This is a genomic window from Flavitalea antarctica (assembly GCF_054461535.1).
Window position 1 is genome coordinate 1 of sequence record NZ_JBTLQG010000033.1, and the last position, 57,671, is coordinate 57,671.

The following is a 57,671-nucleotide window of genomic DNA, read 5'->3' on the forward strand; positions in this document are numbered from 1 at the left end:
TCAAAACTTATGACCTTCCCGTTCTTTGAACGGGATGCTCTATCCAACTGAGCTACCGAACCAATATTTCAAAACTTATGACCTTCCCGTTCTCTGAACGGGATGCTCTATCCAACTGAGCTACCGAACCAATATTTCAAAACTTATGACCTTCCCGTTCTCTGAACGGGATGCTCTATCCAACTGAGCTACCGAACCAATATTTCAAAACACATGGCCGCCATTAAAGCCAAAATCATCAACTAAAGGCTCTACATGACTGATTACCACCAATCTGACAGCAATCCCCGTTTTTTAGACCGGCCGCAAAGATAATTTTTTTTAGTTTGCACCCAAACTGAAATTTGGATTAATGGACGTTAAAATCAATGAATCCTGGAAACAGGAACTTAAAGCAGAATTCACCAAAACCTATTTTCTGCAAATCGTAAACTTCCTTAAAATAGAGCGGGAAACCGGCAAAACGATATATCCTCCGGGAAAACTCATATTTAACGCTTTCGATACCACCCCTTTCGACAAAGTTAAAGCAGTAATCATTGGCCAGGACCCCTATCACGGACCTGGACAAGCACACGGTCTTTGCTTTTCCGTTCAGGATGGGGTGCCACCGCCGCCCTCACTCGTAAACATCTACAAAGAGATGTATTCTGACCTCGGACTTGCGGTGCCCAGAACCGGGAATCTGACAAAATGGGCTGAACAGGGAGTGCTCATGCTTAATGCAACACTTACCGTCAGGGCAAATGAGCCTAATAGTCACGCTAAAATTGGGTGGCAGGACTTTACCAACACAGTAATCAAAAAGGTGTCAGACGATAAGAAAAATGTGGTTTTCATCTTATGGGGCAAATTTGCCCATGAGAAACAAGTCCTGATCGATGAAACTAAACATCTTGTATTGAAGGCTGCGCATCCTTCCCCGTTTTCCGCGAATAATGGGTTTTTCGGATGCAAACATTTCTCTAAGACAAATGAATATCTTATTAAAAACGGACAATATCCGATTGACTGGGCCGTCTAAATCAAATACGGGTTTTATAGTGCAAAACTCCGTTAATTCAACACAAGTATAACGCGGTCAATGTGACACCTACAAAACCTTGTTAATCTAATAAAAGATACATATGGGAATCCGGGTAATAGTTACTGGGGCGACAGGTATGGTAGGAGAAGGTGTCTTACTGGAATGCCTCGAGAATCCTGCCGTGACCAAGGTGCTGGTTATAAACAGAAAGCCTGGCAAGAGATCGCATCCTAAACTCCGGGAAATAATTCATAAGGACTTTCATAACATCGGTCCAATCAAAGACCAACTGAAAGACTACGATGCATGTTTTTTCTGCCTTGGCATATCATCTGTTGGTAAAAGTAAAGAAGATTATAAACGTATTACCTATGATCTAACAATGCACGTTGGACAGGTTTTGTCCGAGGTTAACCCAGACCTTGTATTTTGTTACATCACAGGTGCAGGTACAGACAGTACTGAGAAAGGGAGACTTGCATGGGCGCGCGTTAAAGGCGAAACGGAAAATGCTTTGCTTAGGTTGTTTAAAAAGTCCTATATGTTCCGGCCAGGATTCATGAAAATCACACCTGGTCAGCAAAACGTCAAAGGCTTTTATAAGTTTTTTGCCTGGATGTATCCAATGGGAAGAAAGCTTTTTCCCAGTGTATTTTGCACCATTCAGGAAGTTGGGCAGGCAATGATAAAGGCAGCTAAAATTGGATACCCGAAAAGAGTGCTTGAGGTAAAGGATATCGTTTCTCTTGCCAGTGCAAGTGGTAAATTCTAACATTCCCTTTCCAAGCAAAGGAGAAGATGCCACCCGATATAACCGCGACAGCCAAGTTAAATGCAGAAAAATTGTCGGGGGCATCAAGGGTGATTATCTTGATATAAAACCAGGCAGTATTGTCACGGTCTATTGTCCAGGTCTTAACCCGGAAAGCTTTTTCTGTTTCACCTCAGTTCCCGATGTTGACACTGAAAGGGCAACGACAAGTATCTCCATTATCCCAAAAATTATATGTGGCACCCATATGTAATCTGAAAATCCGAAAATCCATGGAGAAAAAGCCAGAAACAAGGAGGCTGCAAGATCGAGAACCAGGTGAACTCTCATAGAAAGAATCCTCACAACGCCGAGCTCATAGTTTGTAAGTAGACTGTACAAGATTGCTAATGTCCCTTGCGCAATAAAAACCCAGGTTTCCGCCCCACCCCTTGCAAAACCAAATAGCCACGGAGTGGCAACTAATAATGCTCCGACTATATAATCGAGGTACCCATGAACCCGCGATGAGATAAGCTTCATATGATAGTGTTTCGTTTTCGCATACCGATTTTGTGCCAGAAGAATTAATATCTCCAACTTGCGGCGTTAATGAATATTTGGAACTGATGCCTGGCGCTCGATATCAGCATCATTTAAGACAGTGATCCGATGGAAAGATTTGCCAGCATGGTGTGCGGCAACCAAACGAACAACAGTCGAAGCTGTTGCAAGGTCCTCCACAACACAGGTGTGGAGCGAATTCCAAAGGAACGACTTCATCACAATCGATTCTGTCCCACAGAATTTGTGGAGCGAATTTGACACTGCATATAATTTTTGTCGCAATCTCATCAAGACGTCAATGGCCCAAACTTTTAAGCCCCATGAGGTATAACTAAAAAAATTTTTTTGTATGAAACGACTCAGAATATGCTGCATCACGCGAGCGTGAAATCAAAAGTTGGAAAAGCGCTGTACGCATTTAGCAAAAGTAGATTTTCAGAAACTTGATCCAGTTTATATTTTAAAAAAGTACGAAGCTGTATTATTCAATTATTCCTAATAAATATTGTTTGATGATATTTTTCTATAATGGAGGACTAAAAAAAAAGTACTAAATAAACGGGGAAGCGTACGATACAAAACTGGGAGAGGTATGCTTTTTAATGAGTGTAATTTCTTAAAATCTATTCTTTTTTTCAAGAGATCAATGCAGGTTAATCGATCACATTACGCAGCAGACCTAAATTGGAGTAACACCACTACCCAAATAAAAAAAGTCGCCCTGCGTGATGTGTCCTGGCTAGCAACGAATATACCCGTAGTCCTTTAAACTATTGATACGACACCTTTTGCCACGAGATTGCGTCGGACAATTCCCTCTTGCGACCTGTCGTTTCCGGTGGCAGATATAGGATAATACAAACAAAAATAGATGGTGCCTGGCTTTGCTTTCCAAGAGCACACAATGACATCATAAGTTGTGAAACGAACGTTGAAAACGACTTCTGAAATTAATAATGAACCTGACTAAATAGTAACGAACGACCAAAGCGCAGTTCCATCTTGGAACGATACAAAGTTCTCCTGATGTATCACCATTAAAATTCGCGAAATTATTCGTTGATTACCTGAACAAGCCTCCGTTAAACCGTTAAACACCTAGATTTTGGGCGCCGTATAGCCCACGGGGCCCTGGAGTTAACCAGAAAGATATATATTTATCGAAAGGAAAATATCCAATTAGTCATTGCATTAACTCGTTATGAAATTACATATTTTGGTATCCTGGAAAAAAGCTTTAGTGAGTGCTTCGCTTGTATTTATTAACCTATTCGCTGCTGCACAGGATTCAACAACAGTGGCAACGAAAACCGATACAATGCCATACAACCCTTATAGAATGATGCAAGGTCATAGGGTAGCTCATTCGAAGTTTGGTGAATTGAATATCCGTCCGTACACCTATTTTCGATACCTGAATCAGACCGCGATTGATGAAACATACACGGATGGTTTCGGGAAAACGCAAACTGTAGATCCACGAAAAGATATTCAACTGCAAAAAGTAAGCATCTATTTCACTGGCTGGGCATTTGATCCGAAATTTAATTACTTCTTATACGTCTGGACCAGCAATGCCTCCCAGGGGCAGGGAGCTCAGGTAGTAGTAGCCGGCAACCTTACCTATAATTTTAATAAGCACTTTAGACTCACCGGGGGTATCATGTCACTACCCGGGGTTAGAAGTACGGAAGGAAATTTCCCGTTCTGGCTGTCAGTTGATAATCGTTTGATCGCTGACGAGTATATGCGACCTTCCTATACCAGTGGAATTCAGGCAAGAGGTGAGATAATACCTAAACTCACTTACCAATTTATGCTGGGAAATAATATGAGCACCCTGGGCGTTGATGCAGGACAGATTGACGCCAAGCTCAGCACCTTTGCAGGAGCGTTGGTTTACCTACCGACCACTGGCGAATATGGCATGTTTAATGGTGCTTACGGTGACTACGATCAACACGAAGACGTAGCTACCAGGGTAGGCATTCACTACACGCAAAGTGATGAAACCAGGCAGGGTCAACCGAACACTGATGTTTTTGAAAACGTTTCCCTGAGGGTTTCAGATGGTAGTTCCATTTTCCTGCCTAGTCTTTTTAACCCAGGATCTCAGCTTGATGAAGTGCGAGACCACATGTTGAGTGTTGATGTGGGGGCAAAAACCAGGGGTTTCGCGCTTGAGGGGGAGTACTACTGGAGAAAGATCAATAAGTTTAAAGTGGTCGGCAATCCCATGGCTTTAAATGAATTAAATGATAATGGTTTTCAGTTATTGGCCTCTGCAATGGTATTCCCAAAAAAACTACAGGCCTATGCGACATATTCTAAGATCTTCGGAGAATATGGTGATCCAACTGAATACCGTTTAGGTTTCAATTTTTTTCCGTTTAAAAAAACAATCTCGACACGTTTGAACGGGCAGGCAATATTCATGAATCGTAGCCCTGTTGGTGGACTGGCTTATCCTTATTCAGTGGGCGCAAATGGAGTTATATTTAATCTGGACTTAGAGCTTAACTTTTAAACACCAGACCCTGCAAAAGGGCTATACGCATCAAAACATTGATCGCGAATGGAAAACCCGTATTAGATCAATGCCGGCTTTAAACTGTCGGCTTTTCTATCTCAAAAACAGTTCACCTTTTACATAATAGGTGGTCACCACATTTACGTCAACCATCCTGGCAGCCCTTTGAGCCGAAGCCTTTGCCCTTACCTATCGATCAAGATAGTTACGTATCGAAGGCTAAAGATTAGCTCCCAGGTATATTTGCTAATTTCAAGAAGACAAGCAGAAAGAGAACATTTATATTACATGGTTTATGTTTAACGCAATAAAATTTTCAACATGGAACATCAAAGAGACATTCAGGCGCCAAGGTTTGAGGATGATGGCGCAGCTTTGCACATTTAGCTTTCTTCTGATGGTCAGTCCTGGCCCCTCACTGTCAGCCCAAACACTAAGCAACATCTCACCCCGTATGCGCGTAATCGTTGATAACGATTTCAGCGGTGACCCTGACGGCCTGTTTCAACTGGCGCATATCATGTTATCACCTTCCGTGGACGTACGTGGGATTATTGGCTCACATCTCAAAGTGGGTGATGGGTTTGACAATTCAAAAACCCAGGCCGAAAATGCTGCAAAAAAAGCAAAGGAAGTCCTTACCTACATCCGCGGTGGAAATGTAGTTCCGGTTTATGCCGGTTCAAACACCGCGATGCCAAACGACAGCACCCCGGTGAATAGCGCAGGGGTAGATTTTATAATTAAAGAAGCATCAAGAACCGATACTAAACTACCACTGTATATTCTTTGCGGAGCCGGATTAACCGAAATTGCATCCGCATTACTTAAGGATCCTTCCATCTCAGGTAAAGCAACGCTGATCTGGATCGGAGGATCGGAATATACTGACCTGGCCTACCCCCCTCCGGGATACTCCAATCCAGAATACAATCTTAATATAGATATAGCCGCGGCTAAGGTAGTATTCAATAAGTCAACGATAGGTATCTGGCAGGTACCCCGCGATGCCTATCGCCACGCACTTCTACCCTATTCCGAGTTGCTAACCAGGATCAAGCCAAACGGTAAGCTTGGCACCTATCTGGCTGGTGAATTGGAATCAATAATGCAAAGGTTAATGAATTACAAACTCAATATCGGTGAAACATATGTACTCGGTGACAGTCCGCTTGTTTTGTTGACCGCTCTTCAATCTTCATTTGAGCCTGATCCCTCTTCAAGTCAATATGTACTCAAACAATCGCCTCTCATAAATAACCAGGGAGGATATGAATTCAATCATAAAGGGAGATCCATCAGGGTTTATCACCGGCTCGATATTCAAATGATGTTTAATGATTTCTTTGCCAAGCTAACCCTGGTTGCAAATACGGACTGATCTGATGGGTAAGCAATGATGGTGTCGAACCAGGCATCCATCAAAAAAATCAGATGAACCAAAGTCGCCAGTGGCGGAATATATTGGCGAAAAGAAGGGCATATAATAACGGATAAAACACGGATGTTGACCAGTATCGGATAAGGAGGCGATATTTTTGAATATCGGATAAAAAGCCGATATGAGTGATTATCGGTCAAAAAGACGATACTATCGAAATACCCGTAATGGGCACATAAACACAAAAATTCTGATGACCGCCAATCCACCAAATTCAATCACTGGCCCGTCTCAATATCCCGCTGGAGTACGGATAATTTTTGCAGTGTTACCATTTCTTTCCTCACTCCTTTTCTGATCTGTATAAACAAGATAATGGCAATAATGATAAAGCCTATATCCATGGCAAGCATCCATCCGGTTGAAAAATACAAACTGAATTCAGGCGTCAACATATAGAAGCTAATGACGTAAAGACCGACTGTAATGATGGTAACAGGACCATGAATCTTTTGCCTGAATTGATAGAACTCCAGCGAACGCGATGTTGTTCTCAAAGCATCCTCTTCCAAACGGATCCGGGAATACTTGATAGCACTGAATAATTCAACGATGATTCGTATAATCAGACCGCCCAACATCAGGGCCACTCCCGTTCTACCCAGGGTCCCTTTAAATGGTGCGATATAAAAAAAGAAAAGACTGATACCAACCAGTACAACACTCAGCACTATGATATTACCATAATGAAAAGAAAGTACACTTTGTTTCTGTGCCTTTGCCTGGAACAATTTATCCGTTGCAGGCGCCACGCCCGCATCAATATCCTGCCGGGCGCGTTTCCATTCATTATTGAGATTATCCATATTAAACAAAGTTTTAAGAAACCAATATTTTTTGTAATTACCCCCTTAGCACAGGGTTTAAGAGGATTCATTCTTAAGTAGATATCGGTCAGGTAGACTAACACAGTTGTGAAACCGCCTGATCTCCCGAGCCCGTTAATTTGTAATCTGAGTTTTCAAAAGCTCCTTCATTTTCTTTTTTATCCGGTGAATCTTCACACGAAGGTTGAGTGAATTGATCCCGGTTATCTTAGCTATTTCATCATATCCAACCTCTTCCAGCACCAACATGATGATCAGCCTGTCTAATTCTGCAAGCTCACCGATCCCCCGGTATAGTTCCTTATGTTCATGTTTATCGGCCGATCCACCATCCGGAATCGATTCATAAATTTCTTCATCAAGCCCGTCGGTACGTTGTTTCTTATTATTCCGAATATGAAGCAGGCATGTATTAACAGTGATGCGGTAGATCCATGTTTTGTGAGCCGACTCATTTCTAAACTTTGGCAACGCTTTCCAGACATTTATAAACACCTCCTGGGCAATATCCTTAGCCAGCTGCAAGTCGCCCTTCATGAAGCCCAGACCCAATTGAAGCACCATCGCGTAATGATCACGGTGCAATGATTCGAAAACCTTTTTTAGCGCTGACTCATTCATTTAGACAGAAAATTGTTGACCTGTTGAAATAACCATTCTGGTTGATCAAACATGATGAAATGTTTACTGTTGTCAGCTATTTCTATACTCTTATTTTCCAGATTAGCATATTGTTTTTCGAAGGTTTTCCTGGTAACGGCAGGATCAGGAAACGATGCCCCGAGAATCAGTGTTTCCGCATTCACCGTCCTAAGTGCCTCGCGGAGATCAAGCTTTAACAAGTCCGTATAACCATAAACGTAAGTCTGGCGGTCCGAAGCCATCATCCAACTGACCAGGCTATCAATCTTTTCCTTTTTTGAAGTCATACCCGCCGACATCATAATCGCTGATTTCTTAAAAGCAGAATCATTCATGCCGATCATTTGCCTGTTATATGAATTATTATAGCCGATCTGTGAAGCCGGGACACCGGGCATCATCAGCTCCCGCATACATGGAATAGCATCTACCAGAATCAGCCTGCTCACATGTCCCGGTAGAGCCGCCGCAAGGTCAACAGCCAGGTTACCGCCCATGCTGTGTCCTATAACAGTAAGTTTTTTCAGGTTGTTTTGAAGTATATATGACTGCAACGCCTGTAGAAGTGCCGGATACCACGGCGTATCAATGGCTTTGATACCATTAAAGCCGGCATAACTTACAAGGTACGATTGCTTTTTACCCGCTAAACGATTTACCGTTTCTTGCCAAACTGAACCCGGACTCGTGAAACCGGGCAAAAAAAGAATCGGCTCACCACTCCCTTGCTTATCTACTGCTATTGCCCGGTTCGGCGCCGCAGTATGTAACGAAACCGACTTGTTTTGCTGAGCCAGGACATATATACTTAAAAAACTAGTGATAAAGGTGATTATTATTTTTCTCATTTTCCTGATATTTACCCTTTGATACTGCAGGTTGAAAATTGTTACAACAGGACCTGGTATTTTTTATTTTTTATTCTAACCAGCTATGGGCGTTGAAAGACCGGGTACTTTTAAATTGATATTTGGCAGGATCTGGGCAGGATGGGCAGCAATTGTTTTTATCTCGACGATGCTGATTATGCTTATACCCTTTTTCCTTTTCAGTTATTTTGCACCCGACCCGGTAAAGACAAAACGATTTATTCTGTACTCAAGAGTATGGATGGCAATCTTTCTTCCTTTGGTTGGTTGCCCGCTACGCGTAAGAGGCAAAGAAAACTTTCTGCCAGGCGAAAACTACATTGTCGTCTGTAATCACAATTCTTTCATGGACATCCCGGTTTCTTCTCCAGCCATTCCCGGGGGTAATAAAACAATTGCCAAAGTTGAGATTGCGAAGGTCCCATTGTTTGGTTACCTGTATAAAGCAGGAAGTGTGCTGGTCGATCGCAACAGCGAAACCAGCCGCAAAGAAAGCCTGACCAAGATGAAGAAAGTTCTCGAAATGGGATTACATATGTGTATATACCCTGAAGGCACCAGGAACACCACTAACCTCCCGTTAAAACCGTTTCATGACGGAGCTTTCAGGCTTGCCATGAATACCCGCAAATCCATCTTACCCGCACTCATTTTCAATACGAGGCCCACCCTTCCGACAAAACCATCCTTCTACATGATCCCCCACAAGCTCGAAATGCATTTCCTACCGGCGATTCCGCTCAGAGAGGATGACACTACAGAGTCTATCAAACAAAGAACGTTTGCAATCATGGAAGCCTACTACCGGGAAAAAAAAGACCTCGTCTGATTAAAACGAAGAAAACTGCCGGCTGCGGTTCACCTTAAGATCCCTGAGTAATCCTGATTTAGGATTAATACTGATGTTGAAGGATCTGTACAGTCCAACGGGTGTAACGTTGATGGATAACTGCCAGCAATGCATCTCGCGGGACAGGAACATGGTAAGTGCGCTGATCGATGATGATTTGAAATCATAGTAACCATTCATCCCCATCTTCCATTTTGGTGTAAGATTAAAATCACCGTTGAAATTGAAGTTTGAATTGATACGCGTTTCAAATCCCGAATAATCCGATTTGAAATCCCTGGTAAAACTCAATGAATATGACATCGTCACTGACCAGGGAATATTAAAGTCGGCAAATTCGGCCGGGTTCTGGCGGATGTACTCCATTTGGGAATACTGTTCATCCAGCGTCATCGGTGGCAGGTCCTTATTCTGAAGTTCAAGCTGCTCAAGAGCCTTTTTTTCTTTGTCCTCGTCCTTTGGTTTGGATTGGAAGGTTGTTGACACAGCAATGTTTCCATTTACGATCTGCCCCAACGAAAACTTGCCTTTTTCCCAGGCATATTCATCGATACGGTAACCCTGGGCATTTGTTTTATAGGGATCAAGGTTGGCTCCTGCCGTTATATTTATTTTTTCGAATAATGTACTTCTCAGGTATAAATTAATATTTGAAAGCTTGAAGGAGTCAGCCAGGAAGTTATATCCACCGTTGAACCCAAAACCGTCTATCAGCCGGATCTTTGTGATACCGCCTTCCGTTGTATCGTTTTTTGATCTCCGTTTTATTTCGATGTTATTGTCGATCCCGAAGCCAATTCCTCCAAACTCTCCTTCCGACAAGGGTCCGAAAATCGTCCCGTCATAATAAGAAAACCGGTAGTAATTGGTGTCTTTATCAATCTGCGTCTGATAAAAATCATTCTTTGCAAGATCAGGCTTGTACGACATGGAGAAAGTTGGCCGGATCACATGCCTGATAGCCCGTAAGGAACTTTTGGGCCCGAAACGATCAAACATTCCAAAGATGGCAGAACTGAGACCAAGGCTGAAGGACATTTCCCTCGACGCGAAAAAACTTTTGTCGATCGTAGTATCAATCTTCTTAAGGCTATCATTCCATGTTCTTGTAAACTTCCTGCTATACCAGTTCTCCCTGTAACTTATCCCTGGCGCAATCTGTAATGGCCCTAGCTGAGGCAAGGCCAGCTGAATCGGTACATTATGCTGTGCACCCCATTGCATCGTATCAAGTATACCCGACCAGCTGAATGATGAGTCAAAGAACGTTATCTGGTTGGCTATGTTTGTATTCAACCCAATACCCAGCTTCTCGTACCATTTTGGTGCACCCACAAATTCTTTTTTCTGTAAAGGATAAAAAGTATTTACCGTGAAGGCAACGGTTGGCAGATTAATATTATACCTGCCATCGATATTGTTCTGGGAGTGATTCGCAGATGCCGTCAGGTTGTAGAGGCTTCCCCATGTTTTTGAGTAAGTGATGGATGAACTTAACTGGTTGGAGTAGTTCCTTGTAGGATTATTCGCAACGAATTGGTTGAACTTACTGGAACCGGCATTCACATTGGCAGAAAAGTTTGTTCCCGGTCTCGCCCGGCTGTCGACCGTGTGGCTCCAGGTCACATTATAAGTCTTGGTAGTGTTAAATTCATTTTTGCCATCGTCGCTCAGGATGCGGCTGCTTTGCATGGCGAGGTTCATCGATCCGTTGTACCGGTACCGCTTGCGATAAGTTGGTGTAAGAAATGCCGCCCACCCACCGTAGGAATAAAGATTGGTACGCAGCGTCACATCAAAATAATCGTTTATCACCTTATAATAACCGAGGCCCTCCAGTCCAAGTCCAAATTGATCATTTACCGTAAATGTCGGTGGAAGTAACCCGGAATGCCTGCCCTGCGACATAGGAAAGTAGCCAAAAGGAAGATAGATCGGTACCGGCACCCCCTCAAACTCCGGGTGGATCGGTCCGGTTACTGCCAGTTTCTTATTCACCACCTTCATTTTTTTTGTCCTGAAATTGAAATGGGGCACGTCATAATTACAGGTGGTGATTATGCCACGGAAAGCAAACAGTTCTGTTTCTGATATTTTTTTGATCTTTTCGCCCTGCACATACATTTCGCCCTGTTGCGTAAATGTATTCTGGGTGATCCCGCGCTGCGTCTCGAAATTATATTTGATCAGATCGGCATCCATTGTACTTTCCGTCTGCTTCATCCTGGGTTTGCCGACAATGTTGCCAAGTGAATCCTTCCTGTATGTTGCCGTTACCACCTTTGTCTCCTGGTCCATTTCAATACTATCGGCACTCAGGTTCATATCCTTGTAAATGATATTACCCTTACTGTACAAAATGATCTTGTTGCTGGGTACGTCAAGCACCATGGAATCAAGGGCTGAATATTCAACGGGCGCGTCCAATGAGTCTTTGGAGAGTTTTAATCCGAAGGTATCACTCGTGTTTACGAGGCTATCCCTGCCACGGGCACTGTCGCGCCTTAACAAACTGTCCCTGTTGCCGGGCAAAGTATCCCGGCGTGGCAGGTTGGATTGTTGAATTCCATTGCGGCCAGGCAGGGTATCCCGTCTTTTTGAAGCTTCCCTGCTCACCGGAACAGTATCTTGCAGGAGCATGTGCTGCCAGTCACTGCTGTGAATCGCAGTTCCCGCAGGGCCCGTTAATGCAAAACCTGTTAAGAGGTTATAAAAACTTTCGTGTGGAATATAATGTGCCGCTGCATCATGCGTTATAGAAAGCAAACAAGCCAGGAAAACCAATAGATAGTTATATTTTAAACTATTTTTACCGCGTTTGCTCATAATACAGATAGTGGGACGAAAATAGTTATTAATGAATTAAGAATATGTGAAGATTGGCGCTGATTATCAGTTTTTTGTTGAACGCGAAAGTAAAGAATTTATTGAGGTTTTTCTGATTACAAACTAGTTTATAACTTACGGATCGGTATGATAAGAACAACATTTCAAAGGGCCCTTTTTATTGCCTTAATGCCCCTGATGCTGATTACGTCTTTTCATCTTTCCGCGCAGAAGCAAACGATAAAAACGATCATTGTAGATGCCGGACATGGCGGGGCCGCCGTGGGGGCAAAGGGATTGTTTTCGAACGAGGCTGATATAGCCCTCGCTATAGCACTGAAGCTCGGGAAGCGGATAGAGGAAGAAATGGAGGGTATTAAAGTTGTTTATACCCGTACCACAAAGGATTTGCCTGGCGGGGTTACATCCAGCAGGGTTGCCAACAGGTTAAGGGCAGAAATGGCCAATGAAGCCCGTGGTGATCTCTTTATCAGTATTCATTGTAACTCGACAAGACAAAAAGCTGGAGGATGGTATGCAAAAAGGGTGATAGGATATAAAAACAAAGTCGTCTACACTGGTAAGGGCTCAAAAAGAAAGAAGAAAACGGTCAAGGTGCCGATCACTGAGTCCTATTATGTCAAAAATACCCGGCACGGAACCGAGACCTATATCTGGGCCGCAGATCGTAGCGGAGTGAAGAGTGAATATATAAATACGGAAGACGACGGTGAGTTTGCAGGTGACAGTACAAATGCCGCCACAACTGCAGGCATGCCGGACATGAACACACCTGAGGCAAGGATACGTGCACAGTTATACGAAAAACGATATTTCAGTAAAAGTTTGCTGCTCGGAACCTATATCGAAGAGGAATTCGAAAAAGGTGGTCGTCTCAGCCAGGGTGTCAAACAAAGAAATGAAGAGCAGATCTGGGTTCTCCAGGCAACCGGTATGCCAAGTGTGCTCGTTGAAACCGGCTTCATCAGCAATAAGGAAGAAGAAGAATATCTCAATAGTGAAAAGGGCCAGGACGAAGTTGTAGAAAGCATCATTAACGCGCTCAAAAGATACCGCAACGGTAACGCCAGCCAGGCTTCAGCAACAAATTAGATTTATTAGCGACTTTTAACTGATTAAAAACACGCGTGATGTTGTATTTTGCGCCATTCACGACTGTCGTAACCAGAAAATAGTTATGCTAAATAAAATCTTTGCTTCTTTTGGACTTATCATTTCTCTGACCGCGCTTTTTTCCTTCTCGAATAAACAGATACAGAAACCGGTGATCCGCACCATCGTTGTTGATGCGGGTCATGGTGGATACGATGTCGGGGCCAGGGGATTATTTTCGACGGAAGCAGACGTTTCGCTTGCTATCGCGATGAAACTTGGTAAAAGACTGGAAACAGAATTTCCAGAGTGTAAGATCGTTTATACCCGCACCACTAATGCTTTGCCCGGCAATCTGAATGATCTCAATGCGGCCAATCACCTGCGTGCGGAAATGGCTAATGAAGCGAAAGGAGATCTCTTTATCAGTATCCACTGTAACTCGGCCGGCCTGAGGGCTGGCGGCTGGAACGCTAAAAGAACCGTTGGCTATAAAACAAAAAAAGTGGTGACGGGAAAAGGTAAAAAGAAAAAAACCAAAACGGTCAAAACTCCCATCACAGAAACTTATTATGTAAAAAATATGGTTGCCGGTACGGAGACTTTTATCTGGGCAGCCGATCGAAGCGGGATAAAGAGCGGATACATAAACATTGAGGAACCCGGTATTGCCGGGGACAGCGTCGCAGAGTCAGCATCAGATTCCAATATAATAATGCCTGACATGAATTCGCCCGAGTTCCGGATCCGTTCCCAGCTGTATGAAAAAAAGTACTTCACAAAAAGCCTGATGCTTGCAAGTTTTGTGGAAGAGGAGCTGGTAAAGGCGGGCAGGTCAAGTCGCGGTGTCAAACAACGTAATGACAAGGGAATCTGGGTACTCCAGGCTACCGGAATGCCAAGTATACTGGTCGAAACAGGGTTCATCACGAATGAAGAGGAGGAGATCCTCATTAACAGCGCACAGGGCCAGGAAGATATAGTGCAAAGCCTTGTGAATGCACTTAAAAGATATCGTGAGGCTATCACCCGGAGTTGAACCGGATGAACAGATTGCACAGATGAACATATTGCACATATGAACACATTGCACAATTAAATACAATGCACAATTAAACACATTGCACAATTAATTCTTAAAATTCAGTTGCGGACCTTCACTTCTCCCCTCAACAGCATCTTAATTATATAAATTGCAAAAAAACGGGCCTTGCTGATGCTGCAAAAATTACTGACCGGAATCATTTCTCTCCTCTTATTGACCATTGTTTTTGCCTTCAGGAAGGACCACCCGGATGAAACGCGAAACTTTGCCATTAAAACAATTATCGTGGATGCCGGGCATGGTGGATCAGACGTCGGTGCCCGCGGCGCATACTCCTTTGAGAAAGACATCTGTCTTGGTGTTGCCCTTAAGCTTGGAAAATTACTCGAAGAAGAATTTAAGGATGTCAAGATGTTATACACACGCACCACTGACGTATATCCGGCAATCAAAGAAAGAGCTGATTTTGCAAATGCAAACAAAGGTGATCTCTTCATTTCCATCCATGTGAACGCCGGCCCGCCTGTGCGGCATTCAAAGTTTGCCGGTTACCGGAAGGAAACCTATTATACCGGTAAAGGGAAATCCAGGAAAAAAAGAACACGGACCGTCCCCAAATACACTACTTACTATACCCCGAACCTGTCGAGAGGAACAGAAACCTATATATGGGCGGCTGACCGGACCTCAGCAAAAGGTGACTATGTGTCTGAACGACTGTCTGAAGTTGTGGACGAGGGCGCCGAGTACACTCCTGACCTGAATGATCCCACGTTCAAGGCTCAATCGCTGTTATGGACGAAAAAGTACTTCACTAAAAGCCTTTTGCTGGCTAACCTGGTAGAAGAAGAATTTGTGAAGGAAGGCAGGGAAAGCCGCGGCGTTAAGCAGCGAAACGAGAAAGGTATATGGGTGCTCCAGGCAACAGCGATGCCCAGCATACTTGTGGAAACAGGTTTTATTACCCATAAACCGGATGAAGACTATCTCAACAGCAAAAACGGACAGGAAGCCATAGCCGAAAATGTACTCAATGCCATCAAGAGGTACCGGGAGGCAACAGAAGGCAAATAGTATTGAGGGACAAGCACTTCATTCGAACTTTTATTGGAGATATGCGTTTTTATCCAGAATTTTAAGGGTTGATCCGAGGGCATACCCTACCGGTTTACAATAAAAAATGTCGAATGAAAATATCTAATGAGACGAAAGTTGGAGCACTCACAGCTGTTGCGATCACTGTCCTTATCCTCGGCTTCAACTTTCTGAAAGGTCGGAATATCACTGAACGGAATGATGAGTTATTTGCTGTTTTTAAATCGGTGAAAGGTGTGGGCCCGGCTAACCCCGTTCTGATAAACGGTCTCCAGGTTGGCAAGGTTTCGGCTCTGAAAGAAAAAGACAAAAACCTGAGTGGAATCATCGTCACTATGAGTCTCTCCAAAGATGTAAATATCCCTGACAACTCTATCGCTACCATAAACAGTGATCTGCTTGGGACCACCTCACTTGAAATAATCTTAGGTAACAGTCCAAACTTTATCCAGTCCGGCGGAACGCTGCAAACTACAACAAACCCTGGTCTGCTGGGTGAAGTTAAGGGCGCATTAAGTCCGGCAATAGACAATCTGAATAAAACACTTGCATCGCTTGATGTATTTATACAGAAACTTAACACTATCGTGGATCCCAATACCAAAAATAATATCCAGGGGATCATTGCGAATCTTACTACCACTTCGAAATCACTTGAAAATCTCTTGAATAACCAAACGGGAGCGCTGGCCAAAACACTGAGTAATTTTGAAAATTTCAGTAGCAACCTTGCGAAAAATAACGGCAAGATCGACTCAACATTGACTAATCTTGAGAAGACGACCAACATGTTGTCAAATGCCAATATTGACCAGGCGGTAATGCAGCTAAAAAATACACTCGCGAAGCTGGATAACACGATCTCGAAAATTGACAGCAAAGATGGCACATTGGGCATGCTGTTAAATGATCGCAAATTGTACGACGAGCTCCACCAGACGAGCCGCAGTTTGACTACCTTGCTCGACGACTTCCGCACACATCCCAAACGTTATGTAAACATTTCCGTGTTTGGAAAAAAAGAGAAAGGTGGTGCTTTGAAATCACCTTTACATGATTCTACTTCGGTGCGGTGAAAGCAGCAAGATGAAAAATATTTTACTTCTACTCGGCTCCCTTTTCTTATTCGTGAGCCACAGTCTTTCACAGGTCAACAGTGGCCCGCCGGCAACAGGTGAGTCAAAACCAGTTGAGATCATCTATGCAGAGAAATTAAGAACTGAAAAACTCGACTCAGTAAAAGAAGTTCAGACGGGGTCAGGCAAGGTTCAGGCAAAACAAGGGAACACACTTTTTGAATGCGACAGTTTTTATTATGATAAAAGCACAAAGGTTTTTGAAGCTTTTGGAAATGTCCATATCAACGACAACGACAGCATAAACATATATTCAAACTACCTGCTTTATCACGTTGATACCCGTATTGCGAATCTGAAAAAAAATGTACGGCTGACCGATGGCAAAAGCACATTGACCACACAACAGCTGGACTACGATCTGAATCAGAAGATCGGGAACTATTATGCCGGTGGCAAAGTTGCCAACGACAAGTCCGTCCTTACTTCCACCGAAGCCACCTATTTTGCAGACACCAAGGATGTTTATTTCAAAAAAAATGTTGTACTGATTGATCCGCAGTATAAGCTCAAAGCCGACTCGTTATTATATAACAGCGAAACACAGCTGACAACCTTTATCACGAAAACATATATCGAAGACTCGGCAAGAAACATCGTTACCAGCAGTGGTTATTATGATCTCAAAAACAAAAAGGCCTTTTTTGGTAAACGACCTGTTATTAATGATGGAGCTTCCCAGATCATTGCTGATAATATAGATACTAATGATAGTACAGGCTTTAGCCTGCTTACCGGCAATGTGTTTTATAAAGACACTGCACAGGGTTATGCTATGCGCGGTGAGTATATGAATGTGAACAATAAGGAAGGTAGCCTGCTGGCTACAAAAAATGCAGTACTTATTATAAAACAGGACAACGACTCGCTTTTTGTTACTGCCGATACTTTATATTCCGGAAAGCTCAGTTCTTTGCTCTTGCCTGCAGCTACTCCCGATCCGGCAATAACTGATACAGCGATGTCTGTGCGGAATGACTCCGCACGCAGGGCCGATACATCACGGCTTAAGAACATATCGAAGAATGAGGCATCTGTCAATGACTCAACCATGCAGAACCGTTCTACGGCAGTCCAGAAAGCCAATGCCGCCACGCCCCCTATTGCCAGGCCGGACAGCAGTTCCAATAACACATCTAAAATTAATCCACGAACGAAGGCAAAACCAGGTACTGCAAACAAACCGGTTACCGCAAAAAAAACAGTAGCTCCCAATAAAGACAGCAGTTCAGTAATCAAAGACGTTACGGTCGTGGACACCAAATCAAAAAATGATTCTGCTGATCGTTATTTCCAGGCATATCATCGCGTAAGAATATTTTCTGATTCCCTGCAGGCGGTGGCTGATAGCCTATGGTATTCCGGTAAGGATTCCATATTCAGACTGTTTAAGGACCCGGTGATGTGGGCCTCCAATAGCCAGGTAAGCGGAGATACGATTTTCATTTATACGAGGAATAAAAAAGCTGACAAGATCTTTGTTTTTGAGAATGCGATAGCGGTTAATAATTCCGGCGTCAATATGTTTAACCAGTTGAAGGGAATCAGGATGACAGCTTACTTCAATGAAGGCACGATAGATTATATGCGTGCGAAGGGTAATGCTGAAAGTATATATTATGCAAAGGACCGCGAAGATTATCTCGTTGGCATCAACCGGGTTGCTGGTGATATGATTGATCTTCGTTTCCTGAATAAAGAGTTGAACCGGGTTGTTGTTATCAATGAAGTAAAAGGTACGATGTACCCGGTCACCCAGATGCCGGAAAGCGAAAAACGTTTGCGGAACTTCAAATGGCAGGAAGATCGCAGACCGAAAACAAAATTTGAATTGTTCGAACCGCCAAAAGCGCTTCCCGCCCCTCCTCCTGCCACCGCAAGCCGCCCCGATTTCTAAGAACTTTAACACGTGGTTCATGTATGTCCATTAAACCTTTTCGTTTATTTGGTTCATAGCTTAAATACATACTAATATGAAAAATTTGCTGGTAACATCCATGATGATCATAGCTGTTCTTTCATGCGGTCAGTTAATGGCGCAGGATCCTGAACCCGATCCTGCCTTCTATAAAATAGAGGAGCCTGTGCGTGACTACCGCATGGCGATTGGTATCAGGTTAAGCAATTCCATTCCCACGCTTAATAATTCGATTACCGGAAAATATTTCATTACCGATCGCAGTGCTATAGAAGGTATGATATCGTTTGGAAGCAAATTTGGGATCGGGGGTCTTCTTGAAGTGTACCAGCCACTCAGCGCAAAAGGCCTTAGCTGGTTTTATGGCGCGGGCGCATACGTAGGTTTCGAAAGCGATTCAGATAAAAATGGTGAAGGTGGTGGACGCACCTTTGCAGGACCAACCGGTATAATAGGACTGGATTATAAATTTTCCAATGCGCCAATCAATTTATCGCTGGACTGGAAACCCGAGCTCGACATCATCCCTGCAATAAATTTTGTTCCTGATGCATTTGCTTTATCGGTCCGTTTTGCATTCGGCAAGTAATAGCAATTGCCCGTAGAATATACAACTCCCGTACGCGAACTATTTGATATGGCTGAAATGCCTGACTACAAGCACCTTGCTTCTATGACAAATATCAGCATATGACTCCATATGCCTGTCAAGGCAAATGGCTTTTTATCAAACATATCTAATGCTTCATATGAACAAACGTTTTCAAAAGGCTAACCAAAAGTTGGCCTTTTTTCTGCAGGTATCCGCAACCGTATGAAGTTTCTCCCGAGACCTCTTGACAAGTTCCGACCACACCCAAAATAATTATTTTCGCATGTTTGCGGTTTTATGCAGGAATTTCTTTTATTTTGAGAGAGTAACCCGCTAACGTAATGCTCAAGAAAGAACGTCAGGCGTTTATATTACGCCAAATTGATTTGCACAACAGCGTCCTTTCATCGGGCTTGTGTCAACAGATAAATGTGTCTGAAGATACGATACGGCGGGACCTGCAGGAGCTGGCCGATGAAGGCAAACTGATAAAAGTTCATGGTGGGGCATTATCACATTCCTTCAACCAGTTCCACTATCCTTCGAACAACGTTTATGCTTCCAGCGAGAAAAAAATCATAGCTCAAAAAGCAATCCGGCTTATCCAGGATGGTATGTTTGTTTTAACTACAGGGGGAACGACACTCATCGAGATGGCGCGCTGTCTTCCTTCCCAGCTTAAAGCAACATTCATCACCGGAAGTATTCCGATAATCCAGGAATACATGGCCCACCCCAACATTGATGTCATAGTAATAGGCGATAAAGTTTCTAAGAATGCTAAAATAACGACCGGTGGTGAAGCGCTGGCAAAGATCAGGCACATACGGGCTGACCTGTGTTTTTTGGGTGTTAACGCAATCAATGTAAAGGATGGTATCACTGACAATGACTGGGATGTTGTACAGTTGAAAAAAGCAATGATAGAATCATCCCAAAAGGTAGTTTGTGTAACCATTGCAGAGAAGCTTAACTCACTCCAGCCAATCCATGTTTCACCGCTGACCCAGATCCAGACTCTTATTACCGAGTTAAGTCCGGATGATCCGATGCTTGAGCCATATGTGACAGCAGGGATCCAGGTTTTGTAGAAGTGGGTTCATTACCTAATGCAGGAATATCGTTTTTGTAATACAGGAATATTCATTTGAAAAACCAATGCTTTGATCATGCCTGAATTTCCAGGCAGGCCAATGCCCGTATACAGTTGAGGTTTATTTTTTGTCACATCAGATAGATCACCCAGATTAAAAACATGCTATGAGAAGTTTACTACGCATGCTGTTATTGCCGTTATTGTTATGCCTCCAGGTAACGGCTTCAGCCCAGGTTCAAACACTTTCCGGTACCGTTGTTTCTACAAGAGATGGAAGCCCGCTGGAAGGAGCAACAGTTCAGATCAAAGGAAGCACTTTGGGTACGCCAACGGATTCAAAAGGCAACTTTAGCCTGAATGCCTCAAAGGGTGCAGTACTGGTAGTCAGCTACCTTGGATACACTACCAAAGAATATACAGTTGGCGATAAGATTAGCGGAGTCACCATCGGGCTCGCGCCGGCTGAGAACGCCCTTGAAGAAGTTGTTGTTGCGCTTGACCTTAAACGTAAGCCCAGGGAACTTGGTTATTCAACTCAAAAAGTGTTAGGGTCAGAACTGCAGGAAACCCAGCGTGAGAACTTCATCAATGGATTGCAGGGCAGAGTGGCCGGTTTAACGATAAGCCCGACAGGCGGCACTGCAGGTGCATCCTCAAGCGTCGTTTTACGGGGATTCAACTCCTTGTCTCTAAGTAATGAACCATTGTTCGTGATCGATGGGATCATCATGGATAACTCCACCGTAAACGAGACTTCGGGTGGTGGTGCCGGGCTTGGTCTTGCTTCTGACAGGGCGAACAGGAATAATGATTACACCAACAGGATCTCCGATCTTAATCCAAATGATATTGAATCAATCACAGTTCTGAAAGGACCTGAGGCAACGGCATTGTATGGTAGCCAGGCAAGCTCCGGTGCTATTCTTGTTACTACTAAAAAGGCAAAATCAAACAAACTGGCAGTTCAGTATGATAATGCTTTCAGGGTACAGCAAATCACCCGGTATCCCGAAGTATTCGAAGGTTATCAGAATGGAGAGAATGGCGCCAATGCTAATGTTTTCCGTTATTTCGGTGAACCATATCCTGCAGGGACAAACCTGATCGACAACAAAAAGAACTTCTTCAAAACCGGTTTTGCACAGACCCACAACCTGGGTGCAGACTTTGGTTTCAATAAATCAGTTTTCCGCGTTTCAGGTTCCTATTTTAACCAGGAAGGAGTTGTGCCAAACAACAATTTCAAAAGAATAAACCTGAGGATAGCGAATACCACGAAGATTGGCAAATACATTGAGATCACGCCTTCCCTCGCCTATGTAAGGAGCGAAAACGATAAGGTTCTTCGTAGCGCCGGTGGTTATATGCTGGGTTTATTTGCTTATCCGAACACCTATGACATCAGGAGATACCAGGATGATGCGGGCAACAAAATTCCGGTTTTTGCTTCTAATAATCCAAATGCAGAATTGGACAACCCTTTATTCAACGTGAATGCCAACCCGAGCCGTGACGAAACCGACCGTTACACAGCGAGCCTCGGAATCAACATCACCCCTACTGACTGGTTGACCCTCACCGGAAGATTCGGTTATGACACCTATAAAACCGAAGGTTACACACTTTATCATCCGAAGTCCTTTTATATCACCCAGGCATTAAATGGCGAACAGGATAATTACTGGAGGGAGTATAAGGGTTACAATCATACCATCACGGCAACAGCAAAAAAAGATTTCGGGAAATGGAGTACCAGGCTGATGGTCGGTACCATGTGGCAGGATTATAATACACAGATGTTTGCAATAGTTGGAAATAATCTGAAAGACCCTACTAAGTTTGACAGTTCCAACACCGCTCCAAACACACGCCGCAGACTGCTACAAAACAATCTGGGAAACTGGAATGAGTCGGTCACCCGGCAGATGGCGGGTTTTGGCGAGGTGAGTGTCGGCTATAATAACGTCATATTCTTCAACTACTCTCATCGATTCGAAGCAGCCTCTACCCTGCCCAAAATAAACAGGAATTATAATTATCCGGGAGCCAGCCTGAGTGTGATCATCTCAGACATATTCCCGGAACTCAAACGAGGTTCAACACTGAATTACTGGAAAATCCGTACTTCCGCTGCCAGTACTGCCAGGTTAAACTCGCCATACTCCACACAATCCGTATTTGTCGACAACTTTGCGAGCGGTGGCGGTTTTTCATACGGATTCGTAAACAACAACCCGAATCTTGAGCCTGAAAAACAACAGACCTTTGAAGTTGGCACAGAGCTGAAGCTATTTAATAACATACTCAATTTCGATGCGACGTATTACAACACTTTGAACAAGGGCCAGATTGTTGAAGGATTTCGCCTCAGCTATGCAACCGGATTTGTGTTGAATACGCAAAATGCCGGCAGTACCAGGAACCAGGGATTCGAAGTATCTGCTGATGCAAACGTCATCAACCAGGCCGACTTCGGATGGAACGTGCGGGTGAACTTCAATAAGATGTGGAACGAAGTGGTACAGTTACCAGCTAACGTTGCCGAATATTATCTTGGAGATACCTGGTTATATGGAAACGCGCGTGGCGGTATTACACTTAACGGAACCACTACATCCATTACATCGTACGGTTATCTGAGAAACACTGCCGGTGACATACTTATTAATCCTTTGAACGGATTACCGGCTATTGATGCAGTGTTCAAAGTAAGAGGTGACAGAAATCCTGATTTTACCATTGGAACAACGAATACATTCAGGTATAAAAACTGGAGACTGAGTTTCCTGTGGGACCTGAAAGTTGGCGGGGATGTATTTAATGCCAATCAAATGTATCTGACAGGTATTGGCAAAAGCAATCTGACTATTGACAGGTACACTCCCAGGGTGATCGAAGGTGTGTTGAATGATGGAAAACAAAACAGTGCGAATCCAACAAGGAATACCATTACCGTGATACCAGCCTACCTGGATGCATATTATGGTGCTAACGGTATGCCGGAAGAAGCCTTTATTGAGAAAGATGTAAACTGGTTAAGGTTAAGAGATCTTACACTTAACTACCAGTTCTCTCCAAATGTTGTTAAAAAAATCAGGGGAGTTAAGAGCCTTGGGGCTTTCATCACTGGAAATGATCTTATTCTTATCACCAACTATACCGGGGGAGATCCTGCATCAAATGGTAACACAGCTGCCGGCCGCGGGGTTGGAGCATGGGGCTTTGATTATGGAACATTGCCAACTCCAATCAGTATCAATATCGGCATCAGAGCCAGTTTCTAATTATTAAACATTACAGGCATGAGAAACATAAAGAATATAGCAGGGTGCATACTTGCCCTCGGAGTAATATCAATCAGCTCCTGCGCTAAGAAAATCGATGAGGCATTTCTTAATCCGAATGCCGGTGTTAAAAAACCGATCGAAACTTTGCTTCCAGGTATTATAGGAAATATGGTAGGCAGTTCGGCCGCTGCGGGGTCAGCTTATGGTACCGCCAATGACGGGATTTATATCGGCAGATATGTGCAATACTGGGCAACCAACATTACCGGTAATCAATATGATCAAATGGGTGGTGCAACCGGCGCAAGTGATATCCTGGGCTCAGTATGGGCCATGCATTACTTCGGAATGGGGCAAAATCTTAACCGTATCATTGAGTGGGGAACCGAGGAAAAGAAATGGGACTATGTAGGTGTGGCACATGCTATCAAGGCATGGAGCTGGCTGACACTGACCAACGTTTATGGCGAGGTAATTCTGACTGAAGCTTTTAATACAAGCCAGTTGACGTTCAAATACAATGATCAGAAAGATGTGTATGACACCGTAAGGTCCGTGTGCCGCACCGCGCTCAGTTTCCTTAACCAGACCGGAGACGGAGTGAATCAGCAGAACCTTGCCAAGGGGGATGCTTATTTTTATAACGGAGATGTAAATAAATGGAAAAAATTTGTCTACTCGGTTATGGCGAGGTCGTTCAACCAGTTGTCAAATAAAACCACTTATAATGCTGACTCTGTACTTTTCTATTGTAACCTTGCCATAAATGTAAATGCAGACAATGCCTATGCGAGGTTTGCCAATACCGGTATAACAGGAACAGCTAATTATTATGGTCCGTTTCGTGGTAATGTTGGCGCTTTGAGACAGGCTCAATACCCGGTAAATTTAATGACCGGGTTAAATCCAAGATTCCCTGGGGTATTTGACCCAAGGACCCCTTATCTACTTCGTCTGAATACAAATGGAACATATAGGGGGATCGCTCCTAATAAAGGCAATAGTGGTCTCGCTGCGGCTGACAGACCTGAAAACTTCTGGGGGCAGGGCTACGATACCGTCACCTCACCAACCTCCGATGCCAGGGCCAGGTATCTTTTCAGGAATGCAGCACATTTTCCAATCATTACCGCTTCAGAGATTCAGTTCATAAAATCGGAAGCTCATTATCGTAAAGGTGAAAAACCACAGGCTGTTACTGCTTATCAAAATGGTATCAGTCTTGCATTCGATATGCTTACGACAGACTTCAATACCAATGTGCCTCAGGCACTTTTGATCACTCCGGCTTCAAAAGCCAGTTATCTCGCAAACCCGGTAGTTGTCCCATCAGCAGCAAATCTGAAACTATCTCACATTATGCTGCAGAAATACATTGCACTTTACGGTTATGGTTCAATCGAAACCTGGAATGATATCAGGAGGTTTCATTATACTGACCAGGAAGGAGCCGAACAGGTGTATACTGATTTTACACCTCCTGCAGGCACGGATCTCTTCATCAACAATAACAACAAACTTGTTTACAGGGCACGACCAAGATATAACTCTGAATACCTGTACAACATTTCTGAACTGGACAGGCTTGGTGGTCTTGCACTTGACTATCATACCAAAGAACAATGGTTTACTCAAAAATAATGTTGTCATCAGTAAAATTTGTTTGAAATGAATTCATCAAAATCATTGTCCATAGCCTGCATAGTAGCGGCATCACTTATAGCAGCGGTTTCCTGCAAAAAAGAATTTGATAAGATGGTTGTTGAGAACACAGCCCTGCAGGATAAAGCATTTGTAAAAGTTTTTAACGGCACGATAAGTTCCCAACGTACCTATATGTATGTGGACAATGTTCCTGTTACGGGGTCATTGCTCGCATATGGCGGATTTTTCCCTTCTACTACCTATGCTTCCGCCTTGGTGCCAGGTAATCGTAACATCCTGATCAAAGACACCCTTGCAACTTCCACGCAACCTGCTATCACTTTTACTGCTAACCTGGTGGCAGGTAAAAACTATTCAATTTTTACCTACGATACAGTAAACGCAATAAAGTCTGTGCTGACCGAAGATGAAATTGTGAAGCCGACCGATACAACTTCCCGGTTGAGATTTATCAACCTGATATTTTCCAAATCTACCTTACCAAATGTCGATTTGTATTCTGTGGCGACCGGAAAAAATGTCTTTACAAATGTTGCACTTGCCAAGATCACAAACTTTGTTCCCTATGCTTCCAAACGTACCGATACACTGTATGTACGTGCTACAGGAACTACAACGAATCTTACTCCCCTGTTTACGGTTAATCCGACAATAAACAGGAGCTATACGATCATCTATCGTGGCCGGTATGAGACAACAACCGGCACAGTGATGCCAAGAGGACTGACCCTGATGAGTAATTACTGATCCCTAAGAGGATTGACCCTGATGAGTTACTGATCCCTGGCGCTTATCTGATCGCAAATCTATACTCGTTACAAAAAGCTGGCTCATTGCCGGCTTTTTGCATTTGGCATGGTTTTCCTAACTAGATCAAAAAAATCATATGTTAAAAACGCTGCTTACCTCTAAAATGTTTCCTGTCATCCTGATGGCCATCACGTTGACTTCCTGTGTTGCGAAGCGCAAACTGACAAGCGCAAACGCGACGATCCAGGCGCTGCAGGCCGATAGTGCGAGAATGGCCGGACAAATATCATCTCTTCAGAAAGATATCACCCAGTTGCAGTCAGAAGGCAAAACACTGGAGCAACAACTTGCAGATACAAAAAAGCAGTTAGCTTCTACTTCCAATCAATTACAAACCAGTTCAAAAGATGCTGCCGGTAGAATCGCAGATCAGCAGAAAAGGCTCGAAACATTGCAGGCACTCATTGATCAGCAGAAAAAGACAACGGATGATCTCCGTAAAAAGATGTCTGATGCGCTGGTAAAATTCAATTCCAACGAATTATCTGTCTCCGTAAAAAATGGCAAAGTATATGTTAGTTTACAGGAGAACCTGTTGTTTCCATCAGGGAGTGCCAACATCAACGTAAAGGGTAAAGAGGCACTGGGCAAACTGGCTGAGGTGTTGAACCTCAACCCGGATATCAATGTAAATATCGAAGGCCATACGGATTCAATACCAATCAGGGGAAGATTTGAAGATAACTGGGCCTTAAGCGTAGCCAGGGCAACAAGTATAGTGAGGATACTGACAAAGGATTATAAGATTGAACCATTACGCATCGTGGCTTCGGGTCACAGTCAATATGATCCGGTCGAATCTAATAGTACTGCAGAAGGCAGGGGCCGGAATCGCAGAACGGAAATCATACTCACACCAAAACTTGACGAGTTGTACAAACTTATAGAAAGCGGTGGCAGTACAGGTGGCAACTAGATCAGATCAAAACTTACATTTCCTTCACCATTACATATTGAACATAAATGCCCTCGTATGGAGGGCATTTTTTTATTGAGTTGACCAGTCGTTCATGACGGCTGAGATCTTTCATTTTACATAATCATACTGAACTGCCGAAGAAAAGATAAGCCAGCGATATCGCAGTGATAACCCCAACAAGGTCCGCGAGCAACATCGCACCGATCGCATAACGGGTATTCTTCACAGATACAGAGCCAAAATAAACAGCGATCACATAGAAAGTTGTATCAGAAGCTCCCTGGAAAATGCCGGAGAGCCGGCTCGCGAACGAATCTGCGCCATATGTTGTCATAGTGCTGACCATCATACCCCGGGCAGCGCCTCCGCTGAGGGGACGGATGAGTGCCGTTGGCAGCCCATCAACAAACCTGGTATCCGCGCCAAGCATATGAAAAAAGCTTTTTACACCGCCTATAACCACATCAAAAGTGCCGCTGGTTCTCAACATGCTCACCGCAACCATAATTCCTACCAGGTAGGGAATGATCCGGATACTGGTTTCAAAGCCGTTCTTCGCACCGTCGATAAAGGCATCAAACACATCAATTTTTTTATACACAGCGCCCAGGATGATCAGCAAGAACACAAGCAGGATCAGTCCATTACTAAGCACACCGGAAAACGACTGCAGTTCAGGCGCATTAAGGCGAACCACGTAAACCACCAGCAACCCGATCACCGCTGATATTCCAAGTATCCATAAAATGATTGCAGGCTGCAATACATTTATTTTTTGTTTGAATGAAACGATCAGCATAGCAGTAATGGTACCTACGAAAGTGACGATCATGCAGGGTATAAAAATATCAGTTGGATTCGAGGCATTGTTGGCTGCGCGCACGGCAATCACGCTTACCGGTATCAGGTTTAGCCCGGCTGCATGAAGACACAGGAACATGATCTGTGCATTCGTGGCCACTTCGGGGCGCGGGTTCAATTCCTGCAGGCTTTGCATAGCCTTTAATCCAAAAGGAGTCGCAGCATTGTCCAATCCAAGCAGGTTAGCCGAAAAGTTCATGATCATGTGCCCCATGGATGGGTGCCCCTTAGGTATCTCAGGAAATAATTTTGAAAAAAACGGAGCCACTATCCTCGAAAGCAACCGGACCCCTCCTGCCCTCTCGGCAATGCTCATAAACCCGATAAATAAACTTAAAATACCGATCAGTTTCAGACAGATTTCGACAGCAACCCAACAGGTTTCGACAATTCCATCCAGTTTGAGGGGGTTATTCGGATCCGCCGATTTCCCGATGACCATCCAGCTGAAGATCTGGGTATCTCCAAGAAAAAAGCATTTGAAACCGGCGACTGAAATAGCAATAATGATAAAGGCCGACCAGATTCTGCTTAAAGCCATGATACTCGTTTAAATTCGGGTTGAAGATAACAGATTCAATGCAAATAGATTGCAGGGTAAAACGCATGAACCCTGCATTTTATTGGAAGCTTGCTGCTGATGCCCCGGTATGCACTATATTTGCGGCTCAAATTTTTTGAAACATGGCTTTACAAGCAGGAATTGTCGGTCTACCGAATGTGGGAAAATCAACGTTATTTAACGCAGTCAGCAACAGTGCAAAGGCGCAGGCCGGCAATTACCGGTTCTGCACCATTGAACCAAATGTTGGACTGGTAGATGTACCCGATTTCCGGCTGAACAAGCTTGCTGAACTGGTTGTACCCAACCGGGTTGTTCCCACACAGATCGAGATCGTGGACATTGCAGGGCTAGTGAGAGGAGCAAGTAAAGGTGAAGGCCTGGGTAACAAGTTCCTGGCAAATATCCGGGAAGTAGATGCCATCATCCATGTTATCCGTTGTTTCGAAGATGAGAACATCTTACGTGATGAGGGACCGATCAACCCGGTCAGTGATAAAGAAATCATCGATACCGAACTACAGCTGAAAGATCTTGACAGCGTTGAGAAAAAAATTCAAAGGGTTGAAAAGCAGGCACGCACTGATCCAAAGATGAAAGCGGAACTCGATGTTCTTGTCCGTTGCAAAACCCACCTGGAGCAGGGAAAAAATATCAGAGAACTTCAACTCGATAAAAATGAGAAAGTAGCCATTGCAGATATTTTCCTTTTATCTGCGAAGCCGGTACTGTATGTTGCCAATGTGGATGAACCATCCATGCATACGGGTAACAAATTTTCCAAAGCTTTGGAAGAGTCCGTTAAAAATGAGGATTCGCTCGTTATCATCATGAACAATTCGATAGAAGCCCAGATCTCTGAAATGGAAGATCCGGCAGACAAGGAATTGTTTATGTCTGAATACAAAATGACAGAACCTGCATTGAACAGGTTAATCAGATCAACCTACAAGTTGCTTAACCTCTATACTTACTTTACTGCCGGGGTGCAGGAAGTAAGGGCATGGACAATTCATGAAGGCTGGAAAGCACCACAGGCGGCAAGTGTAATTCACACAGATTTTGAAAAAGGATTTATCAAAGCTGAGGTGATCAGTTATGATGATTTTATCCAGTATGGTTCTGAAGCTGCCTGCAGGGAAAACGGTCGTTTAAGGATTGAAGGAAAAGAATACATCGTTAAGGATGGTGATGTGATGCATTTCCGTTTCAACGTGTAGTCATGATGAACGTACAGTCATGATGAACGTGTACTCATGACGAACCTGTACTCATGACGAACCTTCACTCATCATGAACGTGTACTCATCATGAACGTGTACTCATGATGGGCGTGTACTCATGACGAATGTGTACTTATAATGCGCAGGTTCTTCTGTTGCGCTATTTCTTATTTATATCACCGAACTTTTTAAGCAGGAAATTCAGCACTGTATTGATATCTTCTTTTTCAGTAACACTTAGTTCCTGGTTAAGATTTACTTTATTCATATACCTGATGGCCGCTTTGTGCTGTGGTGCCATATCGAGGATCTGCTGCAGCTTTTGTTTTGTTTCTGTGTCTTCTGTATACATGGGTGTGACAGGAGGGAGCTTCGACCTGTATTTGACCGCTTTTTTCTTAATGATCGCTTCTAGTGTTGCCGGGTTGAACGGGGGTTTTACCGGAATCTTCTCAATCTCATTCAGCAGCACCTGGATCTGCTTACCACTTAAACCACCATTGTTCTGATAGAACTCGTATATGTTCCTGATATAAGTATTGTCCTTCTCAATGGGCATATTATAAAACACCCATTCAAATACTTCCTGTAAAAAATCGTATTCGGCACTTCCTTTCATTGATCAATATTGAAACATTCATTAAACCAGATTCTGAAACATTACATAAACCAATCCATAAAACCAGGCATTCGTTCATATTAATACTATTACTGAAATAATATGAACCCAACCAGATACTGGCATTCGTTCATATTAATGTTATTGCTGAAATAATATGAACCCAACCAGATACAGGCATTCGTTCATATTAATGCTATTGCTGAAATAAAAAAACCATGAAGCAGCACACCGCTTCATGGTTGTTAATATTATGAGACAGTTTATTCTGAATCCTTTTTCTTCTTCTGCGACTTCGGGGCAAAGATCATCAACATTCTTTTACCTTCCATCTTTGGGAGTGCTTCAGGCTGGCCAAAATCTGCCAGTCGTTCAGCAAATTTAAGCAGTAACAACTCCCCTCTTTCCTTGAACATGATTGCACGTCCCTTGAACTGCACGTATGCTTTTACCTTATTACCTTCCTTAAGAAAGTTTTCGGCATGTTTAGATTTGAAGTCGAAATCATGGTCATCGGTACCCGGTGTAAAACGGATTTCCTTGACCTCGGCCGATTTGCTTTTGGCCTTCATTTCCTTTTCCTTCTTCTTCTTCTCGTAAAGGAATTTATTATAGTCGATTATTTTACAAACCGGGGGATCTGCCTGCGGAGAAATTTCGACCAGGTCGAGTTGCTGTTCCTGTGCCATGCGCAATGCATCCTGGATCGAATATACACCCACTTCGATATTATCACCGACCAGCCTCACCTGAGGTACGCGGATCATTTGATTTGTGCGATGTTCCTGTTGTTGTTCTTTTCTGAATCGTGGATTAAAACTACCTCTCGGTTGTCTCGGTGGAAATGCCATAATTATATTCGCTCCCATCCCTAACGGGAGCATTCTTATTTTTTTGTTTTTAATATTCCTTCAGGGAAAGGAACTTTTCGCGAACACGTTAAGTAATATCAGAAGAGGATGCGTTACTCCGAAACCCTGTTCCTGATTTCGGCACTTACTGTATTAATAAATTCGTCAACACTAACCGCGCCGGTATCACCCTTGCCCTGTCGTCTTACGGCAACTTTCATTTCATTTACTTCCTTCTCGCCGATTACGAGCATGTAAGGGACCCTGGCCAGTTCTGTATCACGGATTTTTTTACCGATTTTTTCACTGCGATCATCTACCTCTGCACGAATATCCGCATTTTTCAGCGATTCCAAAATAGTTTGTGCATAATCAAGGAACTTGTCACTGATGGGCAAAATCTTCACCTGCAGCGGCGCCAGCCACAATGGGAACTTCCCCGCGTAGTGCTCCAGCAGGAACCCGATGAACCGCTCATGGGTACCGAGGGGAGCCCGGTGTATGATTAACGGGGTTTCCGGTTGATTTTCTTTGTTGGTAAACTCAAGTTTGAACCTGCGCCCCTGTGCAAAATCAACCTGGTTTGTAGCCAGGGTAAACTCGCGCCCGATTATGCTCCAGATCTGGACGTCAATCTTCGGGCCATAGAAGGCACCCTCGTCTGGCACCTCGATAAACGGAATGTTTGATTCGGTGAGCACTTTCCGGACCATAGCCTCAGTTTCCAGCCAGAGTTCAGGCTCATTAATGTATTTCTGACCCAGTTTGGCCGGATCATGTAATGAAAGCCGCATTACGTATTTATCTATCCCGAAAATCTTAAAATACTTGAGATACATGTCATTCACCGCACGGAATTCCGAAGCAAACTGCTCTTTGGTGCAGTAGACGTGTGCATCATTCATGTGAAGACATCTTACCCTCATCAGGCCAAAGAGCTCGCCGCTTTGCTCGTAGCGGTAACAGGTACCATACTCCGCAAGTCTCAGCGGAAGATCCTTGTAGCTTTTCGGCTCCGCAGCAAAGATCTTGTGGTGATGCGGGCAATTCATTGCCTTCAGATAGTATTTCTGTCCCTCAAGCTCCATCGGAGGATACATGCTATCCTGGTAATAAGGCAGGTGACCACTGGTCAGATATAGGCTTTCTTTTGCAATATGCGGTGTTACCACTCTTTTATAACCTGCCCTTTGTTCAGTATCCTTGGCCAGCTTTTCAAGTTCTTCGATAATGATGGTTCCGTTTGGCAGCCATAAAGGAAGACCGGGACCAATGTCATCATCCATTGTGAATATACCCAGCTCTTTGCCCAGTTTGCGGTGATCGCGTTTTTTCGCTTCTTCCAGAAGAGCAAGGTATTCGTCAAGTTCTTTCTGCGATGGGAAGGTTACCCCGTATAAGCGGGTAAGCATCTTATTTTTTTCATCGCCCTTCCAGTATGCGCCGGCAATACTGGTAAGTTTGATGGCTTTTATGAAGCCTGTATTTGGAATATGTGGTCCGCGGCAAAGGTCAGTAAAGTTGCCCTGGCTATAGAAAGTGATGTTTCCGTCATTAAGATTTCCCAGGAGGTCAAGTTTGTATTCATCTCCCTTATCATCAAAATATTTTATCGCATCTGCCTTCGAGATCTCCTTCCGGACGTAAGGATTGGCCTGTTTTGCAAGCTCGGCCATCTTTGTCTCCAGTTTTCGCATATGCTCCTCCGTGATCTGCCGGCCGCCAAGGTCGATATCATAATAAAACCCTCTTTCGATGGCAGGTCCTACCCAGAACTTAGCTCCCGGAAACAACGACTCCACGGCTTCTGCCATCAGGTGGGCAGAAGAATGCCAGAATGTGGACTTGCCGTCATCATCTGACCAGGTGAGTAGTTTCAGGGTTGCATCATTGTCGATTGGCCTGGTTGCATCCCATACTTCTCCATTCACGTTTGCTGCTATTACTTTCCTTGCGAGGCCTTCACTGATTGATTTTGCTATATCCAGTGCCGAACTTCCTTCATTATACTCCCTGACAGCACCATCAGGAAAACTTATTTTTATCATTACTTTTTAGTCTGTTACTTATTCTATTAGTTAATCGCTAAAACTCTTACCACGTCGGACAATCTTCCTTCCGTTCTCCAGGCCACACAAACACCAAATTACCAAGTTCCTGCCTGGCGAAGGAGGACAAAATTAACGAAGAATTTGCAGACGACCACTCCCGATATTTAGATGTGAAAGGTAAGTTTTTACTAATTTGCCCGGTGAGGAGTTAATCATGAAGCATTTATTACTTTTTCTACTTTTTTCTGCAGGGTTATTTGTTTCAGCACAGGATGTAACGGGTATCTGGCGTGGAAGTTTCTACGGGGAACAAACCAGGTATATGAAGATAATGGGTGAGGAAGACCGTTACAAATTCGAGGTGCAGATAAATCAGAATGCCAAAGCATTTGAGGGAGTAACCTACTCATATAAAACAACCATATTTTATGGTAAGGCGACATGTCGCGGGACCGTAAATCCGATTACAAAAAAGGTATTGCTCGAAGAACTGAAACTGGTTGAGCTGAAGATGCTCCAGGGTAACAGCGCCTGTGTAATGACTTGTTATCTGCAGTATTCAAGAAACGGAGATGAGGAGTTTCTTGAAGGGACCTACACCAGTTATAATAATGTTGACTCAAGTAATTGTGGTGGTGGAACAATCTTTCTCAGGAAAGTAGTTACGTCGGACTTTTACAAGGAACCCTTCCTGGTAGAAAAAGAGAAAAAAGCTAAAGAACCTGAACTCAAAAACAACAAAGCAATTGCAAAAACACCGGTTAAACCTCCTGTAAAAAAACCAGTGACAGCACCGGCGAAAAAGCCGGCAACAAATGCTACTGCCGGAACAAAACCCCCGGTTAAAAAACCCGTGACAGCGCCCGGAACCAAACCGGCAACGAATTCAACGGCCAGCGCAAAGACCACGGTTAAGAAACCGGTGCCTTCGCCAAAAACCGTCACTCCCGCCAGTCAAAAACCGCCTGTCGCCACTAACAAATCAACGGCGACCACCGGGAAAGCTGACAGCATTGCTGCAGCTGCCGCAAAAAAACTGGCGGATAGAACTGCCGAAAATAAAAAGCCGATGCACAAACCGGATCAGGCCGTATTGGACGGCCCTGTTGCGGAGAATAAACCTGTAAAGATTCCAAAAGTGCTATCAATGAGGGAGAATGAACTTGTGAAAACAATTTTCACAAGTCCCGGTGATATCTCCGTCAATATCTATGACAACGGCTCCGTTGACAATGACACCATTTCTGTTTATCTCGATAAGAAACTTGTATTGTCTAAAAAAAGACTCACTGAAAGAGCGCTCAAATTAAACTTCACCCTCGACGAACTGAATGCTGAACATGAACTAGTGATGGTTGCAGAAAACCTGGGCGAGATACCGCCAAACACTTCTCTCATGGTTGTAACTGCAGGTGATAAAAAATACGAGGTCAGGATCACTTCAACAGAACAAAAAAATGCCGTGGTAGTATTTAAGTTGCAGAAAAATTAGCGTAAGTTGGTTTGCGGCGGATCGCTGCTCGCTGTGTTCACTTATAGTACCATTCACATAAATTTGGACAGGATGATCCCTAAACTTATTAATTTCCGTTAAATTATTTTGATGCGGTTTTTCCTGGTGTTCTTATTAATGGCTTTATCCGGCGCTACTATGTCACAGAATCTCGCCGGCATATGGCGGGGGAAAAGGACACAGGTATCAGGCGGATGTTTCCCTGAATATTTTATTGAATTACATGTAACTTATGCGGGCAGCAATATCATGATCCTGGGAAATGCCTATAACTACTATGATAAGGACCGTTTCACAAAGATCAACTTCACCGGGAGATATAACCCCGCCACCAAGAGAATGGTGATCATTGAAAACCTGGTTTTACAGTTCAATGTGCCCTCCCATTGTATTCCCTGTATAAAAACCTATGATCTGAATTACACGAAAAATGATTCTGTCGAAGCTTTTATCGGTGAATGGAAAGGACATGAGATGGGCAATAATAATATTTGTCCACCAGGCAGGATCCAGCTAAACCGGGAGACAAGTTCCATCTTTCCTGTTGATGTTTTTCAAAGTGATACCCTGAATAAAATTCAGAAATCGCTCAACCTGGACGATCGTGAAAAAGAGGTGATCAAAGAGATCGTTTTCGATACTTCCCAGATCAGGATCGATATTTATGATAATGCAGAGATTGATGATGACACAGTAAGTGTGTTCCTGAACAACACGCTCCTGCTTCATAAAAAAAGACTGACAGCTTCTGCCCTTTCATTGCAGGTAACCGCTTATCCCAATACTGAATATGAACTAATGATGTATGCAGATAACCTTGGTAAGATTCCACCAAATACGTCTTTGATGATCATTACCGCAGGCACAAAACGTTATGAACTGCGGATATCATCGTCTGAAAAAAAGTCTGCGGTTGTCCGTTTCCGGTATCTTCCGGTAAAAAAGCTCTGACCTGTTTCTCCGAGGGGACTAATTTACTGGTGACAGCAGTCCTGCCGGCAAATAGTTGAGCACCCCGTTTTAAAGAATTTTTGCTGGCAGATATGTTGCTTGTCAGAGTCTCTCAATCACCATTGCGCTTGCGCCGCCTCCGCCATTACAGATACCTGCCGCGCCATATTGCGCATTATTTCTTTGTAATATGTTAAGAAGCGTCACAATGATCCTTGCACCGCTGCAACCAAGCGGGTGGCCTATAGATACGGCCCCTCCGTGAACATTAACCCTGGCAGGATCAAGCTGCATGCGCCTGGTATTTTCGATTCCAACAACTGCAAATGCTTCGTTCAATTCCCAGTAAGCTATGTCCGTCATCTCCAGACCGGCTTTTTTTACAGCAAGCGGAACTGCTATCGATGGTGTTGTGGTGAACCATTCAGGAGCCTGTTCGGCATCTGCATAGGAAACAATCCTGGCAAGCGGTTTTAAACCCAAACTCAGGGCTTTTTCTGCACTCATCAGCACAAGAGCAGCAGCACCATCATTCATGGTAGAAGCGTTTGCTGCAGTCACCGTTCCATTTTTCTGAAATGCAGGCTTTAGTTCCGGTATCTTATCAAATTTCACATTGAATGGTTCTTCATCTTTAGCCATCAGCACCGGGTCACCTTTTCGCTGGGGAATCGATACCGGGACAATCTCGTTGTTGAATGCCCCGTCATTCCATGCTTTCTGACTTCGCTGGTAACTCTGTACAGCAAACTCATCCTGTTCTTGCCTGGAGATTCCGCATTGGCCCGCACAAAGCTCCGCTGCATTGCCCATGGCCAATCCATCGTAAACGTCCGTAAGACCATCTTTTGCAAGCCCATCTATGAAACTCACATTCCCGTACTTGTTCCCCCAACGCATGTTTTCAGCGTAATATGGCACATTGCTCATGCTTTCCATGCCACCCGCGATTACGACTTCGGCATCACCGAGTGCGATGCTCTGGGCAGCCTGGCTGATCGCCTTCATGCCACTGGCGCAAACCTTATTTATAGTAGTACAATTAACTTCCTTTGGTAATCCGGCCATGATAGCTGCCTGGCGCGCCGGGGCCTGGCCGAGGTTAGCCTGGATCACACAACCCATTAATACATCATCCACCTGGTCGCCGGAAAGCCCCGCTTTTTCCAATGCACCCCTGATGGCAAAAGCTCCCAGTTGCGTTGCGGAAAAATCTTTTAATGCACCGCCAAAACTTCCAATCGGTGTTCGCACTGTTGCCACAATTACCACTTCTTTTTTTTCCATTACTGTCAGATTATAGTCTGAGATAATAACAATTTAAAACAAAGACTGTTTGATGATTATTTGATGGTTCAATGTATAAAATTATCTGTTCAATTCATAAAGTTTAACTTTGCATGCAGTTACAAGGATCAAAACATGGATACCAGCCTTAATAAATACATAAGTGAAACGGGGTTCTGCAGCAGAAGAGAAGCTGATAACTATATCGAACAGGGAAGGGTAACTATCAATGGACGAGAAGCAGTAAAAGGCAACCGTGTCGCTGAAAATGATGTGGTGCAGGTAGATGGTGAGCCGCTGAAAAAGAAGAAGGCTGCAGTGTATATTATGCTAAACAAGCCGAAAGGTGTGACCTGTACTACTGACCTGAAAGACAAAACGAATATCATTGACTACATCCGGTTCAAGAGCCGGATATTTCCCATCGGCCGGCTCGACAAAAGATCGCAGGGATTGATATTCCTGACCAATGATGGAGATATAGTAAACAAAATATTAAGGGCAGGCAACAAACATGAAAAGGAATACATCGTGACAACTGATAAGCCCGTAACGATGGAGTTCATTCAGAAAATGCGGAGTGGAGTTCGTATACCAGGTGCTGTTACCAGGCCATGTTTTGTAAAACAGGAAGGGCCTAATCGTTTCAGGATTATCCTGGTGCAGGGCCTGAACCGCCAGATCAGGAGGATGTGCGAAGCACTTGGATATGGGGTTGAATCGTTGACACGGATACGTATTATGAATATAACGATCAATGGCCTTCAACCTGGCAAATGGAGATACTTTACTCCTGCTGAAATCACTACCATCAACGGCATGGTCGCTAATTCAAGCAAAACCGCTGATGGTGATTCCGGCAATGACGGGATGGATGAATAAGATTGATAAAAAAAACGCCCGGTGAGATCTTTTCACCGGGCGCAAGCAAAATATTTTACCCTCATTCAGATTTATCACTGCTGTAAGCAAATATCTTTCTCAAATATTTATTTATATCCCCATTTCTTCATAATAGCAAGATCCTGCTTCATGCATTCAAGCGGCGCTTTACCCTGGTAAGATTCCTGCTCAATGATAAAGTGAATCGTACCACCTGATTTACGGCCAAGATCAATCACCTCTTTTACCGGGATTACTCCGGTCCCAAGCACAGTGCTTTCAAATTTTTCATTACCTGTACTGGCTTTTATCTCGTCTTTTACATGCATTGATTCAAACCGTCCCGGGTATTTTTTCATAATGTCGAGAGCTTTGGCACCCGCATTGTACATGTTACCGATATCGAGTTGCTGCGCAACCAAAGAGGGATCAGTTTTGGTGAGGATAATATCAAACAATGTCTGATCATTCAGTTTCTCACTGAATTCAAAATCATGGTTATGATAGCCAAATTTCATTCCTGACTTCTTACAAAGCTCACCTGACTTGTTGAACATTTCCATTGCCTTTGCTAAATCGTCATATGTTTTCCTCATGTTGTCCGGCAAGGATGGGCTGATCACAAATTGCTGGCCGAGTAAGGCCGCATCCTCTACTGTCCACTTCCAGCTGTCTGCAAAATCATTTTTTGCTGCATCCCAGTGTTGTGCTCCCAAAACCGTATGACCGCTCGGCATCTTCATACCCAGGTCATCCAGTACTTTTTTAAATTCAGCTGCTGAGTAACCATAAAATTTACGATTAACATAATTGGCATGTTCGACGTTTTTGTATCCCATTGCCGCAAGTTGTTTCAGCGTTCCCAGCGGATCTTTCTTCATATCATCCCTGACGGAATAAAGCTGAACGCCCAGAAGTTCGCCAGCCTGGGTGGAAGCAAACAGGTAATCAGAAAGCAGTGTTGAACCGGCAATCGTTAACCCGGCATTTTTTAGAAATCTTCTTCTTGAATTATACATTTTCGAAAGTTTGATTTTGGTGGACTTTTTTATCGCGTGAAAAGTTCAAATGGCACACTAATATAAATTTTTTCGCTTAGTATTCGCATCCGAATATTGAGAATGGATTTGGGAGGTGCCGGCAGAAAAAAAGCACGGTCATGAGGCCGTGCATAAACCTAACAGATCATACGCTAACTTATACGTTCATTTATTCAGTTATATGTTGAGTACGGTTGATACTGATCCGCTCTTACTGCCAGTTATTTTGCATGCGGTTATATGACTCGCGGGAAACTGATGACTTCTTTTTTGGCCGGGACTTCCCCTTCTTTTTCCGCGCGTTAATATTATTAACCAGTGAATTCTTTACTCCAAGCTTATTTTTCTTCGCCGATCCTTTTTTCGCCGCTCTCTTCTTAGCTGCTCCCCTTTTGGCTGCTCCTTTTTTTACCGCTTGCTTCTTCGACGCGCCCTTTTTTACTGCACTCCTCTTCGCCGCACTCTTCTTCGCCGCACTCTTCTTCGCCGCACTCTTCTTTGCTGTACGTTTCCCGGGTGAAGCGCTCTTTGCGCCTGATCTTTTCTTAACAGCAGATTTTTTAGCTGCCGACTTTTTGCCAGGAGACTTTTTAGCCGCCGATTTCCTGCTTACTGAGGTTGATCTTCTGGTTTTTGCCATAATTAAAAATTTTCATTACCAGGCACAATCGATGTGCCAGCGGAAGACATCCGGTTTTCTTATTCAGCACTCATCAATGCCGCTCATCTTGCCTTCCTGCTTCCTGCAATAACCAGGACTACACCAAGAAGTGTTACTATTCCGCCGGTATAAACAGGCCAGCCGACAGACTTTCTTTCCTTTTTATTCACTTCGATCGGTCCAACATCAACGACTTTTTTTTCAGTTGTAAAATTGACTTCTGAAAATACAAACATGAGAATGCCAACGATAATAAGAACAATACCTGCGGTTCGCATAATTAAGGGGTTTTATTAATGAAAAAAATAGAAGCTAAATATGATTCGGTTATAAATTAACATGTAGAGCAAATTCCACGCACATCAGACTATCCTAAAACAATTCGATTCAGGCTTCATCTATCTTTATGATAAGGGACAGTACTTGCCATCAACAGGCATCAGGATTTATAATCAGCAAACGTTCATGAACACAAATAACCTTTGGTGTTTGCCAGGATATTATCTTCCAAATCTAATACACGCAAACTGGGTAAAAAATCGTGCCATTCGGTTGTTACGTATATGCTGTACATGTATCAGCGAAGCTTAAAACAACTATTCATCATGGTATTCCTCACTAAAGAATAAAGACAGGGCTCGAATCAAAAACAGGAGTAATTCAATTAGCTATCGGACTGTCAAATGGCAACGCTAACATGCTATCTCAATCTGATCTTTAGTACATATCTGTCTGCAGTAACAAAAAGTGTTTTGTCATCATCTGCAAAGGCGCAATTGGATACTGCTTCTGAGACGCGTATCCTGCCCAGTAATTTTGCATTCTTATTGAAGACCCAAACCCCGCCCGGACCCGTTGCAAATACATAACCCTTCTTATCTATTTTCAATCCATCTCCCCCTCCCTTTTCTTTAAAATGAGCATCCGGCATATGATAGAAGATCCGGGGATTCACCAGCGAATCGGTTGGCGAGATGTCAAATGCATACCAGTTTGGTTTGTTCTCATCTGAATTGGCAACGATCAGTGTTTTATAATCGGGTGTAAAAGCAATTCCGTTCGGACGACTGATTGAATCAACAAGCAGGTGCGCCTTTCCGTTAGTGACCCTGTATACCCCCTGGTATGCCGCTTCTTTGTTTGGATCCTCTACCAGTTTTTCAAGACCGTATGGAGGATCTGTAAAATAGAAGTTACCGCGGTTATCAAAAACGATGTCATTTGGGCTATCAAACTTTTTTCCATTGAAATTATCAACTAATGTTTCAAACTCAGGAGCAGGTTTGTCAAGCGGTGCCTTCATTTTTGCAATGCGCCTGTCCCCGTGCTGACAGATCACAAGTTGTCCCTCCGGACTGAGTGTAAGCCCGTTTGAACCGACTTCACCACCACGTTTCAGGTTAGAGGTATATCCGGAAGGTTTAAGATAAACCTGTTTGCCACCACCTGCTGTCCATTTATAAATGGTGTTCGGCGGAATGTCCGAGAAAAGCAGTGTTTGCTGATCTTCCAGCCACAGCGGGCCTTCGGACCAGTCAAGACTATCGGCGATAATCTCTATGGATGCGCTGCTACTGATAACAGCGTCAAATTCAGGATCCAGTTTCTCGAAAGAACCAACGGCATCCGGAGTGGTGGAATTACACGAGTAGAATAAAAGGCCGGCGATGGCCAGGGAGAGATAACGGTAGATTAGGTTGGCAAACATCAGACAATTGATTATTGATTATAACAAAGCGACATCCAATCTATGATAAATAAATAATACATATCCAGTTTGGGGCAACTTGCTTTTAATCAATAATCAATCTTCTGTTCAGAAGGAACTAAGTGGTCAATTCGAAATTTCACTGAAATGAAATCCTTCTTCGCTCAATACAAAACTGTTTGGGACATAAGAAAGGAAGGATTGTTTCACCATCTCCTCCGCTTCCTGCTGATAACGTATCCCGACCTCTGGAGTCTTCAGTGAAAACTTCCAGCTCTGGATTTTCAAAAAAGCAATTTTGCTGGCCTGAACATTATGACTGTCCATAAGCAGGCATTTCTCGGCCAGGTAGTCCTGGGCATTTTGGATGTACGGGTACATAGGGTTGAACATGGGTTTGGATATGTGTAAGTCGAATTTACTATCAGAAAACGGGGCTTTAACAAAAAAATTGCATTTTTCTGGTAGATTACAGGTAAATATGGATCAACACGTAAATTTCTCAGTATCGTTAATGAGATTTACGCGGAAATTCTTAAGTTACTGGACATCACCCGATTGCTTAACAATTTTTACAAACAGTTGTATGTCGACCTTTAAAGCTTTAACCCGCTTCATCTTTCTCTGTGCCATCCTGTTTCCTGAATCCGGCTCTGCCAACATCCGGCTTCCTTCGGTACTTGCTGATAACATGGTGCTGCAACGGAATGCCGAGACCAGATTGTGGGGTTGGTCGAATGCAGCCGAGAAGATCATTGTCACTCTCTCATGGAACGGAAAGATCGACTCGGTCACTGCAAACGGCGACGCAAGATGGTCCATCCGGATATCGACTCCGGCAGCAGGCGGCCCCTACTCGATCACCCTCAAAGGCCAGAATACCATCGTACTTAAAAATATATTGATCGGCGAAGTCTGGGTTTGTTCGGGTCAGTCGAACATGGAATGGAGCAGCCTGCAGGGCTTAAAGGAGATGACCACCGAGTTACCTGTCAGTGGCAATAATAAAATCCGGTTTTTTAATATCCCAAAAACAACTTCGGATCATCCCCAGGATAATTGCCTGGGGAGTTGGGAAGAGTGCGGCCCCGAATCATTAAAATCCTTCAGTGCGGTTGGATATTTCTTTGGAAAAAAACTGTACGAAAAATTAAAGGTCCCGATCGGTCTCATCAACTCAAGCTGGGGTGGCACACCTGCGGAAACATGGACGCCCGCAACAGTTGTGACAAACGATGAAACAACCAGGCTTGCCTCGATGAAAATATCGGATGCAGCCTGGTGGCCAACCAAGCCCGGGAAAACCTACAATGCGATGATAGCCCCACTCATTCCGTTCAATATTGCCGGCGTTATCTGGTACCAGGGAGAAAGCAATACGATGACTTATAATACTTACCAACTGCTGCTTACAAATATGATCAGTAGCTGGAGACTCGCCTGGGATAAAGACTTTCCATTTTATTTCGTTCAGATAGCCCCTTACAGTTATGGCAACAAAAATGTTGGTGCATTATTGCGTGAAGCACAGTCCAGCGTCGGGGAACATCCAAAGACCGGGATGGTCGTGATTACTGATCTGGTAGATAATGTGAAAGACATTCATCCACAAAACAAACACAGCGTTGGAGAACGGCTGGCAAACTATGCTCTCGGCGATCATTACGGGTTGCATGGACACTATCGCAGTCCTTCATTCCGAAGCATGTCTGTTAACAAAAATATAGCCACGCTCAAGCTTGAACATGCGGAGCCAGGCCTGATGATCAAAGGGAGAAAAGCCACCGAATGGTATATTGCTGGTGCGGACAAACAATTCTATCCTGCTGATGCAAAGATTGTCCGCGGTGCTATCCAGGTATCATCAAAACAGGTGAAAGCACCGGTTGCAGTGAGATTTGCATTTTCGAATGAAGCGATAGGAAATGTATTCAGTAAAGATGGATTACCCCTTACTCCTTTCCGGACAGATAACTGGGACGTGGATACAGGCAAAAATTAATAAGATCAATTTCTTCCCCCATGAACAAATATCCGAGGCGAACGTTTATCAGGCAGGGTCTCACTGCAACCGCCGGCTACTGCCTGCCGATGGGAAACTTATCTGCGACTGCGCGGGATGAACCAGGACTGATGACGGTGCGGGGCCGTGTTATGGCAGAAAACATCGGGTTCACACTTAGCCATGAACATATCATGGTCGACTTTATTGGTGCAGCAGAAGTTTCAAAATCTAGATATAACAAGGAGGATGTCTATAGTAAGGCGCTTCCCATTCTGCTTGAAGCAAAAAGCAAAGGCACTAAGACGATCATGGAATGCACACCGGCTTATCTCGGCCGCGATGTACAGCTTTTGCGAAGGTTGTCCGAAGCTTCCGGATTGAATATCGTGACGAACACGGGTTACTATGGAGCGGCAAAGGAAAAATTCATACCGGCCCATGCATATACAGAAACATCAAGGCAGATTGCCAACAGATGGATAAATGAATGGAAAAATGGAATTGAAGAATCGGGCATCAAACCCGGTTTCATAAAATCAGGGGTGGATAATTTCCCGCTGTCAGCCGTTCAACAAAAACTGGTCGAAGCATCAGCACTTACTCACCTGGAAACTGGATTGACCATTGGAATACATACCGGTGATGGGAAGGCTGCACTTGAGGAAATGAAAATCATCACGTCGTTCGGTGCGGACCCTTCATCGTGGATCTGGATACATGCACAAAATGAGGGCGACCGGAGTTATCATTTAAAAGTTGCTGAAAATGGCGGCTGGGTTTCTTTCGACGGTTATAATAAAGACAAAACAACGGATTATATAAGGTTCCTGAATGAAATGAAACAGGTCAAACGCTTAAACAAAGTGTTGATTTCGCAAGATGCCGGCTGGTATCATGTAGGCGAACCCGGAGGCGGCAATTATAGAAGCTATAATGAAGTTCACGACTTCCTGCTTCCGGCAATGCAGGCAAACGGATTTACAAAAGATGAATTGAATCTTGTTTTTTCGAAGAACCCCGCAACTGCTTTTTCCGTTTCCAGGCGCCCGTTAAAAGTAAAATGACCTGATCTATCATGATACATTAAAACAGCTTAATTCAAAAAGAATCAAAATTATTATTGCATAAGGCAGTATTATTTTACATTTACGGACTGCTTATTAATCAGTTCCAGGCAGAATTATTTATAGTTTTCTAAATTAAATTAGCGGTATGGGAGATCTTCAGGTTAAGAAACAACCTAAAAGTTACGATGCAGTTATAGTGGGCTCGGGAGCCGGCGGAGGTATGGCAACTTACGTTCTGGCAAAAGCAGGATTGAAAGTTTGCTTACTGGAGGCGGGTGCGATGTTTGATCCGGCAAAAAATACTAACCAGTTGAAGAACCCCTGGGATTCGCCAAGACGTGGTGCCAGTACCAAGTTCAGACCATTCGGTGATTTTGACGGATGTTATCATGGATGGGAAATCGACGGAGAACCTTATACACATAAGGATAATACAAGATGGGATTGGTTCCGTGCAAGAATGATGGGTGGAAGAACAAACCACTGGGGACGTATTTCACTCCGGTTCGGCCCGGATGATTTCAGGAGAAAAAGTATCGATGGCCTTGGTGAAGACTGGCCGATCACTTACCAGGACATAAAACCTTTTTATGATAAGATAGATGAGCTGATCGGTATATTCGGAACCAATGAAGGCCTGGAAAACCACCCTGATGGCGTTTTCCTTCCACCTCCGAAGCCGAGGTTACATGAGCTGATGATCAAAAAGGCAGCCGTTGCTGCCGGTGTGACCACCATTCCCTCCCGTCTTTCTATTCTTACAAAAAAGATCAACGATGAACGTGGCGCATGTTTTTATTGTGCGCAGTGCGGAAGGTCCTGTAGTGTATATGCGGATTTCTCATCCGGTTCAGTACTGGTAAATCCTGCTATTAAGACAGGTAATGTTGATGTGATCACTAATGCCATGGTACGCGAGGTGCTTACCAATAAGGAAGGTGTAGCTACCGGTGTTTCCTATGTTGATAAAAATGACATGATGGAATACCAGATCACGGGCAGAACAGTTATTATAGCTGCCAGCGCCTGCGAATCATCACGCCTGTTACTTAATTCAAAATCTCCAAGACATTCGAATGGTCTTGCAAACAGCAGTGGTGTTGTCGGAAAATATCTCCATGACTCAACAGGTACAGCAATGGGCGGAGTTCTTCCTGAATTATTCGATCGTAAACGCTACAATGAAGATGGAGTTGGCGGCATGCACGTATATTCTCCATGGTGGCTCGATAACAAGAAACTTGATTTTCCGCGTGGTTATCACATTGAATACTGGGGTGGCATGGGCCAGCCGTCTTACGGTTTTGGAATGGGTATCCAGGGCATGAACGGAAAATACCAGGTACATGGAAAGAAAAAGGAAGCAGGTGGTTATGGCGCTTCTTTAAAAGAGGACCATCGATTCTTTTACGGGGCCGGCGTAGGTATGGCTGGTCGTGGTGAGGCTATGGCAGTTGAAACAAATTATTGTGAGATTGATCCGACTGTGGTCGACAAGTTTGGTATACCTGCCCTGCGTTTCCACTATAAATGGACAGAGCATGACATCAAACAGTCAAAACACATGAAGGATACTTTCCGTGAGATCATGCATAATATGGGAGCGATCATTACCTGGGGTGATGATGGCACTCCGGAGAATGAGTATGGACTGGAAGCACCTGGTAAAATTATTCATGAAGCCGGCACGGTGAGAATGGGTAACGATCCAAAACGTTTCGCACTTAACAAATGGAACCAGGCGCATGATTGCAAAAACCTGTTTGTTGTTGATGGAGCGGCGTTCCCAAGCCAGGCAGATAAAAACATTACCTGGACGATACTGGCACTCTCAATGAGAACATCGGAATATATTATTGATGAAATGAAAAAACAAAACTTATAAAATAGGATACTATGGACAGAAGAAAATCCCTCAAAGCCCTGGCTCTTGGTTCAATTTCTGCCGGTGTTTTATTGGAAGCCTGTAAAACCGACGATAAAAAAGCAGTTGATAAAGCTGATGCAGCGGGACCGGACAAACCGAAAATTGACCGGATGCCCGAGGAAACAGAAGCTTATAATTCAATTGTTTCAAAGCAGTTTTTTACTGCCCACGAAATGGCCACCATCACCATCATGGGTGATATCATAATCCCAAAAGACGATGTGAGTGGTTCTGCTTCCGACGCAAAGGTTCCTGAGTTCATTGAGTTTATCGTAAAAGATATGCCACAGCACCAGTTGCCCATGCGCGGTGGACTGAGATGGCTGGATATGCAGTGCCTCAAATCATACGAAAAAGCGTTTAAGGATTGCAGTGAGCAACAGCGGATAGAAATGGTGGACCAGATAGCTTATCCAAAAAAAGCAAAACCTGAAATGGCTGCCGGTGTTTCATTCTTCAACCTCATGCGCGACCTGGTCTCTACCGGCTTTTATACTTCAGAGATCGGTGTTAAAGATATCGGCTATGTCGGCAATCGGCCTAACCAGTGGAACGGGGTTCCCGATGATGTGCTCAAGCAATACAATTTAGCTTACACGGAAAAAGAACTGAAGGAATGTATCAGTTACGATAAGGCCTGATCTTTTACCGCAAATATTTCTTTTTCAGAAGTCAGCAGTAGTTTCTGCTGGCTTTTTTATTTGCGGGCGCCAGCACTTAACTTTACCTGTTCAAGGAACAAACGTGATTTCCCAGCAAACGATACAACAGATACTAAACCGGATCGATATTGTCGAGATCGTCGGTGAATTCGTAAAATTGAAAAAACGCGGTGCAAGTTACCTTGGACTTTGTCCTTTTCACAACGAAAAAACACCATCGTTCACCGTTTCTCCCTCAAAAGAGATCTACAAGTGCTTTGGCTGCGGTCGTAGCGGTAATTCCATCGGGTTCCTGATGGATCATGAGAAATATACTTATGTAGATGCCCTTCGCTGGCTGGCTAATAAGTATGGCGTGCAGATCGAGGAAACAGAGACTTCGCCTGAGTATAAACAACAGCAGCAGGTTGCCGATAGCCTTTATATCATCAATAATTTTGCACAAAAATATTTTACCGGACAACTATTTGAATCTGAAGAGGGCCAGGACATAGCGCTCAGTTATCTGAAAGAAAGGGGCTTCAATGAAGAGATCATCCGGAAATTTCAAATCGGCTACAATCCACAGCAACGCGATGCCTTTACGAAGATTGCACTTGCGGCGCAGTATAGCCTGGAAAACCTTCAGCGATCCGGCCTGGTTGCCGTACGGGAAAACTATAGTTATGACAACTATAGGGGACGCATAATTTTTCCGGTCCATAATCAGACCGGTAAAATCCTTGGTTTTGGCGCCCGTGTTATTGGCTCAGCGGACCGTGGTCCAAAGTATATCAATACACCTGAAAACGAGCTGTACATCAAAAGCAAGATTTTGTATGGTTCCTATTTTGCCAGGCATGCCATTGATAAAAACGACGAGTGTTTGTTGGTAGAAGGTTATACCGATGTTGTTTCACTTCACCAGGCAGGGATTGAAAATGTTGTTGCTTCAGGTGGAACTTCACTCACGCCCGATCAGCTGAGGCTGGTCAAAAAGTACACGAACAATCTGACTATAATCTATGACGGGGATGCCGCAGGGATCAAAGCAGCATTGAGAGGACTGGACCTTGCGCTCGAAGAGGGCCTGAATGTAAAACTGGTACTTATACCCGACAAAGAAGATCCGGATAGTTATGTGAACCGTATCGGTTCCGTTGCTTTCCGGGAGTTTGTTGAGGAAAACAAAAAAGACTTCATTTTATTTCAACTTGAAGTGAGCCTCAAAGATGCGGGAAATGATACGCATCGCAAAGCAGAAGTTGTGAACCAGGTAGCTGAAACAATCTCACGCATCAACAAAATTGAAGACTTCTCCAGGCAACAAGATTATATAAGACAAAGCGCCAACTTACTAAAAATCGAAGAAAGCGGGCTGACGGCGCTGGTTAATAAATTCATCAGGGAAAAAATTACCAGGCAGGAAAACAAACAAAACGCTGCAGACATTCGCATTGCTGAAGCAGAGGCAGCTGCCCCACCCGATGATGACACGATCAGTTTGCTGAACCGTGATGAGATGCAGGAACGCGGCATGGTGAGATGTTTAATAGAATACGGGATGATGCCCTGGGACGAAGAACATACGGTCGCAGAATATATCCTCGAAGAACAACTCGACAACGACACCATTTCAAACCCTGAGCTTGTCCGTATCATTGAAACATATAAAGCCTGGTTTGATGAGGGTCTTGCCCCTGGTCCCAAAAACTTCCTTTACCACGAGGACCGGCAGCTGAGTACACTTGTTCTGTCAATTATGGATTTCCCATATGAACTCAGTCATAACTGGAAGGATCAGTTCGAAACTAAAATAAAAACAACTGAAGAGCTCTACCGGGATGAGGTTACTTCAACCGTCAATTACCTGAAGCTTCGCAAGGTCAAAAAAATGATTGAAGACAATCAAAAAGATCTTGAACGTCCACATACTTCAGAGGAACAGATGATGCTGATCCAGACACATCAACACCTGAAAATGATAGAAAGAGAATTGCTCCAGAAAGCCGGCACCGTAATTCTTAAGTAGTGGGAAGGTGTTCCAAAATTGTGAACCAGCACTTAAGTCTTTATAATCTCCCGCAACTTTTCCTTTTCCGCTTTTGCCTTCGACTTACTTACCCCGCGGATAAAATTGTAGCCAAGTGTTAAGCGGTAGTTTCTCGAGTTTGTGCTGTTCATAGACTCCAGGTTGAAATTGGGTCCGTAAGTGAAAGACAAATTCTCCTGCTGGAATAAAGGATCGATTGCGTTCACGGTTATGATAAACCGTTTATTGAACAGTTTACGTTGAATACCGAGATTCATGCCGAGCTTGCTTCGCACCGTGCCCTGGGGATTGGCAAACCTGTTAAAAACAAAATTTGCGTTGAAGTTCCATACGTCCTTTGGTGAGTAACTCGCATTTAAACTACTGGTAAATGATCCGCCATTTCTATACTTGTTTACTTCACGCTCAAACCTGCTGTACTGATTGATATTATAGCCCGCGCTGAAGTTAGCTCTCAGGGCTTTCGAAAAAGTATATCCGGACCAGGTACTGATCTCGTACTCCTTGCGGTCATCAATATTTCGCCAGCTGGTTTCTGTTTTACCATCGGCCACCAGGTTCCGGACCTGGATAAATACATCCTGCACAATATTATGGCCAAGGCCGAAGTTTACATAAAACCTCTCGTTGTGTTTACCCAACATCAGGTCAAAGTTATGGGAGGTAGATGCTTCCAGGTCAGGGTTGCCATAACGTGTGTTATAAGGATTACTGTAATCGATGGTGGGATTGAGTTGATCAATGCCAGGCCTCCTTATTGTTTTGCGATATGACAGGGTTGCATTCAACTCATCTTTCCAGTATTTTGTAAAGTTTGCAAATGGCAACCAGCTGAGATAATCGTTAGCAGCCTTCGCGGCACCATTTGACAGGTCGAAATCTATAGCTGTATGTTCCGCATTGATTCCACCGGTGATATTCATGCCCTCAACGATCACCTGCTTCACCGAAAAGCGAAGGTTCCCGATTGTTTGACTGAAATTGAAGTCATTGCTTAGTCCGGTATTCCTGATAAACAAATTGCTACCTGATTTATCGAGGTTGAGGAAATTAACAAGCACATCGTTGGAAACATAATTATACCATCCACCGGTCGATATTGTTGTTGTTTTATTTGCAAGAAGTTTATCATAGTTCAGCCTCATGTTAAATCCACCGCTCCGGCTTGTATTATCCTGCCTTTGTGTTGAATCATTACCGGCGCTTGTGAAATCAGGGTTTAAAAATTCCTGGTAAAACAGCCGGTTGTTTTCGTTATAAGAATAATTAGCGCCGGCGATGATTCTTAATGTCTCACCCGGTTGTTTTCCCCGCCGCGTATAAGTCATGTTAACCGATGGATTCAGGCTCATACCATTGGTTTGCGTATTACGGTTGCTGATCCGGTATACTTCCCGATCGTTGCTCAGGTTGGTAAACACAGATTCATTATAATTGTCAAAAACGTTTTCATTGAACTGCAGCAACAGGTTTATCGTATTGCGCGGATCAAGGTCGTAGTCAACACTGAGTCTTGCATTTGGCCGGTTATTCTCACTGACATTCTGATATGTACTGTAGAGAAAGTTCGAGGAGTCGCGGTAAATATTTTGTCGTTTAGAATATCCATACCCGGTATATCGGTTGAGGCCCGTGCCTGCATTAAAATTGATGGCCAGTCCTTTCCGCCGATAGTTGAGGTTACCACTTATGCCAGCTTCCTCCCTGGTTCCGGCAGACACGTTGATCCTCCCTCCCAGTCCTACCCTGCCCTTACGGGTGACGATATTAATTACCCCGCCCTGTTCATTGGCATATTGTGGTGGCGGATTAGTCATTACCTCAATTCTTTCGATCATTGATCCGGGAAGAGATTCAAGAAAATCCTGTAACTGTTGGGCATTCATTTCAACCGGCTTATCGTCGATGAGAATTTTGGGTTCTTTACCCCTTACACTTAATTTTCCGTCGGGGTCGGTGGCGATTAGGGGAACATTTTTCAAAAGGTCGCTTGCGTTTGACCCGGCACTTAACGGCGATTCAGCAGCGTTGTAGGTAATATTGCCTTCCCTGCTTTGGATTAGGGGTTTTTCTGCGTACACAACGACTTCTTCGAGCTCCGTGCTGGCGTTTAGCTTGAAAACCAGGTCATTCAGGCTGAAGTCGAACCTTTCCTCGCGCAGGTGAATGCTATCTATAACAATTGGCTTGAAACCAGTGTATGAAATTCTAACCCGGTAATAGCCAAAAGACAATGCTCCAAAGGCAAAATCGCCGGTGGCTCCGCTGGCGGTGGTTTTGCGGAAACTTAATGTATCGGCCAGTGAGATCAATTCGACAGTTGCCCCCGCAACGGCGGCCGATTTTTCATCGAGCAGGTTCCCACCAATGATCCCAGGTCCCGGTGCCTGGGCCGAAGCACTTATGACGTAAAAGAAAGATAAAAAGAGTAGAGCGAGTTTTGATTGCATTCAGAGGCTGAAATTAGCAAATTTCACAGGACTTCAAAGTAGGTTAATCGTTTTTTAAGACCGCTTCATTTCGTCTGCCAACCTGTCATTTTTCCTTATCTTTGCAGTCTTAAATTTTTTTCATTTTCCATGTTTGATTTACAACAGACCAAAGTGCATGATGAGGCCCGTCAGGGTGAAGCGCTGGTATTGCCGGGATTGGCCGGACCAGCCGTAACGAGGCGTTTTTACATCGAAAGTTACGGGTGCGCAATGAATTTCGCGGATAGTGAGATTGTGGCTTCCATCCTGAGCGAGAGCGGTTTCGGTCCTACAGGAAATTTTGAAGAAGCTGATCTGATCCTCATAAATACCTGTTCGATCCGCGAAAAAGCCGAACAAACCGTAAGAAAGAGACTTGAGTTGCTTCGTAAAACGAAGAAGAGGCGTCCGGGTACGTTGATCGGCGTTCTTGGCTGCATGGCAGAAAGGCTGAAATCAAGGTTGCTGGAGGAAGAAAAACTCGTTGACCTCGTGGTAGGACCTGATGCATACCGTTCACTGCCTTCACTGATTGCTGAAGCAAGCACCGGTCAAAAAGCGGTAAACGTACTGTTGAGCCGTGAGGAAACGTATGGAGATATTTCCCCTATCCGTCTTGATGGCAATGGGGTGACTTCATTTGTAAGCATTATGCGTGGCTGTAATAATATGTGTTCTTTTTGTGTGGTGCCGTTTACCCGTGGCCGGGAAAGGAGCCGGGACGCTGACTCTATAGTGAGAGAGTGCGGGGAACTACTTGCAGCCGGCTACCGCGAAGTGACCTTGCTTGGCCAGAACGTGGACAGCTACCAATGGACCAATGAAGTCACCGGCGAGACGGTAACGTTTGCCATGTTGCTGGAAAGGGTTGCGTTGATTGACCCTAAATTAAGAGTCAGGTTTTCCACTTCTCACCCAAAAGATATAACAGATGAGGTCTTATTTACAATGGCCCGTCATCATAATATCTGCAACTATATTCATTTACCGGTTCAAAGTGGTTCAACCCGGTTATTACAATTGATGAACAGGACCTATACGCGGGAATGGTATATGGCCAAGGTCGACAGAATCCGTGCAGTACTGCCCGATTGTGGTTTAAGTTCTGACGTAATCGCCGGATTTTGTATGGAGGAAGAATCTGATCACCAGGATACCCTAAGCCTCATGGAATACGCCCGCTACGATCAGAGCTACATGTATATATATAGTGAAAGGCCCGGTACGCTGGCGGCTAAAAGATATAAAGATGATGTACCCGCAGCGGTCAAGAGCAGGCGCCTCGATGAGATCGTTGCCCTGCAATACAGGCTTTCCCATGAAAACAACCAGCTTGATATTGGTAAAACGTTCGAAGTGCTGATTGAAGGCAACAGCAAAAGGAGTGATCAACATTGGATGGGCCGGAATGGTCAGAACAAGGTGATCATATTCCCGAAAGGCAATCATGGTCCTGGCAAAGGCGATTATGCCATGGTCAGGGTTATCAGCTGTACCAAAGCAACCCTGCACGGGGAAATTATTTGATATGCACAATCTTTGTGCGAATCAATTTATAGAAGGATAGACTAAAAAGAGACAATGGCAGACATCCAATCGATAAAAAACCGTTTCGGAATTATAGGAAATTCACCCGCCCTGAACTTCGCGCTCCAGGTGGCATCACAGGTTTCAAATACTGATCTGACGGTGCTGATCTTTGGTGAGAGTGGCGTTGGTAAGGAAGTATTTTCCCAGATCATTCATGCATTATCTGCCCGGAAACATAACCCCTTCATCGCGGTGAACTGTGGTGCTATTCCCGAAGGCACTATAGACAGTGAGTTGTTCGGACACGAAAAAGGTTCATTCACAGGTGCCGTTGACAGCCGTAAGGGTTATTTTGAAACAGTGAGCGGCGGTACTATCTTTCTTGATGAAGTGGGAGAATTACCACTCGGGACACAGGCAAGATTATTACGTGTTCTTGAAACCGGCGAATTTATCAGAGTGGGATCATCAAAGGTCCAGAAAACTGATGTTCGCGTAATTGCAGCAACAAACCGTGACCTGCTTGAATCTACACAAACCGGCAAATTCCGCGAGGACCTTTACTATCGTTTAAGCACTGTTCCAATCAGGGTCCCGTCTTTGCGTGACCGGCAGGAAGATATACTGCTGTTATTCAGAAAGTTTGCCGCAGATTTTTCTGATAAATACAAATCGGCGATCATACAGCTTGATGACGAGGCGAAAAATGTATTAATTAACTATAGCTGGCCAGGAAATGTCCGTGAATTAAAGAACATTGCAGAACAGGTTTCTGTACTGTCCACTGATAAAAATATCGGAGCCAGGGAATTGAAGAAATTCCTGCCAGACAGGGATTTTAACCGGTTACCTGTACTTGCGAATGCAGCAGCAAATGGCAATGGTCACGAATTCGCAAATGAACGTGATCTTTTGTACAAACTGTTTTTCGACATGAAAAAGGACGTGACGGAATTGAAAAGGATGTTCCTGGAGATGTTGCAGAATCCCGAGTTGGCCATGAATAATAAATCATTCATGAATGAACTTAAGGAGATGAAGACAGAAGATATTATGAGCCATAACCTGCAACCGGCTATTTCCAATAAGCAACCGGTAATGATTCACCATGGTCATGATTCAATTGATCTTCATGAGGAAGTGGAAGAATCTTTAAATATAATGGACAAGGAAAAAGAGCTTATTCTTAAGGCTTTAAAAAAACACAAGGGCAAAAGAAAAGATGCCGCCCTGGATCTCGGCATCAGTGAAAGAACTTTATACCGGAAGTTGAAGGAATATGACATCAAGGAGTGAGTGATGCCTTAAAGATGTTTATTTTACTATTCAGGCGACTTGCACATTTACTAATTCATTTGAAAATTTATAAGATCAATGTTATCGATTAAACATTTTCGTTCTGTTTTGTGGTTAAGATTGATCCTGGCATTTATGACGATCGCCCTGGCAGGTGGATGTTATTCTTTTAAAGATGCGAGTGTGCCTGCAAGCGTTAAAACATACCGGTTGAAATTGATTGAGAATCGGGCAACCAATGTAAACCCGGCACTCGCACCACAGTTAACGGATCGGTTGCGACAAAAGATCAACAGCCAGTTTTCAAGGTTGCGCCCTACCCAGGGCGAGGATGCGCATTATGACATTGGCGCCACTATCGTAGATTTCAGGCCAATAACTTCTGGTGTTTCAAGCGATCAACAGGCAGCAACAAACCGGATAATTGTTACGGTGAAAGTGGATTTTATTAATAACTTGCCTGAAGGAACAAAAAGTTTTGAAGCTGATGTCTCACGTAATTTTGACTTTTCGGCAGAAATAGATTTTACAACTGCCCAGCAGCGACTTCTACCGACTATTGTTCAGAACATGACTGATGAAATCTTTAACAGGATCTTTTCTAACTGGTAATAATATGCTCAGGAACATCAGCCAAATAGTATATCAGCTATTTCAGAAAGAAACATTGGATGAAGTTTCTGAAAGCGAACTCCGGTATTTTACCAGGCAATATCCATTTGCCGGTACGGGCCACCTCCTGCTTGCCAAAAAATTACAGCTGCAAGGGGAAAAGCGAGCTTTTGAACGTGAAATAGCTGTCACTTCCATTTACTTTAACAATCCGGCCTGGTTACAATTCGTATTACAGGAACCGAACGGAAACGGCACTGAAGAATCACGGCAACATGCGCTGCCGGTGTTGCAGTCAGAAACTCAGACTGAAAGTGATCATGAAATTTCAGAAGGCCATAGCCGGGAAATTTCAGAGGAACATAGCGCGGTTGATGACGAAATTATAGAACATTCCGCAGAACCAGCCGTTGTTAAAGCCGGGGCCGTGGATAATTCTGTTAAATACAATGATGTTATTACGGGAGAGGCACGCGTACAACCAGGGGAATATAACGTGGATGAACAACCGGGTGAACCAGATATTGATTTACGCCAGACTGGGGAAAACGAATATAACGCTGATGCACATACGGAAAACCAATATAACGCTGATGAACATACGGAAAAAATATACAACGCTGATGAACAATTGACTTCCGTTGATGAAACTACAAGTGGTGAAGGCGCAACCAACAGCGATGTGCAACAGCCTTTGCATGATGAAGCGCTGATAACTGAATCTCCTGATCAATATAAAAACGAAGCACAATCTCCCGGACTTGAGGAAATCCCGACGGCCGATTCGCAACTGCATGAAATAGATTCTGCAGTTGAGCCGCAGTCTCAATCGTCGCACACAAACACTATTAGTGATGACGACGGAAGTTTGTTTGCGGGTTTTATAAAAGAGGAAACAAATGAAGAGATTCGTCTTAATGAAGAAACACTTAACGCACCCTGGGAGATGGAAGAGGAAGGAGAGAATACCGGGGAAGCCGATTCTCCCGGAGACGAACGGGTATCGGATGAGGACCTGCGCGATAACTTCGAAAAACGAAAACACCTCACGTCCGGGGTAGTTGCCGGAGATGCTGAAAGACATGAGAGCTTTCACAGCAGCCCTGACGGAAAGGAAGATCTGCCAAACCGGGAGTCTGAACTTTCGGATGACGCAATGGTAGACAGGCCGGACCTTATATCATTCGAGGCTCAGAAGGCATCGCAACGGGATCCGCTACCGCTGGAAGGAGAACAAATGAGAGCGCCTAAGAGCGATGAAGCCGCCGATGACCGGAAACTTGCTTTTGACCCATACCATACTATTGATTACTTCGCATCCCAGGGAATAAAGCTCAAACTGGAGGATCTGTCGAAAGACAAGCTGGGCCAGCAGTTAAAAAGCTTCACGGAATGGATCCGGAGCATGAAAAGATTACCTCAGCAGGTGGCTGAAAACGGTTTGAATGAAACGGACCAGTCATCCATACGGCGGATTGCAGAACATTCTGTTGAGGAAAAAGAGGTACTCACTGAATCTATGGCTGAAGTTTGGGTAAAACAGGGTAATTACGAAAAGGCCCGCCAGATCTATCGTAAATTAAGTTTGCAAAATCCCTCCAAAAGCACTTATTTTGCAGCCAAAATTGACCAATTAAAAGTCTTGTGATATGATGATCCTGTTCCTGATCCTGGTGATATTAACTAGTGTAATTGTTGGTTTTCTGATACTTGTCCAGAATCCTAAAGGTGGCGGACTGGCCGGAAACATCGCCGGTTTCAATTCCCAGTTCATGGGCGTTAAACAAACAACTGATGTATTGGAAAAGGGTACATGGATTATGGCAACAGCCATCGCGCTTCTTTGTATTTTTTCTATCGTTTTTATCCCAAAAGGCACATCGGTTGATACCAGGGAGCTCAGGGGTGGACGTCCTGCCACACCGACACAACAAGCTCCGGCTCAACAGCTTCCGGCACAGCCGAATCCTGCAACACCGCAGCCTGCGACTCCGAATCCTTAATTTACAAAGCTTAAAATATAACGAACCCTGCTGGCATAGCAGGGTTTTTTTGTTTTATTTTACACCCTGACTCAAAAGGAATTACGATCTAACTTTAGGATATATTATTATGCTCAGGAAAATCTTGCTTGCTTTAATTGTTGTGGTTCTTGTGTCAGTGCTGTTCATTGGCTGGCGTTTTTTTATGTCGGCAACCAGCTTTGATGAGAAAACCAGGTACCTGTATATCCGTACGGGGGAGGCAAATGAGGCAGCCGTTTTAAAGAGCCTGGATACACTGATCAGTGATCCCGGCTCATTCCGGTTTCTCGCTAACCGGGTTGATGTATGGGAAAATCTCAGCCCGGGTAAGTATGAAATTAAAAAGGGAACGAGTCTGTGGACGCTCGCCAGGATACTGAGGAACCGCCAGCAATCCCCCGTCAATCTCGTTATTACGAAGATCCGCACAAAGGAGAATTTTGCTGCCCTGGTAGGCAGAAAATTTGAAAGTGACTCGTTGGCAATTATCAGTTACATGAATAATGCGGATACACTCAAACATTATGGACTGGACACGAATACGATAATGACGGCCGTTTTTCCAAATACCTATACCTATTTCTGGAACTCTACTCCCACTATGATTTTCAAAAAACTCTTCGCAGAATATAAAACAGTCTGGAACGAAGAGCGCAAACAAAAAGCTGCAAAGATCGGGCTCACTCCAACGGAGTCATACATACTTGCATCAATAGTGGAGGAAGAGACAAATGCAAAAGACGAGAAAGACACCATGGCCAGCGTTTATCGTAACCGGCTAAAAAAATCGATACGTCTTGGGGCCGACCCAACGGTTAAATTTGCGCTGC

General features: G+C 44.0%; 48 protein-coding genes (1 of these 48 running past the window's edge). 32 read left to right on the top strand and 16 right to left on the bottom strand.

The genetic code is table 11. The features are described 5' to 3' along the window. The first annotated feature begins 352 nt into the window (after window positions 1–352). Entirely contained in the window at window positions 353–1,024 is a 672-nt protein-coding gene (gene ung / locus ACX0G7_RS21705; protein WP_458925624.1) for a uracil-DNA glycosylase, read from the top strand. Between the two features lie 103 nt (window positions 1,025–1,127). Further along, window positions 1,128–1,799 (top strand): NAD-dependent epimerase/dehydratase family protein, encoded by a 672-nt coding sequence (locus tag ACX0G7_RS21710; RefSeq protein ID WP_458925625.1) that lies wholly within the window; start codon window positions 1,128–1,130, stop codon window positions 1,797–1,799. Between the two features lie 129 nt (window positions 1,800–1,928). Here the strand turns inward: ACX0G7_RS21710 and ACX0G7_RS21715 are convergent, their stop codons facing one another. Next, entirely contained in the window at window positions 1,929–2,321 is a 393-nt protein-coding gene (locus tag ACX0G7_RS21715) for an SPW repeat domain-containing protein (protein WP_458925626.1), read from the bottom strand. 66 nt (window positions 2,322–2,387) lie between these two features. Next, window positions 2,388–2,561, bottom strand: a complete 174-nt coding sequence (locus ACX0G7_RS21720) for a hypothetical protein (protein WP_458925627.1) — start codon at window positions 2,559–2,561, stop codon at window positions 2,388–2,390. Window positions 2,562–3,546: 985 nt separating this feature from the next. Between ACX0G7_RS21720 and ACX0G7_RS21725 the strand changes: the two genes are divergently transcribed. Both ACX0G7_RS21725 and ACX0G7_RS21730 read left to right on the top strand, forming a co-directional pair. After that, window positions 3,547–4,872, top strand: a complete 1,326-nt coding sequence (locus ACX0G7_RS21725; protein WP_458925628.1) for a hypothetical protein — start codon at window positions 3,547–3,549, stop codon at window positions 4,870–4,872. A gap of 457 nt (window positions 4,873–5,329) precedes the next feature. After that, on the top strand, window positions 5,330–6,256 hold the full coding sequence (locus ACX0G7_RS21730) for a nucleoside hydrolase (RefSeq protein WP_458925629.1): 927 nt from the start codon (window positions 5,330–5,332) through the stop codon (window positions 6,254–6,256). 278 nt (window positions 6,257–6,534) lie between these two features. Here the strand turns inward: ACX0G7_RS21730 and ACX0G7_RS21735 are convergent, their stop codons facing one another. The 3 genes from ACX0G7_RS21735 to ACX0G7_RS21745 form a co-directional block, all read right to left on the bottom strand. After that, window positions 6,535–7,122 (bottom strand): hypothetical protein, encoded by a 588-nt coding sequence (locus ACX0G7_RS21735; RefSeq protein ID WP_458925630.1) that lies wholly within the window; start codon window positions 7,120–7,122, stop codon window positions 6,535–6,537. A gap of 135 nt (window positions 7,123–7,257) precedes the next feature. Further along, window positions 7,258–7,764 (bottom strand): RNA polymerase sigma factor, encoded by a 507-nt coding sequence (locus tag ACX0G7_RS21740; protein WP_458925631.1) that lies wholly within the window; start codon window positions 7,762–7,764, stop codon window positions 7,258–7,260. Beyond that, window positions 7,761–8,633: an alpha/beta fold hydrolase gene (locus ACX0G7_RS21745; RefSeq protein ID WP_458925632.1), complete on the bottom strand. Its 873-nt coding sequence runs from the start codon at window positions 8,631–8,633 to the stop codon at window positions 7,761–7,763. Before ACX0G7_RS21745 ends, ACX0G7_RS21740 begins: the two co-directional genes overlap by 4 nt. Before the next feature lie 85 nt (window positions 8,634–8,718). Here ACX0G7_RS21745 and ACX0G7_RS21750 point away from each other — a divergent pair, with 85 nt between their 5' ends. Next, a complete protein-coding gene (locus ACX0G7_RS21750) occupies window positions 8,719–9,483 on the top strand; it encodes a lysophospholipid acyltransferase family protein (protein WP_458925633.1) in 765 nt (254 codons plus the stop codon). Here the strand turns inward: ACX0G7_RS21750 and ACX0G7_RS21755 are convergent, their stop codons facing one another. Beyond that, the gene (locus tag ACX0G7_RS21755) at window positions 9,484–12,330 is read right to left on the bottom strand and encodes a putative LPS assembly protein LptD (RefSeq protein WP_458925634.1); all 2,847 of its coding nucleotides are present in this window, start codon (window positions 12,328–12,330) and stop codon (window positions 9,484–9,486) included. A gap of 147 nt (window positions 12,331–12,477) precedes the next feature. Between ACX0G7_RS21755 and ACX0G7_RS21760 the strand changes: the two genes are divergently transcribed. The 11 genes from ACX0G7_RS21760 to ACX0G7_RS21810 all read left to right on the top strand — a co-directional run bounded on the left by ACX0G7_RS21760 (window position 12,478) and on the right by ACX0G7_RS21810 (window position 27,003). Further along, window positions 12,478–13,443: an N-acetylmuramoyl-L-alanine amidase family protein gene (locus ACX0G7_RS21760; protein WP_458925635.1), complete on the top strand. Its 966-nt coding sequence runs from the start codon at window positions 12,478–12,480 to the stop codon at window positions 13,441–13,443. Window positions 13,444–13,528: 85 nt separating this feature from the next. Next, window positions 13,529–14,482, top strand: a complete 954-nt coding sequence (locus ACX0G7_RS21765) for an N-acetylmuramoyl-L-alanine amidase family protein (protein ID WP_458925636.1) — start codon at window positions 13,529–13,531, stop codon at window positions 14,480–14,482. Between the two features lie 177 nt (window positions 14,483–14,659). After that, window positions 14,660–15,562: an N-acetylmuramoyl-L-alanine amidase family protein gene (locus tag ACX0G7_RS21770; protein ID WP_458925637.1), complete on the top strand. Its 903-nt coding sequence runs from the start codon at window positions 14,660–14,662 to the stop codon at window positions 15,560–15,562. A gap of 113 nt (window positions 15,563–15,675) precedes the next feature. Next, on the top strand, window positions 15,676–16,659 hold the full coding sequence (locus tag ACX0G7_RS21775) for an MlaD family protein (RefSeq protein WP_458925638.1): 984 nt from the start codon (window positions 15,676–15,678) through the stop codon (window positions 16,657–16,659). A 10-nt stretch (window positions 16,660–16,669) separates the two neighbouring features. Next, window positions 16,670–18,616, top strand: coding sequence for an OstA-like protein (locus ACX0G7_RS21780; protein ID WP_458925639.1), 1,947 nt, complete (start codon window positions 16,670–16,672; stop codon window positions 18,614–18,616). A 76-nt stretch (window positions 18,617–18,692) separates the two neighbouring features. After that, the gene (locus ACX0G7_RS21785; RefSeq protein WP_458925640.1) at window positions 18,693–19,226 is read left to right on the top strand and encodes a hypothetical protein; all 534 of its coding nucleotides are present in this window, start codon (window positions 18,693–18,695) and stop codon (window positions 19,224–19,226) included. 344 nt (window positions 19,227–19,570) lie between these two features. Then, entirely contained in the window at window positions 19,571–20,320 is a 750-nt protein-coding gene (locus ACX0G7_RS21790; RefSeq protein ID WP_458925641.1) for a DeoR/GlpR family DNA-binding transcription regulator, read from the top strand. A 169-nt stretch (window positions 20,321–20,489) separates the two neighbouring features. Then, window positions 20,490–23,609 (top strand): SusC/RagA family TonB-linked outer membrane protein, encoded by a 3,120-nt coding sequence (locus ACX0G7_RS21795; RefSeq protein WP_458925642.1) that lies wholly within the window; start codon window positions 20,490–20,492, stop codon window positions 23,607–23,609. A gap of 18 nt (window positions 23,610–23,627) precedes the next feature. Continuing rightward, the gene (locus ACX0G7_RS21800; protein ID WP_458925643.1) at window positions 23,628–25,253 is read left to right on the top strand and encodes a SusD/RagB family nutrient-binding outer membrane lipoprotein; all 1,626 of its coding nucleotides are present in this window, start codon (window positions 23,628–23,630) and stop codon (window positions 25,251–25,253) included. 27 nt (window positions 25,254–25,280) lie between these two features. Then, window positions 25,281–26,024, top strand: a complete 744-nt coding sequence (locus ACX0G7_RS21805) for a DUF4397 domain-containing protein (RefSeq protein WP_458925644.1) — start codon at window positions 25,281–25,283, stop codon at window positions 26,022–26,024. Between the two features lie 139 nt (window positions 26,025–26,163). Next, the gene (locus tag ACX0G7_RS21810) at window positions 26,164–27,003 is read left to right on the top strand and encodes an OmpA/MotB family protein (RefSeq protein ID WP_458925645.1); all 840 of its coding nucleotides are present in this window, start codon (window positions 26,164–26,166) and stop codon (window positions 27,001–27,003) included. Window positions 27,004–27,127: 124 nt separating this feature from the next. Here ACX0G7_RS21810 and ACX0G7_RS21815 read toward each other — a convergent pair whose 3' ends face one another. Next, on the bottom strand, window positions 27,128–28,408 hold the full coding sequence (locus ACX0G7_RS21815; protein ID WP_458925646.1) for a nucleoside recognition domain-containing protein: 1,281 nt from the start codon (window positions 28,406–28,408) through the stop codon (window positions 27,128–27,130). Window positions 28,409–28,551: 143 nt separating this feature from the next. Between ACX0G7_RS21815 and ychF the strand changes: the two genes are divergently transcribed. Continuing rightward, window positions 28,552–29,649 (top strand): redox-regulated ATPase YchF, encoded by a 1,098-nt coding sequence (gene ychF, locus ACX0G7_RS21820; protein ID WP_458925647.1) that lies wholly within the window; start codon window positions 28,552–28,554, stop codon window positions 29,647–29,649. Between the two features lie 163 nt (window positions 29,650–29,812). Here ychF and ACX0G7_RS21825 read toward each other — a convergent pair whose 3' ends face one another. From ACX0G7_RS21825 to thrS, 3 genes are all read right to left on the bottom strand, one after another. After that, window positions 29,813–30,271: a hypothetical protein gene (locus ACX0G7_RS21825; RefSeq protein WP_458925648.1), complete on the bottom strand. Its 459-nt coding sequence runs from the start codon at window positions 30,269–30,271 to the stop codon at window positions 29,813–29,815. Window positions 30,272–30,534: 263 nt separating this feature from the next. Next, complete coding sequence (gene infC / locus ACX0G7_RS21830; RefSeq protein ID WP_458925649.1) at window positions 30,535–31,155, bottom strand: translation initiation factor IF-3; 621 nt, start codon at window positions 31,153–31,155, stop codon at window positions 30,535–30,537. Between the two features lie 80 nt (window positions 31,156–31,235). Beyond that, entirely contained in the window at window positions 31,236–33,170 is a 1,935-nt protein-coding gene (gene thrS / locus ACX0G7_RS21835; protein ID WP_458925650.1) for a threonine--tRNA ligase, read from the bottom strand. 217 nt (window positions 33,171–33,387) lie between these two features. Between thrS and ACX0G7_RS21840 the strand changes: the two genes are divergently transcribed. Together ACX0G7_RS21840 and ACX0G7_RS21845 are read left to right on the top strand one after the other, a co-directional pair. Further along, complete coding sequence (locus tag ACX0G7_RS21840; RefSeq protein WP_458925651.1) at window positions 33,388–34,665, top strand: hypothetical protein; 1,278 nt, start codon at window positions 33,388–33,390, stop codon at window positions 34,663–34,665. Between the two features lie 111 nt (window positions 34,666–34,776). Beyond that, entirely contained in the window at window positions 34,777–35,637 is an 861-nt protein-coding gene (locus tag ACX0G7_RS21845; protein ID WP_458925652.1) for a hypothetical protein, read from the top strand. 102 nt (window positions 35,638–35,739) lie between these two features. On the opposite strand, the gene ACX0G7_RS21850 is transcribed toward ACX0G7_RS21845, so the two are convergent. Further along, on the bottom strand, window positions 35,740–36,924 hold the full coding sequence (locus ACX0G7_RS21850) for an acetyl-CoA C-acyltransferase (RefSeq protein WP_458925653.1): 1,185 nt from the start codon (window positions 36,922–36,924) through the stop codon (window positions 35,740–35,742). Window positions 36,925–37,059: 135 nt separating this feature from the next. Between ACX0G7_RS21850 and rluF the strand changes: the two genes are divergently transcribed. After that, a complete protein-coding gene (gene rluF / locus ACX0G7_RS21855; RefSeq protein WP_458925654.1) occupies window positions 37,060–37,806 on the top strand; it encodes a 23S rRNA pseudouridine(2604) synthase RluF in 747 nt (248 codons plus the stop codon). A 107-nt stretch (window positions 37,807–37,913) separates the two neighbouring features. Here rluF and ACX0G7_RS21860 read toward each other — a convergent pair whose 3' ends face one another. After that, window positions 37,914–38,825, bottom strand: coding sequence for a sugar phosphate isomerase/epimerase family protein (locus ACX0G7_RS21860; protein WP_458925655.1), 912 nt, complete (start codon window positions 38,823–38,825; stop codon window positions 37,914–37,916). 251 nt (window positions 38,826–39,076) lie between these two features. Here ACX0G7_RS21860 and ACX0G7_RS21865 point away from each other — a divergent pair, with 251 nt between their 5' ends. Next, window positions 39,077–39,598, top strand: coding sequence for a hypothetical protein (locus ACX0G7_RS21865; RefSeq protein WP_458925656.1), 522 nt, complete (start codon window positions 39,077–39,079; stop codon window positions 39,596–39,598). On the opposite strand, the gene ACX0G7_RS21870 is transcribed toward ACX0G7_RS21865, so the two are convergent. The 3 genes from ACX0G7_RS21870 to ACX0G7_RS21880 all read right to left on the bottom strand — a co-directional run bounded on the left by ACX0G7_RS21870 (window position 39,570) and on the right by ACX0G7_RS21880 (window position 41,596). Further along, window positions 39,570–39,785 carry a hypothetical protein gene (locus tag ACX0G7_RS21870; protein WP_458925657.1) on the bottom strand — a complete coding sequence of 72 codons (216 nt, stop codon included), beginning with the start codon at window positions 39,783–39,785 and terminating at the stop codon, window positions 39,570–39,572. The genes ACX0G7_RS21865 and ACX0G7_RS21870 overlap by 29 nt on opposite strands. A 422-nt stretch (window positions 39,786–40,207) precedes the next feature. Beyond that, entirely contained in the window at window positions 40,208–41,215 is a 1,008-nt protein-coding gene (locus tag ACX0G7_RS21875) for an SMP-30/gluconolactonase/LRE family protein (RefSeq protein ID WP_458925658.1), read from the bottom strand. Window positions 41,216–41,341: 126 nt separating this feature from the next. Beyond that, window positions 41,342–41,596: a hypothetical protein gene (locus ACX0G7_RS21880; RefSeq protein ID WP_458925659.1), complete on the bottom strand. Its 255-nt coding sequence runs from the start codon at window positions 41,594–41,596 to the stop codon at window positions 41,342–41,344. 205 nt (window positions 41,597–41,801) lie between these two features. Between ACX0G7_RS21880 and ACX0G7_RS21885 the strand changes: the two genes are divergently transcribed. The 5 genes from ACX0G7_RS21885 to dnaG all read left to right on the top strand — a co-directional run bounded on the left by ACX0G7_RS21885 (window position 41,802) and on the right by dnaG (window position 48,887). Further along, entirely contained in the window at window positions 41,802–43,217 is a 1,416-nt protein-coding gene (locus ACX0G7_RS21885) for a sialate O-acetylesterase (protein WP_458925660.1), read from the top strand. Between the two features lie 20 nt (window positions 43,218–43,237). Beyond that, window positions 43,238–44,284 carry a phosphotriesterase family protein gene (locus ACX0G7_RS21890; protein WP_458925661.1) on the top strand — a complete coding sequence of 349 codons (1,047 nt, stop codon included), beginning with the start codon at window positions 43,238–43,240 and terminating at the stop codon, window positions 44,282–44,284. 148 nt (window positions 44,285–44,432) lie between these two features. Beyond that, window positions 44,433–46,172 (top strand): GMC family oxidoreductase, encoded by a 1,740-nt coding sequence (locus ACX0G7_RS21895; protein WP_458925662.1) that lies wholly within the window; start codon window positions 44,433–44,435, stop codon window positions 46,170–46,172. A gap of 11 nt (window positions 46,173–46,183) precedes the next feature. Next, on the top strand, window positions 46,184–46,855 hold the full coding sequence (locus tag ACX0G7_RS21900) for a gluconate 2-dehydrogenase subunit 3 family protein (protein ID WP_458925663.1): 672 nt from the start codon (window positions 46,184–46,186) through the stop codon (window positions 46,853–46,855). 103 nt (window positions 46,856–46,958) lie between these two features. Continuing rightward, window positions 46,959–48,887, top strand: a complete 1,929-nt coding sequence (dnaG, locus tag ACX0G7_RS21905; protein ID WP_458925664.1) for a DNA primase — start codon at window positions 46,959–46,961, stop codon at window positions 48,885–48,887. A gap of 32 nt (window positions 48,888–48,919) precedes the next feature. Here the strand turns inward: dnaG and ACX0G7_RS21910 are convergent, their stop codons facing one another. Continuing rightward, window positions 48,920–51,358: an outer membrane beta-barrel protein gene (locus tag ACX0G7_RS21910; RefSeq protein WP_458925665.1), complete on the bottom strand. Its 2,439-nt coding sequence runs from the start codon at window positions 51,356–51,358 to the stop codon at window positions 48,920–48,922. Between the two features lie 129 nt (window positions 51,359–51,487). On the opposite strand from ACX0G7_RS21910, the gene miaB reads away from it, so the two are divergent. From miaB to mltG, 6 genes are all read left to right on the top strand, one after another. After that, window positions 51,488–52,906, top strand: a complete 1,419-nt coding sequence (gene miaB / locus ACX0G7_RS21915) for a tRNA (N6-isopentenyl adenosine(37)-C2)-methylthiotransferase MiaB (RefSeq protein WP_458925666.1) — start codon at window positions 51,488–51,490, stop codon at window positions 52,904–52,906. Window positions 52,907–52,960: 54 nt separating this feature from the next. Continuing rightward, on the top strand, window positions 52,961–54,205 hold the full coding sequence (locus ACX0G7_RS21920; RefSeq protein WP_458925667.1) for a sigma-54 interaction domain-containing protein: 1,245 nt from the start codon (window positions 52,961–52,963) through the stop codon (window positions 54,203–54,205). 78 nt (window positions 54,206–54,283) lie between these two features. After that, window positions 54,284–54,817 carry an LPS assembly lipoprotein LptE gene (lptE, locus tag ACX0G7_RS21925; RefSeq protein WP_458925668.1) on the top strand — a complete coding sequence of 178 codons (534 nt, stop codon included), beginning with the start codon at window positions 54,284–54,286 and terminating at the stop codon, window positions 54,815–54,817. 4 nt (window positions 54,818–54,821) lie between these two features. Beyond that, entirely contained in the window at window positions 54,822–56,465 is a 1,644-nt protein-coding gene (locus ACX0G7_RS21930; RefSeq protein WP_458925669.1) for a hypothetical protein, read from the top strand. A gap of 1 nt (window position 56,466) precedes the next feature. Then, a complete protein-coding gene (gene secG / locus ACX0G7_RS21935; RefSeq protein ID WP_458925670.1) occupies window positions 56,467–56,820 on the top strand; it encodes a preprotein translocase subunit SecG in 354 nt (117 codons plus the stop codon). A gap of 109 nt (window positions 56,821–56,929) precedes the next feature. Further along, window positions 56,930–57,671, top strand: partial view of an endolytic transglycosylase MltG gene (gene mltG / locus ACX0G7_RS21940; protein WP_458925671.1) — the 5' portion only. 296 nt of this gene lie beyond the right edge of the window; only the first 742 of its 1,038 coding nucleotides appear in the window; it begins with the start codon at window positions 56,930–56,932; its stop codon lies off the right edge, out of view.

Excerpts from the sequence above, each read along its gene's own strand:
- ung (WP_458925624.1), top strand. The coding sequence starts at position 353 with ATGGACGTTAAAATCAATGAATCCTGGAAACAGGAACTTAAAGCAGAA.
- ACX0G7_RS21710 (WP_458925625.1), top strand. The coding sequence starts at position 1,128 with ATGGGAATCCGGGTAATAGTTACTGGGGCGACAGGTATGGTAGGAGAA.
- ACX0G7_RS21715 (WP_458925626.1), bottom strand. The coding sequence starts at position 2,321 with ATGAAGCTTATCTCATCGCGGGTTCATGGGTACCTCGATTATATAGTC.
- ACX0G7_RS21720 (WP_458925627.1), bottom strand. The coding sequence starts at position 2,561 with ATGAAGTCGTTCCTTTGGAATTCGCTCCACACCTGTGTTGTGGAGGAC.
- ACX0G7_RS21725 (WP_458925628.1), top strand. The coding sequence starts at position 3,547 with ATGAAATTACATATTTTGGTATCCTGGAAAAAAGCTTTAGTGAGTGCT.
- ACX0G7_RS21730 (WP_458925629.1), top strand. The coding sequence starts at position 5,330 with ATGCGCGTAATCGTTGATAACGATTTCAGCGGTGACCCTGACGGCCTG.
- ACX0G7_RS21735 (WP_458925630.1), bottom strand. The coding sequence starts at position 7,122 with ATGGATAATCTCAATAATGAATGGAAACGCGCCCGGCAGGATATTGAT.
- ACX0G7_RS21740 (WP_458925631.1), bottom strand. The coding sequence starts at position 7,764 with ATGAATGAGTCAGCGCTAAAAAAGGTTTTCGAATCATTGCACCGTGAT.
- ACX0G7_RS21745 (WP_458925632.1), bottom strand. The coding sequence starts at position 8,633 with ATGAGAAAAATAATAATCACCTTTATCACTAGTTTTTTAAGTATATAT.
- ACX0G7_RS21750 (WP_458925633.1), top strand. The coding sequence starts at position 8,719 with ATGGGCGTTGAAAGACCGGGTACTTTTAAATTGATATTTGGCAGGATC.
- ACX0G7_RS21755 (WP_458925634.1), bottom strand. The coding sequence starts at position 12,330 with ATGAGCAAACGCGGTAAAAATAGTTTAAAATATAACTATCTATTGGTT.
- ACX0G7_RS21760 (WP_458925635.1), top strand. The coding sequence starts at position 12,478 with ATGATAAGAACAACATTTCAAAGGGCCCTTTTTATTGCCTTAATGCCC.
- ACX0G7_RS21765 (WP_458925636.1), top strand. The coding sequence starts at position 13,529 with ATGCTAAATAAAATCTTTGCTTCTTTTGGACTTATCATTTCTCTGACC.
- ACX0G7_RS21770 (WP_458925637.1), top strand. The coding sequence starts at position 14,660 with ATGCTGCAAAAATTACTGACCGGAATCATTTCTCTCCTCTTATTGACC.
- ACX0G7_RS21775 (WP_458925638.1), top strand. The coding sequence starts at position 15,676 with ATGAAAATATCTAATGAGACGAAAGTTGGAGCACTCACAGCTGTTGCG.
- ACX0G7_RS21780 (WP_458925639.1), top strand. The coding sequence starts at position 16,670 with ATGAAAAATATTTTACTTCTACTCGGCTCCCTTTTCTTATTCGTGAGC.
- ACX0G7_RS21785 (WP_458925640.1), top strand. The coding sequence starts at position 18,693 with ATGAAAAATTTGCTGGTAACATCCATGATGATCATAGCTGTTCTTTCA.
- ACX0G7_RS21790 (WP_458925641.1), top strand. The coding sequence starts at position 19,571 with ATGCTCAAGAAAGAACGTCAGGCGTTTATATTACGCCAAATTGATTTG.
- ACX0G7_RS21795 (WP_458925642.1), top strand. The coding sequence starts at position 20,490 with ATGAGAAGTTTACTACGCATGCTGTTATTGCCGTTATTGTTATGCCTC.
- ACX0G7_RS21800 (WP_458925643.1), top strand. The coding sequence starts at position 23,628 with ATGAGAAACATAAAGAATATAGCAGGGTGCATACTTGCCCTCGGAGTA.
- ACX0G7_RS21805 (WP_458925644.1), top strand. The coding sequence starts at position 25,281 with ATGAATTCATCAAAATCATTGTCCATAGCCTGCATAGTAGCGGCATCA.
- ACX0G7_RS21810 (WP_458925645.1), top strand. The coding sequence starts at position 26,164 with ATGTTAAAAACGCTGCTTACCTCTAAAATGTTTCCTGTCATCCTGATG.
- ACX0G7_RS21815 (WP_458925646.1), bottom strand. The coding sequence starts at position 28,408 with ATGGCTTTAAGCAGAATCTGGTCGGCCTTTATCATTATTGCTATTTCA.
- ychF (WP_458925647.1), top strand. The coding sequence starts at position 28,552 with ATGGCTTTACAAGCAGGAATTGTCGGTCTACCGAATGTGGGAAAATCA.
- ACX0G7_RS21825 (WP_458925648.1), bottom strand. The coding sequence starts at position 30,271 with ATGAAAGGAAGTGCCGAATACGATTTTTTACAGGAAGTATTTGAATGG.
- infC (WP_458925649.1), bottom strand. The coding sequence starts at position 31,155 with ATGCTCCCGTTAGGGATGGGAGCGAATATAATTATGGCATTTCCACCG.
- thrS (WP_458925650.1), bottom strand. The coding sequence starts at position 33,170 with ATGATAAAAATAAGTTTTCCTGATGGTGCTGTCAGGGAGTATAATGAA.
- ACX0G7_RS21840 (WP_458925651.1), top strand. The coding sequence starts at position 33,388 with ATGAAGCATTTATTACTTTTTCTACTTTTTTCTGCAGGGTTATTTGTT.
- ACX0G7_RS21845 (WP_458925652.1), top strand. The coding sequence starts at position 34,777 with ATGCGGTTTTTCCTGGTGTTCTTATTAATGGCTTTATCCGGCGCTACT.
- ACX0G7_RS21850 (WP_458925653.1), bottom strand. The coding sequence starts at position 36,924 with ATGGAAAAAAAAGAAGTGGTAATTGTGGCAACAGTGCGAACACCGATT.
- rluF (WP_458925654.1), top strand. The coding sequence starts at position 37,060 with ATGGATACCAGCCTTAATAAATACATAAGTGAAACGGGGTTCTGCAGC.
- ACX0G7_RS21860 (WP_458925655.1), bottom strand. The coding sequence starts at position 38,825 with ATGTATAATTCAAGAAGAAGATTTCTAAAAAATGCCGGGTTAACGATT.
- ACX0G7_RS21865 (WP_458925656.1), top strand. The coding sequence starts at position 39,077 with ATGCGGTTATATGACTCGCGGGAAACTGATGACTTCTTTTTTGGCCGG.
- ACX0G7_RS21870 (WP_458925657.1), bottom strand. The coding sequence starts at position 39,785 with ATGCGAACCGCAGGTATTGTTCTTATTATCGTTGGCATTCTCATGTTT.
- ACX0G7_RS21875 (WP_458925658.1), bottom strand. The coding sequence starts at position 41,215 with ATGTTTGCCAACCTAATCTACCGTTATCTCTCCCTGGCCATCGCCGGC.
- ACX0G7_RS21880 (WP_458925659.1), bottom strand. The coding sequence starts at position 41,596 with ATGTACCCGTACATCCAAAATGCCCAGGACTACCTGGCCGAGAAATGC.
- ACX0G7_RS21885 (WP_458925660.1), top strand. The coding sequence starts at position 41,802 with ATGTCGACCTTTAAAGCTTTAACCCGCTTCATCTTTCTCTGTGCCATC.
- ACX0G7_RS21890 (WP_458925661.1), top strand. The coding sequence starts at position 43,238 with ATGAACAAATATCCGAGGCGAACGTTTATCAGGCAGGGTCTCACTGCA.
- ACX0G7_RS21895 (WP_458925662.1), top strand. The coding sequence starts at position 44,433 with ATGGGAGATCTTCAGGTTAAGAAACAACCTAAAAGTTACGATGCAGTT.
- ACX0G7_RS21900 (WP_458925663.1), top strand. The coding sequence starts at position 46,184 with ATGGACAGAAGAAAATCCCTCAAAGCCCTGGCTCTTGGTTCAATTTCT.
- ACX0G7_RS21910 (WP_458925665.1), bottom strand. The coding sequence starts at position 51,358 with ATGCAATCAAAACTCGCTCTACTCTTTTTATCTTTCTTTTACGTCATA.
- miaB (WP_458925666.1), top strand. The coding sequence starts at position 51,488 with ATGTTTGATTTACAACAGACCAAAGTGCATGATGAGGCCCGTCAGGGT.
- ACX0G7_RS21920 (WP_458925667.1), top strand. The coding sequence starts at position 52,961 with ATGGCAGACATCCAATCGATAAAAAACCGTTTCGGAATTATAGGAAAT.
- lptE (WP_458925668.1), top strand. The coding sequence starts at position 54,284 with ATGTTATCGATTAAACATTTTCGTTCTGTTTTGTGGTTAAGATTGATC.
- ACX0G7_RS21930 (WP_458925669.1), top strand. The coding sequence starts at position 54,822 with ATGCTCAGGAACATCAGCCAAATAGTATATCAGCTATTTCAGAAAGAA.
- secG (WP_458925670.1), top strand. The coding sequence starts at position 56,467 with ATGATGATCCTGTTCCTGATCCTGGTGATATTAACTAGTGTAATTGTT.